52 protein-coding genes and 7 pseudogenes (2 of these 59 cut by a window edge) are annotated in these 57671 nt (G+C 45.9%); 49 read left to right on the top strand and 10 right to left on the bottom strand.

Translation table 11 applies throughout. The features are described from left to right. From HMPREF0106_RS12310 to HMPREF0106_RS12355, 15 genes and pseudogenes are all read left to right on the top strand, one after another. On the top strand, window positions 1–63 hold the 3' end of the coding sequence (locus HMPREF0106_RS12310) for a DUF4134 domain-containing protein (protein WP_009040014.1). Its footprint begins 237 nt before the window's first position; 63 of the gene's 300 nt are visible here — the last part of the coding sequence; its start codon lies off the left edge, out of view; its stop codon occupies window positions 61–63. A gap of 24 nt (window positions 64–87) precedes the next feature. Next, the gene (locus tag HMPREF0106_RS12315; protein WP_009040013.1) at window positions 88–408 is read left to right on the top strand and encodes a DUF4133 domain-containing protein; all 321 of its coding nucleotides are present in this window, start codon (window positions 88–90) and stop codon (window positions 406–408) included. Between the two features lie 3 nt (window positions 409–411). After that, window positions 412–2916, top strand: a pseudogene (locus HMPREF0106_RS12320) (TraG family conjugative transposon ATPase). A 22-nt stretch (window positions 2917–2938) separates the two neighbouring features. After that, window positions 2939–3070 (top strand): hypothetical protein, encoded by a 132-nt coding sequence (locus tag HMPREF0106_RS28120; protein WP_015532682.1) that lies wholly within the window; start codon window positions 2939–2941, stop codon window positions 3068–3070. Next, entirely contained in the window at window positions 3071–3346 is a 276-nt protein-coding gene (locus HMPREF0106_RS12325) for a hypothetical protein (RefSeq protein WP_004313115.1), read from the top strand. A gap of 4 nt (window positions 3347–3350) precedes the next feature. After that, window positions 3351–3980 (top strand): annotated as a pseudogene (locus tag HMPREF0106_RS0124685) (DUF4141 domain-containing protein). Between the two features lie 28 nt (window positions 3981–4008). Then, window positions 4009–5022, top strand: coding sequence for a conjugative transposon protein TraJ (gene traJ, locus HMPREF0106_RS12330; RefSeq protein ID WP_009040012.1), 1014 nt, complete (start codon window positions 4009–4011; stop codon window positions 5020–5022). Window positions 5023–5052: 30 nt separating this feature from the next. Next, window positions 5053–5676 (top strand): annotated as a pseudogene (gene traK, locus HMPREF0106_RS0124675) (conjugative transposon protein TraK). Beyond that, window positions 5666–5956 (top strand): hypothetical protein, encoded by a 291-nt coding sequence (locus tag HMPREF0106_RS12335; protein WP_009040011.1) that lies wholly within the window; start codon window positions 5666–5668, stop codon window positions 5954–5956. The pseudogene traK and the gene HMPREF0106_RS12335 overlap by 11 nt, the downstream one beginning before the upstream one ends. Further along, window positions 5940–6785 (top strand): conjugative transposon protein TraM, encoded by an 846-nt coding sequence (locus HMPREF0106_RS0124670; RefSeq protein WP_015532681.1) that lies wholly within the window; start codon window positions 5940–5942, stop codon window positions 6783–6785. The genes HMPREF0106_RS12335 and HMPREF0106_RS0124670 overlap by 17 nt, the downstream gene beginning before the upstream one ends. A gap of 12 nt (window positions 6786–6797) precedes the next feature. Then, a complete protein-coding gene (gene traM / locus HMPREF0106_RS0124665; RefSeq protein WP_011109427.1) occupies window positions 6798–7202 on the top strand; it encodes a conjugative transposon protein TraM in 405 nt (134 codons plus the stop codon). 4 nt (window positions 7203–7206) lie between these two features. After that, window positions 7207–8106, top strand: coding sequence for a conjugative transposon protein TraN (gene traN / locus HMPREF0106_RS12340; RefSeq protein ID WP_009040010.1), 900 nt, complete (start codon window positions 7207–7209; stop codon window positions 8104–8106). An 18-nt stretch (window positions 8107–8124) separates the two neighbouring features. Next, window positions 8125–8715, top strand: coding sequence for a conjugal transfer protein TraO (locus HMPREF0106_RS12345; protein ID WP_009040009.1), 591 nt, complete (start codon window positions 8125–8127; stop codon window positions 8713–8715). Between the two features lie 25 nt (window positions 8716–8740). Continuing rightward, window positions 8741–9202 carry a TraQ conjugal transfer family protein gene (locus HMPREF0106_RS12350; protein WP_009040008.1) on the top strand — a complete coding sequence of 154 codons (462 nt, stop codon included), beginning with the start codon at window positions 8741–8743 and terminating at the stop codon, window positions 9200–9202. Window positions 9203–9358: 156 nt separating this feature from the next. Then, the gene (locus HMPREF0106_RS12355) at window positions 9359–10270 is read left to right on the top strand and encodes a M48 family metalloprotease (RefSeq protein WP_009040007.1); all 912 of its coding nucleotides are present in this window, start codon (window positions 9359–9361) and stop codon (window positions 10268–10270) included. Window positions 10271–10291: 21 nt separating this feature from the next. Here the strand turns inward: HMPREF0106_RS12355 and HMPREF0106_RS12360 are convergent, their stop codons facing one another. From HMPREF0106_RS12360 to HMPREF0106_RS25935, 6 genes are all read right to left on the bottom strand, one after another. Then, window positions 10292–10753 (bottom strand): hypothetical protein, encoded by a 462-nt coding sequence (locus tag HMPREF0106_RS12360; protein WP_009040006.1) that lies wholly within the window; start codon window positions 10751–10753, stop codon window positions 10292–10294. Window positions 10754–11112: 359 nt separating this feature from the next. Further along, window positions 11113–11352 carry a hypothetical protein gene (locus HMPREF0106_RS12365; protein WP_009040005.1) on the bottom strand — a complete coding sequence of 80 codons (240 nt, stop codon included), beginning with the start codon at window positions 11350–11352 and terminating at the stop codon, window positions 11113–11115. 130 nt (window positions 11353–11482) lie between these two features. After that, window positions 11483–13417, bottom strand: a complete 1935-nt coding sequence (locus HMPREF0106_RS12370) for a ParB/RepB/Spo0J family partition protein (RefSeq protein WP_009040004.1) — start codon at window positions 13415–13417, stop codon at window positions 11483–11485. Window positions 13418–13443: 26 nt separating this feature from the next. Then, window positions 13444–14034: a hypothetical protein gene (locus HMPREF0106_RS12375; protein WP_009040003.1), complete on the bottom strand. Its 591-nt coding sequence runs from the start codon at window positions 14032–14034 to the stop codon at window positions 13444–13446. Window positions 14035–14095: 61 nt separating this feature from the next. Beyond that, a complete protein-coding gene (locus HMPREF0106_RS12380; protein ID WP_009040002.1) occupies window positions 14096–15109 on the bottom strand; it encodes a hypothetical protein in 1014 nt (337 codons plus the stop codon). 32 nt (window positions 15110–15141) lie between these two features. Continuing rightward, window positions 15142–15435 carry a hypothetical protein gene (locus HMPREF0106_RS25935; RefSeq protein WP_083787905.1) on the bottom strand — a complete coding sequence of 98 codons (294 nt, stop codon included), beginning with the start codon at window positions 15433–15435 and terminating at the stop codon, window positions 15142–15144. 860 nt (window positions 15436–16295) lie between these two features. On the opposite strand from HMPREF0106_RS25935, the gene HMPREF0106_RS12385 reads away from it, so the two are divergent. Both HMPREF0106_RS12385 and HMPREF0106_RS12390 read left to right on the top strand, forming a co-directional pair. Next, window positions 16296–17228 (top strand): glycerophosphodiester phosphodiesterase family protein, encoded by a 933-nt coding sequence (locus tag HMPREF0106_RS12385; RefSeq protein ID WP_009040000.1) that lies wholly within the window; start codon window positions 16296–16298, stop codon window positions 17226–17228. A 15-nt stretch (window positions 17229–17243) separates the two neighbouring features. Then, window positions 17244–18467, top strand: coding sequence for a clostripain-related cysteine peptidase (locus HMPREF0106_RS12390; protein ID WP_015532674.1), 1224 nt, complete (start codon window positions 17244–17246; stop codon window positions 18465–18467). Window positions 18468–18525: 58 nt separating this feature from the next. On the opposite strand, the gene HMPREF0106_RS12395 is transcribed toward HMPREF0106_RS12390, so the two are convergent. Further along, window positions 18526–19161, bottom strand: a complete 636-nt coding sequence (locus HMPREF0106_RS12395; RefSeq protein ID WP_009039998.1) for an RNA polymerase sigma factor — start codon at window positions 19159–19161, stop codon at window positions 18526–18528. 606 nt (window positions 19162–19767) lie between these two features. On the opposite strand from HMPREF0106_RS12395, the gene HMPREF0106_RS12400 reads away from it, so the two are divergent. The 25 genes and pseudogenes from HMPREF0106_RS12400 to HMPREF0106_RS12505 all read left to right on the top strand — a co-directional run bounded on the left by HMPREF0106_RS12400 (window position 19768) and on the right by HMPREF0106_RS12505 (window position 44208). After that, entirely contained in the window at window positions 19768–20847 is a 1080-nt protein-coding gene (locus HMPREF0106_RS12400) for a FecR family protein (RefSeq protein WP_009039997.1), read from the top strand. A 239-nt stretch (window positions 20848–21086) separates the two neighbouring features. Then, a complete protein-coding gene (locus HMPREF0106_RS12405) occupies window positions 21087–24224 on the top strand; it encodes a TonB-dependent receptor (protein ID WP_225011895.1) in 3138 nt (1045 codons plus the stop codon). A 47-nt stretch (window positions 24225–24271) separates the two neighbouring features. Further along, entirely contained in the window at window positions 24272–25585 is a 1314-nt protein-coding gene (locus HMPREF0106_RS27075) for a hypothetical protein (RefSeq protein WP_009039995.1), read from the top strand. Between the two features lie 72 nt (window positions 25586–25657). Beyond that, entirely contained in the window at window positions 25658–26653 is a 996-nt protein-coding gene (locus tag HMPREF0106_RS12415; RefSeq protein ID WP_009039994.1) for a hypothetical protein, read from the top strand. 93 nt (window positions 26654–26746) lie between these two features. Continuing rightward, a complete protein-coding gene (locus HMPREF0106_RS12420) occupies window positions 26747–27523 on the top strand; it encodes a DNA-binding domain-containing protein (protein ID WP_009039993.1) in 777 nt (258 codons plus the stop codon). Between the two features lie 134 nt (window positions 27524–27657). After that, window positions 27658–28326 carry a hypothetical protein gene (locus HMPREF0106_RS12425; protein WP_008647129.1) on the top strand — a complete coding sequence of 223 codons (669 nt, stop codon included), beginning with the start codon at window positions 27658–27660 and terminating at the stop codon, window positions 28324–28326. Window positions 28327–28574: 248 nt separating this feature from the next. Continuing rightward, a complete protein-coding gene (rpsQ, locus tag HMPREF0106_RS12430; protein WP_008647131.1) occupies window positions 28575–28871 on the top strand; it encodes a 30S ribosomal protein S17 in 297 nt (98 codons plus the stop codon). 91 nt (window positions 28872–28962) lie between these two features. After that, on the top strand, window positions 28963–29409 hold the full coding sequence (locus tag HMPREF0106_RS12435) for a hypothetical protein (RefSeq protein WP_009039992.1): 447 nt from the start codon (window positions 28963–28965) through the stop codon (window positions 29407–29409). Window positions 29410–29675: 266 nt separating this feature from the next. Further along, window positions 29676–29849, top strand: a complete 174-nt coding sequence (locus tag HMPREF0106_RS27455) for a hypothetical protein (protein ID WP_009039991.1) — start codon at window positions 29676–29678, stop codon at window positions 29847–29849. Continuing rightward, window positions 29833–30378 (top strand): hypothetical protein, encoded by a 546-nt coding sequence (locus HMPREF0106_RS12440; protein ID WP_011107054.1) that lies wholly within the window; start codon window positions 29833–29835, stop codon window positions 30376–30378. Before HMPREF0106_RS27455 ends, HMPREF0106_RS12440 begins: the two co-directional genes overlap by 17 nt. Before the next feature lie 128 nt (window positions 30379–30506). After that, window positions 30507–31616 (top strand): phosphate ABC transporter substrate-binding protein PstS, encoded by a 1110-nt coding sequence (gene pstS / locus HMPREF0106_RS12445; protein WP_009039989.1) that lies wholly within the window; start codon window positions 30507–30509, stop codon window positions 31614–31616. Between the two features lie 54 nt (window positions 31617–31670). Then, window positions 31671–32744 (top strand): hypothetical protein, encoded by a 1074-nt coding sequence (locus tag HMPREF0106_RS12450; protein ID WP_009039988.1) that lies wholly within the window; start codon window positions 31671–31673, stop codon window positions 32742–32744. After that, window positions 32737–33798: a hypothetical protein gene (locus HMPREF0106_RS12455; RefSeq protein WP_009039987.1), complete on the top strand. Its 1062-nt coding sequence runs from the start codon at window positions 32737–32739 to the stop codon at window positions 33796–33798. Before HMPREF0106_RS12450 ends, HMPREF0106_RS12455 begins: the two co-directional genes overlap by 8 nt. A 59-nt stretch (window positions 33799–33857) precedes the next feature. After that, the gene (locus tag HMPREF0106_RS12460; RefSeq protein ID WP_015532668.1) at window positions 33858–35024 is read left to right on the top strand and encodes a hypothetical protein; all 1167 of its coding nucleotides are present in this window, start codon (window positions 33858–33860) and stop codon (window positions 35022–35024) included. Between the two features lie 31 nt (window positions 35025–35055). After that, window positions 35056–35598 carry a hypothetical protein gene (locus HMPREF0106_RS12465; RefSeq protein ID WP_009039985.1) on the top strand — a complete coding sequence of 181 codons (543 nt, stop codon included), beginning with the start codon at window positions 35056–35058 and terminating at the stop codon, window positions 35596–35598. 133 nt (window positions 35599–35731) lie between these two features. Beyond that, window positions 35732–38191: a hybrid sensor histidine kinase/response regulator gene (locus HMPREF0106_RS12470; RefSeq protein WP_009039984.1), complete on the top strand. Its 2460-nt coding sequence runs from the start codon at window positions 35732–35734 to the stop codon at window positions 38189–38191. Next, window positions 38163–39461: a sigma-54-dependent transcriptional regulator gene (locus HMPREF0106_RS12475; protein ID WP_009039983.1), complete on the top strand. Its 1299-nt coding sequence runs from the start codon at window positions 38163–38165 to the stop codon at window positions 39459–39461. The genes HMPREF0106_RS12470 and HMPREF0106_RS12475 overlap by 29 nt, the downstream gene beginning before the upstream one ends. A 187-nt stretch (window positions 39462–39648) precedes the next feature. Continuing rightward, window positions 39649–40287 (top strand): RteC domain-containing protein, encoded by a 639-nt coding sequence (locus tag HMPREF0106_RS12480; RefSeq protein WP_009039982.1) that lies wholly within the window; start codon window positions 39649–39651, stop codon window positions 40285–40287. A gap of 112 nt (window positions 40288–40399) precedes the next feature. Beyond that, entirely contained in the window at window positions 40400–41347 is a 948-nt protein-coding gene (locus HMPREF0106_RS12485) for a DUF6047 family protein (RefSeq protein ID WP_009039981.1), read from the top strand. A gap of 5 nt (window positions 41348–41352) precedes the next feature. Continuing rightward, window positions 41353–41529, top strand: coding sequence for a hypothetical protein (locus HMPREF0106_RS27450; RefSeq protein WP_009039980.1), 177 nt, complete (start codon window positions 41353–41355; stop codon window positions 41527–41529). Continuing rightward, window positions 41530–42246, top strand: coding sequence for a DUF6047 family protein (locus tag HMPREF0106_RS12490; protein ID WP_009039979.1), 717 nt, complete (start codon window positions 41530–41532; stop codon window positions 42244–42246). It abuts the gene before it with no gap. Between the two features lie 11 nt (window positions 42247–42257). Next, window positions 42258–42578: a hypothetical protein gene (locus tag HMPREF0106_RS12495; RefSeq protein WP_009039978.1), complete on the top strand. Its 321-nt coding sequence runs from the start codon at window positions 42258–42260 to the stop codon at window positions 42576–42578. Window positions 42579–42584: 6 nt separating this feature from the next. Next, window positions 42585–43361: pseudogene (locus HMPREF0106_RS27445) on the top strand (DUF6047 family protein). Window positions 43362–43758: 397 nt separating this feature from the next. Next, window positions 43759–43914 (top strand): helix-turn-helix domain-containing protein, encoded by a 156-nt coding sequence (locus HMPREF0106_RS25930; RefSeq protein ID WP_083787907.1) that lies wholly within the window; start codon window positions 43759–43761, stop codon window positions 43912–43914. A gap of 3 nt (window positions 43915–43917) precedes the next feature. Next, complete coding sequence (locus HMPREF0106_RS12505; protein WP_009039977.1) at window positions 43918–44208, top strand: helix-turn-helix domain-containing protein; 291 nt, start codon at window positions 43918–43920, stop codon at window positions 44206–44208. 266 nt (window positions 44209–44474) lie between these two features. Here HMPREF0106_RS12505 and HMPREF0106_RS27070 read toward each other — a convergent pair. From HMPREF0106_RS27070 to HMPREF0106_RS28420, 3 genes and pseudogenes are all read right to left on the bottom strand, one after another. Beyond that, window positions 44475–45685, bottom strand: a pseudogene (locus HMPREF0106_RS27070) (IS256 family transposase). A 62-nt stretch (window positions 45686–45747) separates the two neighbouring features. Continuing rightward, window positions 45748–46136: pseudogene (locus HMPREF0106_RS28425) on the bottom strand (transposase). 170 nt (window positions 46137–46306) lie between these two features. Next, window positions 46307–46954, bottom strand: a complete 648-nt coding sequence (locus HMPREF0106_RS28420; RefSeq protein ID WP_353845248.1) for a transposase — start codon at window positions 46952–46954, stop codon at window positions 46307–46309. A 471-nt stretch (window positions 46955–47425) separates the two neighbouring features. Between HMPREF0106_RS28420 and HMPREF0106_RS12515 the strand changes: the two genes are divergently transcribed. The 7 genes and pseudogenes from HMPREF0106_RS12515 to HMPREF0106_RS12555 all read left to right on the top strand — a co-directional run. Next, window positions 47426–47704, top strand: coding sequence for an alkaline phosphatase (locus HMPREF0106_RS12515; protein ID WP_009039976.1), 279 nt, complete (start codon window positions 47426–47428; stop codon window positions 47702–47704). A 75-nt stretch (window positions 47705–47779) separates the two neighbouring features. After that, a complete protein-coding gene (locus HMPREF0106_RS12520; RefSeq protein WP_009039975.1) occupies window positions 47780–51043 on the top strand; it encodes a SusC/RagA family TonB-linked outer membrane protein in 3264 nt (1087 codons plus the stop codon). Between the two features lie 12 nt (window positions 51044–51055). Then, window positions 51056–52885, top strand: a complete 1830-nt coding sequence (locus HMPREF0106_RS12525; protein ID WP_011107068.1) for a RagB/SusD family nutrient uptake outer membrane protein — start codon at window positions 51056–51058, stop codon at window positions 52883–52885. Window positions 52886–52911: 26 nt separating this feature from the next. Beyond that, window positions 52912–54069, top strand: coding sequence for a PHP domain-containing protein (locus HMPREF0106_RS12530; protein WP_009039973.1), 1158 nt, complete (start codon window positions 52912–52914; stop codon window positions 54067–54069). A gap of 484 nt (window positions 54070–54553) precedes the next feature. Beyond that, entirely contained in the window at window positions 54554–54844 is a 291-nt protein-coding gene (locus HMPREF0106_RS26755) for a hypothetical protein (RefSeq protein WP_011107070.1), read from the top strand. A 164-nt stretch (window positions 54845–55008) separates the two neighbouring features. Continuing rightward, window positions 55009–56366: pseudogene (locus HMPREF0106_RS12545) on the top strand (transposase). 822 nt (window positions 56367–57188) lie between these two features. Then, a protein-coding gene (locus HMPREF0106_RS12555) for a tyrosine-type recombinase/integrase (protein WP_009039969.1) crosses the window boundary here: on the top strand, window positions 57189–57671 show its beginning. It continues 729 nt past the right edge of the window; the window shows 483 of its 1212 coding nt (coding positions 1–483); the start codon lies at window positions 57189–57191; its stop codon lies off the right edge, out of view.

Raw genomic sequence — 57671 nt, 5'->3', positions numbered from 1 at the left:
TGGTTCGGAGCCTGTATCTTTCTGATAGTCGCCGCCACCATTCTGAGGTCGTTCTTCCTCTAAGATTCATACTGAAGACAGTAACTTATGGCTGATTTTGAGATAAATAAAGGTGTGGGCCGTGAGGTTGAATTTAAGGGGCTTCGGGCACAATACCTGTTTATTTTCGCTGCCGGCCTGCTTGCCGTGTTCGTGATGTTCGTCATCATGTATATGGCAGGCATCGGACAGTGGATCTGCATCGATTTCGGGGTATCGTCGGCTACGGTGTTGGTATGGCTGACCTTCACGCTGAACCGTAAATACGGAAGTCACGGGCTGATGAAGCTGTTCGCGGCCCGGAGGCATCCCCGGAGAATCCTCTCACGAAAACGTATCACACGTCTGATTAACAAACAACAATCGTAAATTATGAGAAGTATATTAAAAGCATCCACATTGGAAAGCAAGTTCCCCATCATGGCGGTGGAACACGACTGCATTGTCAGCAAGGACGCCGACATCACGGTCGCTTTCCGGGTCACACTGCCGGAAGTGTTTTCGGTATCCTCCGCAGAGTATGAGGCGATGCACGCCACATGAGCGAAGGCAATCAAGGTGTTGCCGAACTATTCAATCCTGCACAAACAGGATATTTTCATCACCGAGAAATACGAGCCGGACAGCCGGAAGGATGACCTCAGCTTCCTCTCCCGCAGTTTTGAACGCCATTTCAACGAGCGTCCCTACCTGCACCACACCTGTTACCTGTTCCTCACCAAGACCACCAGGGAACGCTCCCGGCAGCAAAGCAACTGGAACACGCTCTGCCGTGGTTTTCTGGTGCCGAAGGAAATCAGGGACAAGGAAACGGTGGAACGCTTCATGGAAGCGGTGGGACAGTTTGAAAGTATCGTTAATGACAGCGGCCTTGTCAGGCTGGAACGGCTCACCACGGAAGAGATTACGGGAACGGAAAACGAACCGGGCATTATCGAGAGATACCTCACGCTCTCGGCTGACGGAACTACCATGTTGCAGGATATGCAACTGAACCCTGACGAGATGCGTATCGGTGACAAGCGGCTTTGCCTGCATACGCTCTCCGACCTCGACGACCTGCCGGGAAAGGTAAGGACGGACGGTCGGTACGAACGCCTCTCGACAGATCGCTCGGACTGCCGTCTTAGCTATGCCGCCCCTGTGGGCGTGATGCTGTCCTGCGACCATATCTACAACCAGTGGATATTTATAGACGACAGTAACGAAAACCTTTCCCGTTTCGAGAAGATGGCGAAGAACATGCAGTCGCTTTCCCGGTACAGCCGCAGCAACCAGATCAACAAGGAGTGGCTGGACGAATATCTGAATGAGGCGCACAGCAACGGACTGCAATCCGTGCGCTGCCATTGCAACATCGTCGCATGGGCGGAAAACGGGGACGAACTCCGCAGGGTGAAGAATGACGTGGGAAGCGCACTGGCATTGATGGAATGTACTCCGCACCATAACACGACCGACCTTCCGGCTCTCTATTGGGCAGGCATACCGGGAAATGAAGCGGACTTTCCGGCCGAAGAGACGTTCTACACGTTTACCGGGCAGGCGCTCTGTTTCTTCACGGCTGAAACCTGTTACCGGAACTCGCTCTCTCCCTTCGGCATCCGCATGGTGGACAGGCTGACGGGAAAGCCCGTCTTCCTCGACATATCGGATTTACCCATGAAAAAAGGGGTGGTGACCAACAGAAACAAGTTCATACTCGGCCCCAGCGGCAGCGGGAAGAGTTTCTTTACCAACCATCTTGTGAGACAGTACTGGGAACAAGGGACGCATATCCTGCTGGTGGACACCGGAAATTCATATAAGGGACTCTGTGACCTGATACATCAGAAGACCGGAGGGGATGACGGGATTTATTTTACATACAAAGAAAATGATCCGATTTCTTTCAATCCGTTTTTCACGGAGGATTACCAGTATGACATCGAAAAGCGGGACAGCATCAAGACACTGATACTCACCCTTTGGAAAAGGGAGGACGAACCGCCCCGACGTTCGGAAGAGGTGGCGCTCTCGAATGCAGTCAGCCTGTATATCGAAAAGATAAAGAAGAACCGGAAGATAAAGCCGAACTTCAACTCGTTCTATGACTTTGTAAGGAAGGACTACCGCAAAGTGCTGGCGGACAAGAACGTGCGGGAGAAGGACTTTGATGTGGACGGTTTTCTGAACGTGCTGGAACCTTATTATAAGAACGGTGAATACGGGTATCTGCTGAACTCGGACAAGGAACTGGATTTACTGAACAAACGGTTTATTGTATTTGAGTTGGATGTTGTGAAGGATAATCCAATCCTCTTTCCGGTTGTCACCATCATTATCATGGAGACGTTTATAAATAAAATGAGACGTTTGCAAGGTATCCGCAAGATGATACTGATTGAGGAAGCTTGGAAGGCAATCGCCAAGGAAGGTATGGCAAACTACATCCGTTATCTTTTTAAAACAGTCAGAAAGTTTTACGGAGAGGCGGTTGTAGTGACGCAGGAAGTGGATGATATTATCTCTTCCCCCGTTGTGAAAGAGACGATTATCAACAACAGTGACTGCAAAATACTGCTCGACCAGCGGAAGTATCAAAACAAGTTCGACCAAATACAGAACCTGCTCGGCCTGACGGACAAGGAACGCAGCCAGATACTTTCCATCAATCTTGCCAATGCAGCGAACCGCCTTTATAAAGAGGTCTGGATAGGGCTTGGCGGTACGCAAAGTGCGGTATATGCAACAGAAGTTTCGGCTGAAGAGTACCTTTGCTACACCACCGAAGAGACTGAGAAACTGGAACTTACCCGCCTTACGGAAAAGCTGGGCGGAAACATCGAACTGGCTATCAAACAACTTGCCGAAAGCAAACGGCAGGAAAACAAGTAACCATATTAATCTATAGAAGACAATGAGTAAGAAAGATTTATTAAGCCAATGCAGGGAAGCACTCGGAGATGCGACCCTGACCAATCTGGATTTGCTGAACCTGATCGGGGAAATGAAGAAGGAACTGGAAAATGACCGCATCTGCGGTCACTGAATGAACAAGGAAGGCGGCTCCACGCTGACAATCCGTAAATCCAACCATGTGACGGACGGATTCAAGGGATACAAGGCCACGCTGTTCGCCGGAGAAATGAGTTATACCGAAATCAATATCCCGCTCCGGAAAGGTGACGACCTTTTCCTGCACGGGAACAAGGATGCCGGATGTATCGGGTATTTCAGCGGAAGCGAGGTGTTGCTGTTCGGCTGTTACGGGCTGTTTGCCCGTGATGACGACAGTCGGTATTTACTTACTAAAGAAAGGAGATAGACGCATGAAAAAGAGAATGATAATTTTATTCATGGTACTGCTGTCCCTTTCGGTGACAGTCAAGGCACAATGGGCAGTGATAGACCCTACGAACCTTGCTCAAGGCATTGTAAACTCGGCCAATGAAATTGTACAGACTTCCACAACGGCACAGAACATGTGAAGTAACTTTCAGGAGACTGTAAAGATTTACCGGCAGGGAAAGGCCTACTACGACGCTTTGAAATCCGTACACGACCTCGTAAAAGGGGCACGCAAGGTACAACAGACTATCCTGCTCGTAGGTGACATCAGCGATATTTACGTGACCAATTTCAATACGATGATGGGCGACCCGAACTTCACCGTGGAAGAACTCTCGGCCATTGCTTTCGGGTATAACCGGTTGCTTGAAGAAAGCAGCAACCTGCTGCTGGACTTGAAGGAAGTGACTACGGCTACCGGACTCTCGATGACCGACAAGGAACGACTGGACATCATCAACCGGATATACGGCGAAGTGCTGGAATACAAGAACCTGACATGGTACTATACCCGAAAGAACATCGGCATATCGTACCTGCGCAGCAAGAAGAAGGGGGATTCCCAGCGGGTGCTTGCCCTGTACGGGACACACGACCAGCGTTACTGGTAATCATTCATCCTAAAAAAACAGATAAACTATGATATTACTATCAATAGATTGGACGAACCTGCATGAGTTGCTGCGTTCGCTTTACGATGAAATGATGCCGCTGTGCGAGGATATGGCCAGTGTGGCAAAGGGAGTGGCCGGTATCGGTGCCCTGTTCTATGTGGCCTACCGAGTGTGGCAGTCCCTTTCAAGGGCGGAAGAGATTGACGTGTTCCCGCTTTTCAGGCCGTTCGTGCTGGGACTTTGCATCATGTTCTTCCCCACTATGGTATTGGGGACAATCAACGGGATTCTTTCCCCCGTATGCAGTGCCACTTCCTCACTGGTGGAACAGCAGACTTTCGACATGAAGAAGTATCAGGAAGAGAAGGACGAACTGGAACGGGAAGCGATGCTGCGTGACCCGGCAAAGGCTTTCCTTGTGAGTGATGAGGAATTTGACAAGAAAATAGACGAGCTTGGCTGGTCGCTGGGGGACATGGACACGATGATAAACATGTACGGGCAGAAGGCGGTGTATGACATGGGGGAAAAGGTGAGGCAATGGTTCCGGGAACTGCTGGAACTCTTCTTTCAGGCAGCCTCGCTGCTGATAGACACGCTGAGGACTTTCTTCCTGATTGTCCTGTCCATACTGGGGCCTATCTCTTTTGCGCTGGCCGTCTATGACGGATTCCAGAGTACGCTCACCACATGGTTGTCACGCTATATCTGTATTTACTTATGGCTGCCCGTGGGCGACCTGTTCGGCGCTATCCTTTCACGCATACAGGTTCTGATGTTGCAGCAGGATATCAAACAGATGCAGGACCCGACGTTCATACCGGACGCATCCAACAGTGTGTATTGTATATTCATGATTATAGGTATCATCGGTTATTTCTGCGTTCCCACGGTGTCCTCATGGATTATTCAGGCAGGCGGTGCGGGAGCTTACGGGCAGAAGGTGGGCGGTGCCGGGAAAATGGCCGGAAACGGTGCGGCGGCAGTCGGTGGGGCAGTCGGTGGATCGGTAGCCGGACGCATCAAGAAAATGTTCTAAACGTATCACTTAAAAAAACAGAAAGAAGACATGGAGTTCAAATCATTAAAAAACATCGAGACATCGTTCCGGCAGCTACGGCTGTTCGGAATGGTATTCCTGGGAGTATGCGTACTGGTAACGGTCTTTGCCACCTGAAAGGCATACGAGTTTGCCGAGGCGCAACGGCAGAAAATCTATGTACTGGACAGCGGAAAATCGCTGATGCTGGCACTTTCGCAGGATGTGCAGCAGAACCGCCCCGTGGAAGCGAGGGAACATATCAGACGTTTCCACGAACTGTTTTTCACCCTGTCACCGGACAAGAGCGCCATTGAAAGCAACATCCAGCGTGCCCTTTACCTTTCGGATGAAAGTGCCATCGGTTACTACCGGAACTTGCAGGAGAAAGGCTACTTCAACCGGATGATCGCGGGAAACATCTCGCAGACGCTGACGGTGGACAGCATACAGGGGAACTTCAACAGTTATCCCTACGAGATGAAGACCTATAGCCGGCAGCACATCATCCGTTCGAGCAGCGTTACCGAAAGGTCGCTTGTCACCACCTGCCGTCTGAGGAATGTAACCCGGAGCGACAACAATCCGCAGGGCTTTCTGATAGAGAGTTTTACCATCATCGAAAACAGGGACATCGGACAGTATGAAAGATAACGGTATAAAAAAGGTCTTCCACTCGTTCAGAACGGAGAAAGACCGATATATAATAAAACTCCGCAGGCGGTGGCAACGGCTGAGCTACCGGCAGCAAAGGATTATCATCCTTTACCTGCTCGGACTCTTCGCCGCCATCGACCTTGCCTACATCGTGGGCGGTTTCTGCGGGACAGACAAATTTCCGATTGAGGTACAGCATCTCCAAAGGATTGCGCTTCCCCAAACGGACAGTATTCAACCATTAAAAAACAATGTATCCAATGACACAATCCGATAAGAAAGAAGAAAAGAATAAAGAAACGCAGAAAGCGGAACCTGTATCCGAAAAGGGGAAGAAGTTAAACCGCAAGGTTGCCGACAAGCTGAAATTCTATGGCGTGGTGACATTCCTCTCCCTGCTTTGCGCCGGGTTCATCTGGTTTCTCTTCAAACCGGACACACCCGAAACGGTGGAAGGGACGGCAGGAATCAATACGACGATACCCGACGCTATCGCACCGGAGACGATGGCCGACAAACAGAAGGCTTACGAACTGGAAGAAATGAAGAAACGCAGGCAGGAGAAGGTAAGAACCTTGCAGGATGTGGCCGGGGGCTATCTGACACCGGACACAACGGACGGGCTGAAACCGGAAGAAGATGTACCGAAAGCGGATGCTATCCGGGAGTCCAGAGAAAAACAGCGGCAGATTTCAAGACAGATCACCTCGTTCTATAAGGAACCGAAGGAGAGTCCGAGGGTGGACGAACTGGAACGGCAGGTAAAGGAGCTTAACGAAAAGCTGGAACGTGAACGGAAAGGACAAGACCCGCTGGAACTGATGGAAAAGTCGTATGAGATGGCGGCACGCTATTTCCCCGGACAAACGGGCGGACAGGTGAAGAACATACAGCCTGCCGGGGGCACCGGTACCGGCAATCCTGCCGCCATAGCTGCCGGACGTGCCACGGAGAATGTGGTTTCGTCACTGGCCGTACCTCCGGTACCCGACACGATACCCCGCAATTACGGTTTTGCCACTGCCGTGGGCGGCGGACAGCTTGCCGGAGCCAATACGATACGTGCCTGCGTGGCCGAAGACCAGACAGTGACCACCGGGGCATGACTGAAGTTCCGGTTGCTGGAACCGCTGCAAGTGGGTGGTGTGCTTGTACCTGCCAATACTCCGCTATATGGTACGGTGCGTATCGAAGGGCAACGGATGGCAGTCACAGTAAACTCCATAGAGAGCGGCGGGAACATCCTGCCGGTGGAACTAACGGCTTACGATATAGACGGGCAGGCCGGACTTTTCGTTCCGAATACCGCAGAACGTACCGCCATGAAGGAAGCCGCCGCCAATATCGGGGGCAGTTTCGGAACAAGCATCTCGTTCGCACGCAGTGCCTCGCAACAACTCGTCATGGACGTGACAAGGGGCGTGCTTGGCGGCGGATCACAATATCTGGCCACAAAGATGCGTGAGGTGAAAGTGTCCGTGAAAGCGAATTATCAACTTTTATTAATATCCAAAAAACAGTAATCAGATGAAGACAAGAATTATTTTATCATTAGTCATACTTTTAACCGTATTGTCGGTAAAGGCGCAGGAACCGGTGGAAACAAAGATTTTCCCCACCAACCAGATTATCTCACCGCATAAGATTGAGGTGACTTTTCAGAAAACCGTACATATCCTTTTCCCTTCCGAAGTGAAATATGTGGATTTGGGCTCGTTCGACATCATAGCGGACAAGGCCACGGGAGCGGAAAATGTAGTACGCATCAAGGCGGCGGTGAAAGGTTTTGAAGGGGAAACGAACTTCTCCGTTATCACTGCCGACGGTTGTTTCTATTCTTTTAATGTGGTTTATAAGGACGAACCAGCGCAACTTTCCATTGAGATGGAAGACTGGCTACGGGACAATCCCGAAGGCGGGATTGCGGGCGACCGCATGTTCGTGAAGCTGAAAGAACTCGGCGGGGAGACACCGCTGGTGGTGAACCGTATCATGTACACGCTGTATAAGAAGAACAAAAGGGACATCAGGCATATCGGTTGCAAGAAGTACGGCATACAGACACTGCTCAAAGGGCTTTATATCAATAATGACCTGCTGTACCTGCATACTTCCCTGCGCAACAGTTCGGATATATCGTTCGACATTGACTATATCCGTTTCAAAGTGGTGGACAAGAAAGTAGCCAAGCGCACGGCCATGCAGGAGAACTTCATAGAACCTGTAAGGACATACAACCGCCTGATAACGGTGGACGGGAAAGCCACGGTGCGGGGTATATTCGTGCTGCCCAAGCTCACCCTGCCGGATGACAAACTGCTCGTGGTGGAGGTTTACGAAAAGGGCGGTGCCCGTCACCAGTCGTTCCGCATAGAGAACACAGACCTTGTGGCGGCAAAACCAATCAGTGAACTGCATCTGAAATAATAACCTATATATAATATAATGTATATGCAAAGAATACTATTCATACTGACAGTTGCCATGTTGTCGCTCTTTGCGGGCGAAGCATACGCGCAGCGTGACCTGCCGGGACAGACGGGTGTACAATTTACAACAGGGGGAGTCAATCATTTCCTTTCATGGAAGAGTGGTGGCGAACGCCACTACTTCACCTCGCTGGCCTTTACACATACCAACCGTAACCGTACCTGCTGGCTGTATGGTCTGGATTATCAGATAAAGGAGTACACCTACGAAAATAAGGCAATACCCAAAGCGCAGTTCACGGGGGAACTCGGCTATTTTATTCCCGTATTGTCGGACAAGGGCCGGAACGTCTGTTTCCGTATCGGACTTTCCGTTTTGGGCGGCTTCGAGACAGTCAACTGGGGAACCTCCCTGCTTCCTGACGGAGCGGCGGTGACAAACGGTGACTGCTTTATTTATGGCGGCGGTCTGACGGCGGCTTTCGATGTCTGGCTGACAGACCGGATTATCCTGCTGATGCAGGTAAAGGAAAGGGCGCTCTTCGGAACGGATGCGGGTAACTTCCATACCCAGATAGGATTGGGCGTTCGCCTTATTATTAACTAATAAAAAGAGAAAGGAGAAACAAAAAATGAAAAACGTATTATATAAATGTATAGGTGCACTGCTTGCGGCGCTGGCCTTCAATTCTTGTAACGACGGGATAGACATCCGGCAGGATTATGATTTCAGCCTCTCGTCATGGTATCTGCAAAAGCAGATTGCAACGGGTGAAACGGTGGAGATACGCTTTTATCTTGACCGTGAAGGGGACTATGAAAAGGCGGAGTATGAAATAGGTTACATCCAGATGGAAGGCAAGGGAGAAGTGTCCGATAGTGAAGGCATAAAACTTGTGAACCGGGAAGTGAGGCCGCTGGCAGAGGTGCCGGGACTGGATACGGAAAATCCGGTCAGGCAGATATTCACCCTCTTTTACCGTTCGACAAGCGCCAGACGTTCGGAACTGAAATTCTTTGTCCGGGATAATTTTGGCAGGGAAAGAGAAATGACGGTGACGTTCGATTTAGAAAACACTATGGCAAAGGAATAACTGCTACCATTATCTATCAAGAAAGACGGTGGGGAAACCTGTCGTCTTTGTTTTATGAAATTTGCTTAATGAAAACAAATGAATAAGTAATTGTTTCGGATTGCACAAAATTTGTTTTTATATTTAGCCGGAAGTTAATAGTTCAATCATATACGCATGAAAACAACACTCAGAATATTCCGTATCATCAGCAAGCTGTTGCTGCTGGCTTATGTCACGATAGTGAATTTTGTCTTTATTACGGTGTTTTACGCATTGCTACTTTCAATCTTGCGCCATATATGGCCGGCATATATACCGGGGCTGTTTGATGAGGGGGTGATTCCGTATTTAGTCAATACGTTACCGTATTATCTTTTGCTGTTATTCATCCTTTATTCCATTTCTCCGCTAAATGTGTGGGTGCTACGCAGAAAAGAAGGATACCGTCCTTTGAACAGTTCCGATCGCATGAGGCTGGAACGGTTGCTTTCAGAAATGGGTATGAACCGGAGGCTGAAACTTTATCGTAACAATGACGCACGGGTAAATGCTGCCGCATTCGGTTTCAATACGATAGGACTGACGGGCGGAGTACTCGCCGCAGCTTCGGATGAGGAGCTGAAGGGCATCATCAGTCATGAAGTGGGGCATATCTCCCATTACGACTTCGTCTATCAGGTGCTTTTATTCTCGATGGAGTCGTTCGGTTACCGCTGCCTTTATGGTATATTTCTTATTCCGGCTCTGATATTCGGGATAATTGGCAGCATGGTGTTCGCATTGGTTCCGGCTTTGGGCCTTGTAGGTGAACTCATAGCGAAGTTATGGTGGGCCGTTTACAAACTGCTTCACCGGATTATATACGGCATCAGCCGGATAACTGACGTGAATATCAATAAATATGCCGAGTACCGTTGTGATGCCTATGCAGTGAAATATGGTTGCGGCGAAGGATTGCTTTCTTTCCTCCGCCGGTTGAAAAGGACGGAAGACGTTTACGGTGAGCATCCGACTTTCACCGAATATATCATGAGTACGCATCCGTCCACCGAAAAACGGATTGCACGGCTGGAGAAACTGCTGTAACCTGCGGTAAAGAATGTGTGCCTATATCATTTTACGGATATTGGTATAGGGAGTACCGGATGCGCATATCTGCTGCATTTCTGTGGAAAAGTCATCGTAATAACAGATGATATGACCGCCGACAAGCGCATTGCCAAAAAACTCTTTTTCCGGAAGTATTTTTTTATTGTCTGCCTGCTTTATCAGGTCGTCATACAGGGCACGATACACCTTGTCGGTATCTGCCGGAAAAGCGGTTTCCGGTATGGCTACTGAAAGGATTATCTCCGGGCATTTGCCCGCTTCACGCAGCATGACTATCGTATCCGCACCTAATAATCCGATATAGGAATGCGGATTGCAGGTGAATGTGCGATAACCTTCATTATAAAGTGGAAGGATTATCCGGTAGAGTTCCATACGGATTTTATCTTCCCTGAATTGGTCGTATTTGGTTGTCTTTTCAATGATACTGCCGGTAATGGCAACGTTCTTGTTGTACATCTTCCTGTGATTTTTGAGTAATACCTTGTCCGTAACTTCCTGTTATGTACCAAAAAAGCACGGAACTTAACAGGTTCTACTCTCCGGTACGACCAAGCACCCATGCAGGAAACGAGTTAAGACCGTGCCATTTGTGTATGACAAGGACTCTGCCCGTTTATTCTCCTGCATTGAATTTGGTCGTTTCGAGAGTAAGAACAAACAGCTAAAAGCTATTCTAATATGTTATCATTCAAAATCTTTAATCTTATAACTTTCTTTTTTGGTTCAACCCTGCAAAAATAGAAAAAAGCCGGGCAACCGCATAGGGATTGCCCGACTTTTTTAAGAGGAAGTATTCAGGTGTGGGGTGTGGCAGGTCAGTCCACGGGTTCGCCGCCATAGCGAAGGCGGCAGATGTCCTTGTGGATTTCACACATGATATGCATCTGCATCTGCTTGCTGATATGGCGGCTTTGGGAACGCATAAACAGACGGTTCTCTACCAGACTGCAAAACTTTGTACCTTCCCTGCTCACGATGCAGAGGATTTGATGTTCAAGGAAAAACTCCCTGTCGGTGGAATACTCCACGTTAGGGGACATTTTTATATATTTCATATGCTGATATTTTTAAAGGTTTTACGGTGGCGGTGTGGGTGGGGTCGTCCGGCCCTGCCCTCTGTTCTCTTGGAGGGCGGTGAAAAAGATGTGCCGGATGTTGTCTCCGGCACATGCTTTCTGTTCGGCTTCAGGCGGCTTTTCCGCTTTCGGGTTTCTCCGTTTTCGGGGCGGTGACTTTCTTCTCCGTCTTTTCTGCCGTCTGCTGTTTTTCCGCTTCTTTGGCTGCTTTCTTTTCCGCTTTCTTCATTTCCTTTATCCTTTCTTCCAAACGTTCATGCCGTTTCTGATATTCTTCCTCGTGGGTGGCTTTGGCAAGTCCGTACTGGTCAGGAAAGTGCATGTTTGCGAAGTCTCTTAACAGCTTGGATGCGTTGTTGTCTCCGTGGCCGTTCTCACAAAGGAAGTGGCTGATGAAGTCCCGTTTGATTACCGTCTTTTGTGCGTCCGTCAGTTTGGCAACGATTTTCATCCGCTGTTTCTCGTCCAATGCGAAAGGCTGGTCCTTGATGCCAAAAAGCGAAAAATGCTTCCTTTGCAGTTGGGTAAGCATGACGAAATAAATCATGCCGTCCTCGTACTGCGTGAACGGACTTTCGGGATAGTCGTTCTCCCGGACAATCTTTTTCGTGTCGGCAACGGTCTTTTCGATAGAAAGCTGTTTGAAACGCTTGTCCCTCTCCTGCAATGTCCCGATAGTGACGGGGGCGGTTTCCTTCCTGTTTATCTCCACGTAGCAGAGTTCGGGTTCCGTCTGCCCTACCTTCACATAGGTCTTTATCCTGCCTTCCTCCTTCATGCGGTCAAGTTCCTCCACCTTTCGGGCATATTCCTCGTTTCTGCGCTCAAATGTCTGCACCGCTTGTTCGTACTCTTTCGCTTGGGTGAACTGCTCTTTCTTCGGTGCTTCGGGGGCTTTTGGAAATTCCCTTGCCGATACGTTGTAGTCAAGTTCCTTGATTTCATGCCCTTTCTTGTCCAATTTCTGTAGTGCCATATCGTTACGGCTTCCGTAGTAGGGGCGTGCGACAACCAACTTCGGATCGGATTTCAAAAGTTTCTCCGTCTCTTTTGCCACATGGGCGGCATTCTTGGTTTCCAGACATTTGCGGTTTGTGCAGTGTCCGCATCCGTTATGCTCGGCAAAGAGATTGTAATTGGCTGCGTTGTGTACGCATGCCTTGCATTCCGTCTTGTCGAACTTGTATTGCCCAAGGTCGGTGGTATAGTATTTTTCAAAGTACCTTTTGAAGAGATTCAATGTATATCCCGTCCAATCCTCACCGTTCCCCTCTTTGAGGTGCTTCTCGTACACGTCCTTTTGTATATCGGGTTCATAGGTGCTTATCTCCTCGGCTACGCTGACAGTGATTGTTTCATTGTCCAACAGTTCACCGATAGGCGCATAGAGTTCGTTCAGTTTCAATCGGGTATAGATATATTTCTCGCTCCGTCCGAAACGGGCGGTCAGTGAATACATGTCATATCTGCCCTTTTCAAGCAACCGCTTGAACGCTTTTGCTTCTTCAGTGGGGCGTACCTGCTCACGCTGCAAGTTCTCGCTTAACGACATGTCTTCCGCTTCATCGTCCGTCACATTATTATATATGGTCGCCTTTATGGTCTTTGCTCCTGCAAGCAATGAGGCACGGTAACGGCGTTCACCGTATATGATTTCATAACCGCCTTCCGTGCGTGGGCGTACCGCAATGGCCTGCAGGATTCCCACTTCCCGAATGCTTTCCGCAAGTTCCTGCAATGATGCGTCATTGAACGTCTTGCGGTGGTTGTCCGTGCTTGGGTGTATGGTGGTGATGTCAAGGTCTGTTTCGGCTGTGGCCGTTGCAAGCGGTGTCTTGAACGTGACCTGCTGCGGTGTTTCTTCCGTAACGGTGGGAACGGTTGCCGTTTCGAGGGGGGCCGTCACTTCGGTAGCCGTGGGCACGTCCTGCGGTGTGAGTAACATTATCGGCTTCGGGATAACTGCCAAAGCAGTTACTTTTACTGCATTTTCTTTCTCTGATTTCTGTACGCTGTTCTTCTGTACTTTTTTGTTCGTCTTCATAATGGTAAGTTTTTAAATGTTGATAATTAATTGAATAGTTTTCCGTCTGAAAGGTATTCCCAACCGTTGGCGTTGCTTTCTTCCGTGAAGTATTCCAAAGTCTGGGTGCTCTCCATATCATCCCAACAAGCACGGAAAAAGCTGTCGAGACATTTGTTCATAAGGTTATCAAACGTGATATTCCCGGTGGGGGATTTCAAGAACCGATAAATCGGATCGAGAATATCGTTATCAATACAATAGCCTGTAAGGGGACAACAGGTATCTACAAATATCCTGCTTTCTCTCCCTTTCCTTCCGTTCCAAAAATATTTTCGGGTGTACAAGTCGTTCCAATGGTTGTTCATCAGATAGGCCACCAACCGCCAACCGCTCAGGCTGTCTATGCAGTCTTCCTGCCTGCTGCGGTAGTCATAGCTATAATTACATGCGTCATATCTCCAATTACGGCACACGATACCGAAGTGTTCGCAAAAGGCATCAAGGGTTTGGCGGTTCTCGTAAGTCCAACCGTAAAAGTATCGATTGTATAACCATTCGCCATGCGCCTTTTCCTTGGCTTCCTCGGATAACTCTGTTATCCGATAGAGGGTGTATGTTCTTGTTTCCGTTCTCATGTCGTTACTTTTTGGTTCTTTGATAGGCGGGGCGGATTGTTCCGCCCTGCCGTTCATGCTGTCATACGCGGATGCACGTGGCGAGTGCTTCCCTTACTTTCAGCTCCTGCTTCTTGGAATATATCCACCCTGCACGCCTTTCGCCCTTATAAGTGAGGTTTGCACGGAACAGACCGTTCAAGTTTTTCAGAACGTCCTTTATTGGCTTGGTGTCACCGAATACGGCAATCGCCTTTTCGCTGTATTCCACGATTTCAAGACTGAGGGTTGAAGGGTCTGCGGTTGCTGTCGGCTGTTGTGCTTCGTTTTCCCTCTGCGGTGCTTTCATGCAAAGGTTGGCTTCATCCCCTGCGGTGTGCGCATACCGTTCTATGAACTTTTCAAGGTCACAGATAGGCTCTTTCTCAATCGTCCAACCGCTGTACTTGTTCCTGCCCAAATACATGCCGTCCCCCATGCTGTAATTTTCACGGTGTTCGTAATCTGCGTTATATTCTGCCAAATAGGCCGTTTCCTCAAAATTGGCGGCATGCTTGCGCATTTCCGAAAAGAGGTTGCGTGTATGTTTGGAAAAGCCTAAAATGACGGTTCTTGCTATACTATAGTCGTAATAGTCCGTATAACTGTCGCATTCGTTCACTCTCAATGTGCCGATAATGACCGCCTTTGCATCCGTCGGGATAAGGGGGCGCAAACGTTCCGCACCGATTTTGGCGATACGTTCGTATTCCTCTCTTGCTTCCTTCGCTTTCTTTTCTTCTTCGGCTTTCTTCTCTTTCGCTTTGGTCAGTAAAGCGGCTGTTTCCAACGGATCCAAAAACTTGGGGTTCGCATCATCGTAATAGATGCCTATTCCGAATTTCTCTGATAATGGCCGGATAAGGTCGGAAGTGTGAAACTCGTGTGTTCGCAAATTGACAAGATGATAGGTTATTCCCCACTTGTCACGGGTTACTTCATACACAACATAGCTGTCATAGCTGTAGCCTTCCAATACTACCACTTGATTGACTGAAACGGTCTGAACGCTTCTGTCGTAACTTTTGTTAGCTCCCAATAAATGTACTTTAGTCATAATGATTTAATTTAAAAATGATTAATATTCTGTCAGAGTATCACGCAAAGAACAAGGATGAGAAGAGCGAGCACGCAAAGGGAAAGGAAAGCGGAAAGGATGCGCCACACGGCACGGATGAGGAAAAACACCACCGCCAAAACTGCCAACATGGGCAACCCACCGCCCAAGCCAACCACTACACCACCGACAAAGGCACACACGAAACGTACTGCCACATAGACCATGAAACCGACCGACAACCACTTCACCAAATTTTTAATGCCGGTTGGAGCGGAGCCGAAGCCTCGTTTCAAATCTTGCTGTATTTCAGTTCTCTTTTTCATAACATTGACTTTTTTTTTATGCCTTGTCGGTGGCTTCACCTTGCTCGTTTCAGGGGGCAGATACGGACGGGGAGAAAATATGCAAGGCTTTTGGTGAGAATTTTTCAACCGCCCGGCTGGACGGATTGAAAAATTTTCGCCAAAACCCGTAGGGCGCGAAGCGGGCTTGCAGATTTTTAGGGGACCCGGACGTAGCTTCGCACCCTGAACCACGCAAGGTGAAGTTACTGACAGGGTGATAAAAATGAGGAAATGGCTATATATGGGAAAAAGAGAACTGAAATACAGTAAGATTCGGAAGGCTGTGCCGACTGGATTATTTATATGATTATAATCGGATTCTATATCGGGGAAAAAGAGCCGGATATTTATAACCATAAAAAAAGTACCTCTATCTTTTGGGGATAGCGCACTTCTTCAGTTGTGTGTCTTCAAATAATACGTCCTCACGGATTTGCTGATTTTATATCTATACCTATTGAATTTATAGAAGTTTTGTACAACCAGCCGTTAAACTCTAAAAAATACATGCATTCGTTCTCACGAACAAGCAATATATATCTATTACAATTAAGCCGGAACAAATGTAGCAGGTGAGGACTGAAAAACACCAAACCGCTTGGCGGTCGGGTGATGTATTTATCATTCATTAACAGCTCACGACGGGTAATGTTACAGCAACATAACAAATGAGCTGCCATAAAGGAAATGTTTTATCTTCTTCACGATAAGGAATTTATGTGTTTATGTCCGTCTCTTGTAATAAAGCGGTTAATTTAGCCCGTATTTTTCCTGTTTGTAGTGACATCGTAATATCCGTTCACTACATTTGTCATATTAATAATCAGAGACACAAAATTATGAAAAGTAGATTATGGCTGTCTGTCTGCCTGCTACTGGCGGCAGGAACAGTGCTTGGCGGATGCCAGGCACCCGTGAAGGAGAAGCTGCCCGTTGTGCATGCGCATAGGGGCGGTGCGGCTCTTTATCCGGAGAATACGATACTAGCAATGACGCATGCTGCGGCAATCGGTGTGTCGGTGATGGAGCTTGACTTGCACGTGACGAAGGACAGTATGGTGGTGGTGTCGCACGATGCCTACCTGAACCATGTTAAGGCATTGACACCGGAAGGGGAACCGATTCCGGCTGGGGAGGATAAGGATTATAAGATATACGCAATGACGTATGACAGTTTGCGACGGTATGATGTGGGCAGTCTTCCGAATCCTGCATATCCGCGACGGAAGAATGTGAAATGCTGCGTACCGCTGGTTACGGATTTGATTGACGCGGTGGAACTTTTGACCAAGAGTAATGGTATCGCTCCGGTGAGCTACAATATCGAGATAAAGTCCGATCCGTCAAAGGACGGGATTTATTCGCCGGATTACCGGACGTTTGCGAACTTGTGCATGAAAGCGCTGTTGAGCAAGAAGCTGGGTGATCGGTTGCTGGTGCAATGCTTTGATGTGCGTACATTGAACTATCTGCACCAGAAATATCCGGATGTCCGTTTGTCCTATCTGGTGGAGGATAAGAACGCTACCTTTGAGGAACTGATGGCGCGGTTGGACTTTGTACCGCAAGTGTATAGCCCGGAGAGCGATATGCTGACGGAGGAGATTGCCGGGAAGGTCCGTGCCAAAGGGATGGAACTGGCTCCGTGGACGGTGGACGACAAGCCGGAGACGGAACGGTTGAAGACGTTGGGGGTGGATGCCATCATTACCAACCAGCCGGATAGCGTGATGCGGTGGCTGGGATATCCAGAGAATAAAGGGAAAGAATAATTAGTGAATACTGTTATGAAACCAGCTGTTATTGCATTTTTCAGAGGCTATAACCTGCTTTTCCTGTCGGGGATGTGCCTGCTTTTTTTCGCATTAACCGGTTGTTCGGACGATGATGAGGATGAGCTTCCGCCTACACCTATTTCTTATACCACACTGATATATATGGTTGCGGATAACACGATGGATAGTGATGTGGACTACAGTATCAGTCAACTGAAGGCCGGGGCAAAGCGGAGTGCGGGAACAGCGGTGGTGTATGTGGACCGGATGGACGAAGCGCCGCGTCTGTTCAAGATTACGCAGGCAGGCGAAGAGGTGCTGCTGAAAAACTATGAGGAAGAGAACTCTGCCAATGTAGAAACGCTGGTGCGGGTGATTGAAGAAACGAAGGAACTGGTTCCGTCGGAAAGGTTCGGGCTGGTGCTGTGGTCACATTCCATGGGGTGGGTTCCGAGCGGCTATAGCCGTACCCGGTCTGTATGGCCGGATAAGGGAGAACAGGCATTTCCGCGTACACGCTACATCGGACCGGACTTTCATCCGGGCAATGTGACCGTGGATACCATGATAGAGATAGATGCGCTGGCTGCGGGTCTGCCGGATCATGTGGCCGAGTATATCTGGTTTGATATGTGCCTGATGGGTAGTGTGGAAGCTTTGTATGCATTGCGGTATAAGAGCGATTATCTGATAGCTTCGCCTACGGAGGTGCTTGCGGAAGGAAGCTACGATGCATCGGGTATTCCGTATGCAAAGGTGTTGCCGTATATGTTCGGCGGTGTGGAAGGACTCAAACAGGCTTGTAACGCTTATTTTCAGCATTATAATGGCATGAAATATGATGTGCTCCGTTCGGCAACCATCACACTGGTGGATGCGGCACAACTGGACGGGTTGTATGACGTGGTTCATGGGGCGTTGTCCGGACATCTGGCAGATGCGGCTGGAATGGATGTCAGCGGATTGCAGGTGTACCATACGAGTGACGTGCCGCAGGTATTCTTCGATTTGAAAGATATGGTGAACAGGCTGAAAAATACGGATGATGCCTTGCTGGAGGCACAATTGGGAAAGACAGTTGTTTATACGGCGGCTACGGCTTCGTTCAAGTATGTGGTTATCGACAGAAATAAATATTGCGGATTGAGCGTTTATGTTCCCCTAAAGAAGTGGAAAGGGAATACGGAATATCAATATTACTTTGAAAGCCTGGAGTGGGGGGAAATCTACGATTAAGAAATCTCCGGATTTCTTTTGCTGCGAATATATCGGTTGTGTTGGTTGTGACTGTTTGCTATGATAGGCTGCAAAAGCAGATGCACGTGAGCAGGCTGTAGTAATACCCGGCCAGTTTGAACTGGAAGCGCAGATCTTTCATTATGATGGATACCTTCTTGTAAATGCTTTCAATGCTGATATTGAACTGGCTGGCGGTTCGTTGGGCAGGATAGTCCAACTCTTTCTGGTAGATGAAAACCTGTTTGTCCAATTCGGGATATTTGCTGAGTACCTTCTCGGTTATCTTGCGAATCTCCTCGGCGTAATAGTCAGCTTCGGGTGATGAAGGGGATGCGTAATTGTCGGAGAGGTTGGGAAAATCATCCAACGGGATTTCTTTGCTACATTGGGGGGAACGGTAGTAATCGGCTATACGTTTTGTTGCCATATTGAAGAAAAGGCTTTCTGCCGAATCCATGTTTTCGTAAATGAGTTGGGACGCATTCTGCCAAATGTTCAACCAGAAATTCTGACTCAAATCAAAGGCGGTATCTGCATTGTCCGTTACATTATAAAAATACTGTAGCAGTCTTTGGCTATACCGATTATAAAGAATTAAAAATGCATCAGCATCGGCAGATGCAGCGATAGCCTGTAACAAAATCTTGTCAGCCTGCTGCTCCTTTAGTTGTTTTGATAGATTTTTATTCATAATTCTTTTTAGGATTTCATGTCCCAAAAGTAAAAAGAGGTTATTTCAGAGTTATGACAAGCTATTAAAAAGATTGATGGGCTGTTAAGATTTACATGGCTGTAATGTTCATGCAATAGAACTGTAATATTTGACGGGATAATCGGGTGGATGCACGGAGATATGCCAACAAATTTGTATTGGAACCATATTTGATAAATTAGTTTAGAGTATTTTTGTAGATGTAATATTTTATACATATAAGTCGTTACTATAAATCTGAATACGGAGGGAGGCTAAAAAGAAGACCAATGCAGAAATCTTCCAAAATTAACTATTTTTAAAGGAAGGTTTTGGGGGTCTCAAATGATTTACTAGTGTAGGGGTACTTGAACGGAAATTGAAACCCAGTTGAAAGTTGCCCGTTGCTCTTTGAAGTTTTGACCGCCCACTTCCCCGGAAAACAGTCCGGAAAAGTTAAAAAACAGGGATAAATGCAGAAATCCTTTGATTTTAACGATTTTTAAAGGAAGGTTTTAGGGGGTTCAAACGATTTATTAGTGTATGGGTTCTCAAAGTGATGCGAGAACTTGAATGTAGGACAAATTAAAAAAACAGATAATTGATATGATTAAATTTTGGAGAAATAGAAAGAAAGTAACTTCCGAACAAGAAGAACGTGTATGGGATCGTATAGATTCTCTCTACTCGAAACTTGAAGAAGGAAAGGCTACTGAGGATGAACTCAAGCGGATTGACGGCATCTCCAAAATAATCATGGATGTTACCGGTAAGAGTAGTAAGGGTAAGAAAGAAACGGCTACGCCGGAAGAACTGGATGAGCTGACCAAAAGAGACTTGGATATGCTGGCACGAATGATCGGCATTGAAGGAATAGAAGGAAGAACGGACTGTCTGGCCGGACAGGTGAAGAAAGAAAAGAGATTGCCATTCTCCCGTGGAATGAAGTATGCGGGAGCCGGAATTGCGGCAAGCGTCCTGTTGGTGTTGGGAATTTCGTTCTATATGAATGAAAAATTTGCGGATAGTACGAATGCCATGGCATGTAATGTAATCCAATGCCAGAATGATAGTGTGTTGCACCTGGCAGACGGTACGGTTGTTTATCTTGCAGGCGGCAGTAATCTGAGCATTGCGAACAACTTCGGGAAGAAGGACAGGACGGTGAGCCTGGTAGGAGAAGCATTCTTTGAGGTGGCCAAGGACAAGAAGAAATCCTTTATTGTAAAGGCGAAAGAGATCAATGCCATTGTACACGGAACCTCGTTCAATGTGGTAGCTTACGGCGGGACAGTGGAGAGCCAGGTTGCAGTCCGCACTGGATGTGTGGAAGTGGCGAAAGGGGAGCAATCTTTCGGTAAGTTCCACTGTGGCGACCGGGTGGTTTATGATAAGGCAGCCAACAGAGTTTCGCATGACACGGTGAATCCCGATAATATCGGAGCATGGACTACCGGTGGTTTCGTACTGGAGGATGCTACGGTAGAAGAGCTGAAAATAAGGGTGAAGAACCGTTTCCACCGGGAACTGGTGATAGAGAAGGATGCCATACCTGCGGACGCCCGAATCAATTATTGCTCGTATAGGCCGGAACAATCCGGAGTAAATAATGTGATGAAAAATATATGTGCCATTTACGGTACGCGATATGAAATCAGTGACAACCGGATTGTTGTAAGCCGGTAACCATATACATCCACGCGCCACCTTACGAGGACTGCACGCGTAACGAAAGAATAAAGAAAGACAAGCCTGTGGTATGCGGTGGCGAGCTGCATACATGAAAGAGAAATTTCCCTATGTAAAGGGAAACGGCCATTGCCTTGTCTTTTCGGAAATGGAAAATGAAAGTTTAACTAATTGAAAATAGGTGATTTATTAAGTAAAATATTAACGAATTAAAGATGAAAAGGAGTAATAAGAAAATGAGATTACGAACGGGCATATTGTTCCTACTGGGAATGTTGCTGCTATCGCCGATCTGCCATGCGAGTGACGACCAAAAGGCAACGAGCTATCCGGCAGAGGCACTGGAACTACGGTTGAACCGCATCGCCAAGACGTATAAGGTAGAGGTTGCATTCGACGGGAAGAATATGAAAGCCATTAGTGTGCCTGCCGCGACCAAGCGCAATTCAGTAGAGGTGGATTTATCCAACAGTCTTTCAAACACCGGTTATTCATATAAGAAAGTATCAGCGGAATCATATTCCGTATATCAGGACGATAATAAAAACAAGAAAAGTTCCGGGAAAGGGACTATCACGGGAACCGTGCTGGATAAGGACGGATTTCCGATACCGGGAGCCACGGTGGTCATTGCCGGCAGCAACACCGGTACGGCAACGGACATTAAGGGAAACTTCACACTGAAAGATGTGCCGACACGTACCTATATGGTAGAAGTGAGCTGTATCTCGTATCAGAAAATGCGCATCAGCGACGTGAAAGTTGCAGGGGGAAGAACTACTCCGTTGGATGTAATCCTGCAAGATGAGACAGAGATGCTGAATGAAGTGGTGGTAACCGCTACCTATAACAAGGCATCTGCCAATGCGCTGTACTCCAAACAAAAGACAATGGTTGCGATGAGTGACGGTATCAGTGCCGACCTTGTGAAGAAAACCAGTGACAACAATATGGCGCAAGTGCTTCGCCGTGTGTCCGGTGTGACGATTGATAACGGTAAGTATGTAAATGTGCGTGGTATGGGCGAACGCTATAACAATGTGCAGTTGAACGGTGCATCCCTGCCAAGTACGGAGCCGAACCGCAGAAACTTTGCTTTCGATGTGATACCGAGTGGTTTGGTGGATAATGTGACTATTGCAAAGACCTTTACTCCCGACCTGCCGGGTGAATTTACCGGAGGATTGATAGAAGTACAAACCTTGGCGGTACCGAGTAAGAAGTTTCTCGATATAAGTCTGGGTACAGGTATGAACACCCAGAGTACGGGAAAAGACTTCCTGAGCAACAAGCGTTTCAAATCCGACTGGCTGTTCGGTGAAATGAATGACCGCCAATGGTATGCCGGCAGAAGTGAAGACGAAGGTAAGATAGGTACGCAGAATGCTGCATTGAAAAATACTTTCGGAATGAAGAAATTCACAGCTATGCCGATACAGAACTACTCTCTTACCTTTGGTGCTCCTATCGAATTGGGTTACGGACACAAACTGGGGGTAGTAGCCGCTTTGACCTACCGTAATGAACAGACTACGGAAGAATATAAAGAGATGAACACCATAACTAAAGACAGTTTGAACGGACCGGGTAAACGCTATAAGTTTGTGACTTCTGTCGGCGCTGTGGCAAACGTCGGTTGGGAAATCCGGAACCATAAGATTACGTGGCGAAACATGTTCAACAACCGTTTCCAACATACCAATCTTGAACGTTACATTTTTAAATATACTACAGCGTTCAATACCTATGAGCAGTATAGTGTCCCATTGCGCAGCCAGCTCTGGCAAACCCAACTGGAAGGCGAGCACCGGTTGTTCAACGAAAACCTGATAGCTACATGGAATGCGTCTTATAATCAGATTGGCCGTACCAATCCGGATGACCGCTACGCATTGGGCAATGTTCAAGGAAATGTGGAAGACGGCTTGGTTGATTGGAGCAGCACTGTCACCAGCAGCCAGTTCGGACTTGAAGACGGACACTTGATGTACAGTAACCTGAAAGAGAAGAAGAAAACCATTGGATTCAATCTGGAACATCCTTTTGTAGTAAAGGGAAACAAGCAAACCATCAAGACCGGATATATGGGCACTTTCCGTACCTCCAATTATGAACAGCAATATCTTCATGCCATGTTTGGCAACAAGGGGGAAGGATGGGACGCATGGAAAGAACTACAGGAATCGCATCCGGAATTGGGAGAGTTGTATGACCCGAAGAACTTTGCAAGTGGCGCTATCTATTATGCGCCGTCCGGCTTGTCGGGACTAAATGAAGCCGATTACTACGAAGGAAAACAAAATATACATGCGGCATATTTGATGGGTGAATTTACGTTCTTCCGTAAACTGCACTTAACGGCAGGCGTCCGTATGGAAGATGCCACTACTGAAGTGCAAACAACAATTGGGGCGGACAGAGTGGATAGTTTGGTCTCGGTAAAGAAAACCGACTGGTTGCCCGCCGCCACTCTGGTCTATAACATCACGGACAACATCAATGCCCGTTTTGCTTATAGCCGCACCATTGCGCGTCCGGACTTCAGGGAACTTACCCCTTGTAACTATTATAATGTAGACGACCGTATAGAAGTGAAAAGCCGTGGAGGATTGAAGCAATCCCATTCGGATAATTTCGACCTCCGTTTGGAGTGGTATCCACAAGCGGGTGAAGTGGTTTCGGTAAGTGCCTTTTATAAGAAATTCAAATCCCCTATTGAAATGGTAACGCGAAAGACGATGGATTTACGATATGTCCTGCATCCTTTCAATATAGATGATGCCAGCGTAAAGGGTATTGAGATTAATCTTCGTAAATCATTGGCTTTCATCGCCCCGGGCTCTTTCTTGAAGGATGTGTATGTCAGTGGAAACGCTACTTTTCTGAGTGGAGACGTTACATACAATCTTGAACGATTGCAGAACGCTGCTTCCGGGATTGACAGAGAAGTTAAAACGCAAGACCGCAGCCGCCCATTGCAAGGATTGTCTCCATATACTGTAAATGCCGGATTGACCTATCAGGGAAAGATACTTGGTGCTGCATTGAACTATGGGCGTAACGGACGTAAATTGTTATTTGCCGGAGATTACGAGAAGTATGACCAATACGAAGCATCGAGAGACGTACTTGACTTACAAATCTCTGCCCGTTTCCTAAAAGAAAAGTTGGAAGTGAAATTCAATGCCAGTGACCTCTTAAACCAGGATGTGATAGTTTATCGCAATTGCGGATATGAACCGGGGGTTGACCCGAATAACGATAAAGGATATGCTGATTTAACTTCAAATATGAACTATAATAGCGGAGATTGGGTGCTAAGCCGGATAAAAAAAGGTATAAACCTTTCTCTGTCAGTTGGATATAAATTTTAGTTTTTGTGTTAAATAAATAGTTTATTAACTTTTAAAATTGTTCAGTTATGAAAAATTTTAGATTCAAAAACGTGTTAGGTGTTACAAGTTTGGCAGTAGCCTCTGTAGCCGTGGTATCTTGTAGTCAGAACGAGGAAATTGCACCCATTGACGGTGGAACTCGTGCAGCTGCTGCAATCGTAAAAGTGTCTGGTGTTATCAACACCAATACTACTTGGAGTGCTTCAAATGAATATCATTTGGATGGCAAGGTTTATGTGTCCGGTGGTGCTACATTGACTATTCAGGCAGGTACAAAAATTGTAGGTCTGTACAATGATGTTCCGGCACAAGCTTCAGCTTTGGTTATTACCCGTAATGGTAAGATTAATGCTGTTGGTACTGCTTCTGCTCCGATTGTTATGACGGCAGAAGATGCACATCAATATCCTGGTGGTTGGGGTGGTTTCGTAGTATTGGGTAATGCTCCTATCAACCAAACCAACAATCCGGTTATTGAAGGTATCAATTCGGCTCCTGCCGGTGTAGATATCACTTATGGTGGTAGCAATGCTAACGATAACTCCGGTACGATTCAGTATGTACGTGTTGAATATGCCGGTGCCAACGTTTCGCAGGACAATGAATTGAATTCATTTACTTTCGGCGGTGTAGGTGCAGGTACAACTTTTGACCACTGTCAGGCATACTACGGTGAAGACGATGCATTCGAATTCTTCGGTGGTACAATAAATGCCAAGTATTTGGTATCTACCAGTACGCACGACGATGCTTTTGACTTCGACTTTGGTTACACTGGTAAGCTTCAGTTCTTGGTAGCCACTGTAGATGCAAATAGTACCTATTACACTAAAGACCCGAATGGTATTGAATGTGATAACGACGGAAGCAGTTCATCTTTAACTCCGTTCACTCACCCGACAATCAGTAACTTAACAATCGTTGGAACCGTTAATGGTAAGGTTGCACAATCTGCAATGGGTGATGGTAAATCCATGAAATCTTGTGCCAACTTCCGTAGAAACTGCCAATTTACTTTGGTGAACAGTATTCTTTACGGATATCCTACCGGTATCTTGTGTGAAACCACTAACAGCTATGTTTTCAAAAACAATGTTGTAAATGGTGTTAGTACTACATTTTCAGGTATCACAGCTGACGCGACTAATACTGCTGCTGCAAGTGCTGAGGCTATTGGGCTGACTTCTCCGTGGGGTGGATATACAGGTTTGATGCCTAATGCATCTCCAGCCAATGCAGGTGCAGATTTTAGTGAATTGGATAGTTGGTTTACGACTACTTCTTACAGAGGTGCTGTTGGTGGACGTTCAAACTGGTTAACTCAAGCGTGGGTAAAATAATTGTTGAATAATTTGGAGCCGTATAAAAGAGGGATTAGCCTCCCTCTTTATTCGGCTCTTTTTTGAAGAAAAATGATGAATAAATTTTTATACAGTCTCATCATTAGCATTTTTATATTTGTCTTTGCTGGTTGTGAAACAGAAGGTGAGGATATAGACATGCGATTTGAGACTTGTACTGTATCGTTTGTACAACAAGAACTAAGAAGTAGTTATGAGGTTTATTTTAATGGAGAAAAAAGTATTAATCGTTCAACATCTGTTAAAAAGAATAGTACTCTTAAACTAGAGGTCTATAAAATAGGCGAAAAACAGCCCGAATTGTCACAAGAGATAACACTGGATAATAGTAAAGACATTGAGTTGCTTAAACTTGTGGGACGAGATATTGCTATTTCTTCATCTTTGGAGGAATATACAACATTCACTCCCATAATTAGCTATTTTAATCCTAATACTGATTTATATACCGTTACGTTCAATAATGGAGAATTATCAAATAAGGTAAAGAATTATATAGCCGAAGCGGACTTAAGCGGTACATTAAAAATAGTGCGCAATGTTGATGGGCAAGTTCTTTATGAACAAGATATGACTATTATGCCAGAAGGCCAGTTCAGTCTTATGCAGTTGTCCGATACAGACTTCTTGGATATATCCGATGGTGAAGAAGCGGATCCGGAATCTCGACAATATACTAAAATTCGTTTCTTTTATACTGCTGATGCCTTTCCCGGCCATGACAAGTTGAAATTGGTAGTTTATTTGATGGATTTAGATGCTATGCAATTTACAGCCCCAATAGCAACAATTGATTTGGAAGCTGGAAAGATTTCTGAGTATATTCAAATCGATAATGATGCATTTGGCCAAGGTGTAGTAAACGGAGTATATGATTTGATAGATGAGAGTGGAAATATGATAGTTAATAATCTGGAACATTTTAATACAAGTATTCCAATAGGAACTTCTGATAATAAATTCATGACATTTCGCTTTATGGATCCTTCACATCAAGGCGGTGATAATGTGCAATGCAATTTTATCTTATCTACTCCTTGGAAATAGAGCTTTGGTACTTAAAGCCCTCCGATAAAATTAATTAATCGGAGGTGCTTTTCCTAAAAATGAGTATTTGTTAATTAAAAACGAAAAGAAATCATGAAACACACCCTGAAAGGTTGGCTGGTAGACAATGCTGTCACCGTAGACAACAAAGAAGACAAAATCCTGATGTTGGAATCAGCCGGAAGCCTTACGCTGGAGGATATACTTAGCGAAATGAAGAAAGAAGACACAGGTCTTCGTGAAGAAACCATTGAGCACGCAGTGAAGCTATATCACCGTGTGTTGTCAGACTTGATGCTGAGCGGCTATTCGGTGAATACCGGACTTTTCCGAGCCGTACCCCAATTCCGTGGTGTAGTAGACGGCGGACAGTGGGATCAAAAAAAGAATTCAATCTACGTCTCCTTTACCCAGGACAAGGACTTGCGCGAAGCTATTGCGCAGACTTCAGTCAACATCTTGGGAGAGAAACGGGACGCCATGTATATAATAGGTGGCGAAGATGCCGCCACCCGTGCCACGGACGGCATGGCAACCGCCGGACGCAACTACACCCTGAACGGACGCTTGATAAAAGTCGTTGGTGAACATGAATCGGTAGGTATCACCCTGACTGATGCTTCCGGCAAGGTCAGCAAGCTGCCTAATGATATGCTGGTGGTGAACAACCCCTCGCAACTCATTATCTTGCTTCCCTCCGATTTAACGGACGGTCACTACACGCTGACGGTCACTACGCAATACAGTGGTACAAATACATTGCTGAAAACTCCGCGTAGTACGAGCAAAGTGATTACCATCGGGCAAAGTGGTGGTTCTGAAGGTGGAAATACCAGTGATGGAAACTTGGATGAGAATCCTTTAGGATAAAGCCTCTTATCCGGCCTTTTTAGACAGAGCTGTCTAAGGAGATTAGATAGGGCTATCTAAAGCTCTTCGATAAAGCGGTTTCAGACATCAAAACAAATGCTTTCTTTCATTGAATAATTTGAAATAATAAAAGAATGATAGACATTATAGCAAATATAGCTTCTATTCTGGGTTTTACCATGCAGATGAATGACAAGTTCTTTGCGCATGGAATGAATAAAGAGCAGGCGGACAATGAAATGCTGCTGTTGTTTCTGAAGCAATTGTCCGTCAAATCCAAAGCAATAAAAGAGATACATCAGAAGTATCATTCGTTGAGTAATGATTTTCGCCTTGTAGCTGTTTTCCTGACTAATCCCGTCATCTACGAGAAAATAGTGACCAACCGGAGCCGGGCATTAAGAAATGCACTGAAAGAATCCCTGCAAACGCCGTCGGCACGTATCGCTCAAACACAACTTTCTGCCCAGTTGCGTCCCTGCTTTGAAAATCTGTTGGTGAGCATAAAGGACGAATCCCACTTGTCTGTGGAGTTTTCCGGGATAAATGATTGCGAGATGAAAGCCATATTGCGGAAAATACTTAATGCACAGAAAGAAATCTTCCAGTTGCACCAACAATTCTGTGGAATAATGAAAACCATCGGCAGTTATCCTCTCGGTAACTGGGGCGACAGTGAGTTTGACTTTATCAAAACGAACCAACGGGTATTTATCTCGGATTTCTATAGCATCATTGATTATGCGGATATCATCCTGATGGGATATTTGGATATCTACCATTGTGCATTGAACCTCAAATAACGGATTGTATGGAAAATGGTATTGAAGAAATATTGAAAGAACATGAGGCACTGTGCAGCCGGGTATTTCATCTTCTGAATACAGGTAATCCGCAAACTAAGGATATAGAACTTATCATACCTAAAGTGAAAGAACTGTTCGGAATGCTGGAAGCCGTCAATACCAAACAAATCACTGCACAGCAATATAACGGCTTGCTGAATGTGATGAGTGAATGGAACGCTATTTTCAGCTATTTCAATATTAATATGGTTCCGTGCCGTTTACGGCCTTTCTTATGGAACTCTCCAAAGGTAGCTGTGAAAAGAATACCCCGGCAATGTATCGAGGGGATAGTGGTAAGCACGAAAATGCAAAAGACGGCTGTCATAGAGGTGGAACGTACGAAAAAGCATCCGAAGTATGGGAAAACAGTACAATATACGAAAAAGTATAAAATACATGATCCCCTGGAGGAATGTAGTGTAGGAGACCGGGTGCTTGCTCATGAAACCAGACATTTCAGCAAGACTAAATATTTTAGATTTTACAGAAAACTGTATTGAGACGGTAAAAAAAGAGTAGGTATTTCAGAATTAATATTGGATATATCACTATATGGAAAGCAAATGCATTAACAATTAAAGACTATTGATTATGAGAAGACTAACCGTACTGCTGTTCCCTGCTTGTCTATTCTCTTGTCAAAACGATGATAATGAGAAAGAGACACGACCTGAAGAGAAAGAAAGCGTATTCAGGTTTATTGATAAAGCTAATATCACAAATACGGACACTTATGAGAAGGCCGAATTTTGTTTAAGAATATACTATCCGAAGGGGGACTATACCAAATTTATAAATGACTTTATATATGCGGATAATATCCCTGATACTTTGGATTACACAGTGCCGGAACTGTATGAAGGATGTATCTATGAGTATCGTGTCTTTTTGAGTAACAAATCGTGGGATGCACCCAAGAAGTCAAAGGAATATCGATTTGCGGAGGTCAGAGTGGAGCATTCATGTGATTCCGTGTATTTTGAATATCCTAAGGATACGATAAATGCAATTGAGGCATTGGAAATAAGCAGACCATGAAATTTTATGTGTTAACAATAATAAAATGACATATATAGTAACACGTAAGGAATAGAAACCAAGAAGAAAATCCACTGGGATAACCTTTTTTAATGACTTTAAGGCAGAGCTGTCTATCGTCATTGGAGAAATAGCTCTGGCCTTGAAAAACAATCGCTCTTTGACAGAATGGGACATATACGGAAATAAAGATAACCCCTTGACCGTTTGTGTATTTGCATAAATAGCATTACCTTTGCAGACAACAATAGAGAAAGGAGGCAATAATGGCAAGACCGATAAAAGAAACCCCGATACTCTTCGGGGAGGATGCACGGAGATTTGAAGCGCGGATGAAAAATCCACCGAAAGAGACTCCGGAAAAGCTGGAAGAGATAAAACGGGATTATAAGTACATCATGAGCATTTTTAAAGAAGAAACTGATGGCAGAAATAAATAATCCAGAGTTTGGTGTTCGCCGTTTGGATGAACACGAGAGAATAGAATCGTTCGATTGCGGAGACGCGGATTTGAACGATTTTATTATGAATGAATCTTTCATTTATAGAAATGAACTGCTTGCTGTTAGTTATGTAGTGGAAGATGCCTTTGGCAAAGTTTTGGCATATTTCAGTCTGGCAAATGATAAAATTTCTCTTTCGGAATTTGAGAACAAGACGGAATTTAATCGCTTTCGGAAAAAACGCTTTGTTAACGAGAAGCGTCTGAAAAGTTATCCAGCAGTGAAAATCTGCCGCTTTGGGGTAGATGTTTCGACACATAATTTGCACTTGGGCAGCAAATTGCTTAATTTCATTAAAGGCTATTTCGTTATTAACAATAAGACCGGATGTAGGTTCATTACAGTTGATGCCTATATTGATGCAGTACCTTTCTATCTGAAGAATAATTTTTTAGAGTTGACATCAAGTGATGAGGATGCCTCTCATACAAGGTTATTATATTATGATTTGAAAATGATGGTTTAAACGATCACTCAGACATATTTTTTATTTCCGTCCCGCTAACCAAAGTCTTTCGTTGGTTAGCGGGACGGTTTCGTTTTGTCCCACTCTGTCTGAAATGGATATAATTTTAATCAATAATAAAAATGCTTATGGCAACAATTAGAAACAAAGAAATCAGTAAAACAGGCGGTGTATGCCTGTCATTCGTAGCTGTACTGGCAATAGCGGCAGCAACTTTATTTACCAGTGGAAAACCGGTTGAGGAGTTATCCGAAAATGCCGCTGTGGGTCGTAAATCGGTGATTACTGCCGCCGGAGCCACATTGCCGTTACCTTTCTACAGCGAGGCGTTCAAGATGTACTGGGAGAAGAACGACATCCCTGTTACTTATGCCGGTATCGGTACGGAACGCGGATTCAGAAGCCTGAAGAATCAACAGATAGACTTTGCAGGTGTGGACGTTCCACCTACCAAAGCGGAACTGGACAGTCTGCCGGTAAAATCTATCCTTGTACCTACGTGCATGGGGGCAGTGACTATCGCCTATAACCTGGAAGGTGTGGATAACCTGCGCCTGACGGGAGAGCTGATAGCAGATATCTATATGGGTAAGATATTGAAATGGAATGATGCAAGGATTGCGGCAGTGAACTCCGGCAAGCAATTGCCCGACAAGGAAATCTATCCCGTTTTCCGTCTGGACGGTAGCGGAACAACTTATATCTTCAGTGACTACCTGACGAAAGTGAGTACGGACTGGAAGGCCAAGATTGGCACGGGAAAAGCCTTGACCTTTCCACGTGGAGTAGCGGCTACGGGAAATACGGGCGTGGCCGGACTGGTAGGTAAAGTTCCGGGTGCTATCGGATACGTGGCTTCGGAATATGCAGCCAGCTTCAATACGCAGAGTGCATGGCTGAAAAACGCTGCCGGAAACTTTGTGCAGCCCACTTCGGAAAGCGTTACCGCTGCCGCAAGCGTGGGGGATGCTACGGGCATGATTACCGATTCAGAGGTTGCCGACGCTTATCCTATCAGTTGCTTCACATGGGTGGTACTTTATAAGGAGCAGAACTATGCTGGGCGTAGTCGCAGTGAAGCGGAAGAAATCGTGAAGCTGCTGGAATGGCTGATCAGCCCGGAAGCTCAGACTATCACTACCCAGGTGCAATGTTCACCGCTGCCGGAAAAGGCTGTGGAATATGCCAAGAACATGTTGAAGGAGGTGACATACGACGGAAAAGCATTGAGAAAGTAATATAAGAATACGTTCGTACTTAACAAGGAGGGACACAGCGTGATAACAAAAACAATGTCCACATCGGAGAAAAGAAAGGGGATGCAGACTGATATGCCGGAACTGCAAGCCATGATATCACAACGAATCCAAGAACAGAACTACCGGGAAGTGCTGAAAGGAGTGACAGCCTTCCCATGGTGTACGGATGATCCGTGCGTCTTTCGGACCGCTGCGGGTAACTTGTGGATAGCGGTAGGGCATGTGAACCGGAAATCGGAAGTACCCAAGTTCAGTTATAAGAACTTCCTCTGCGCCTATCTGCTGGGTAATGCAGAAGATGAGGTGGCTGCTTATCTGGACTTGCAGGCTGCCGCTTGGAAGGGGGTGGAACTGGTGATGTTCTCCTCCCATGCGGATGGTCTGTCCGCTTTGTACGGAGATGGGAGAGCGAATGACCGGGATTTGTTGTACCGTTTCTTTGGACGAAACTACGTTTTTGCTGTCGGCTTCCGGCAAAAGGAAGAGAAGGAGCAGGCATCGGCTGGTGATAAGATATTCATTGCCTCCGTGGATGCGGTTGGATTCGGGGAAATTGATAAGGACGGCAAACTGGCGGTCATCAATAAGATAATGAGCTATGAACAGTTTTTTGATGACGAGGACTTGAAACCGATGTGGGGAGCGCTTGCCGTGAAACTGTTCATCTTGAAATGTAACGGTTATCGGGAATCGGCCAAAGACCGGAAAGCATTGGACATTTTGCTTCATGGCATGATGAAACTGTGCAAATCAATGGAGTTGATTGCCGGATTGGATGACCAGAAACGGAAACATCCGGAAAGTGCCGGGATAAACCCGCAGATGGCTCTGCTGAAGAATGAGGCGATGGTAAAGGTGCATAACGGTATGGATGAAAAGGTAAAAAGCAACTTGCCGCTACTGGAATGGGCCGTCAATCACTTACCGGCTAAGTTGCTTCAGGAGTTTGGTACGTTCGTTGAATCGGTGCCCCAAATAAAGGAGCCTACGGCTTACGATAATCTAATGTCGCTGGAGAGTGTGCTGAAAGAAATGGACCGTCTATTCAAAAAGGCAGCGGAGGAAGAGAATTTGTCTTTAACTAAAAACAGCATGACAGATGGGTAAACAAGAAACGAAACCGGATAAGAAGCCCATGCGGATGGTAACATCCAAGATGAGCATTGAAGAAACTATTGAGGTGCTTCGCGAGGATCTTAAGACTAATGTACGTTCCAAAGCATGGAGAAAGCATATCCTGCTGAATCCGAAGGTGGAGGGAATGGCCAGATTCCCGTCCGGGGTTGATTCTGTTTTAATCAACACTCCTGTAATGGAATGGGGAGTGAGATTCTATGTTCTCAGCAAGCAGGAATGGAAGCAGCAGACTATAGATAGATGCGGCCAGTTCTATTGCCTGGTACCATCGAATGCCGGTTTCCATGTTTATCTCTTTGTCACGATGGATACGGGTGAGAATGCTGTTTTTGTTTTCCCTCCCCATTTTTTTATACGTTACCGTGAACGGTACTGGGGAAAACACAGTACGCTGTCCGGAAAGATTTTGAGAAAGACTTATTTGAAGGATAACCTCGTGATGCGCTACGGCCTGCAACCGGGCAGCGAGGAACGGGTGGCTGGAGCACGGATATACGGCGCATCCTCCCATGGCGTTGCGCTGGGGATTGTGTTAAATGACGAAGCGTATCTCTTCAAGACATTCATCACCTACGCAATGACGAAAGGGGAACAGATACCGCTGTACATGCAAGAGAATTTGAGCATGGAAAGGGCGCAGGTGGAGTATTATAATACCGGCAGGCTGGCTGACTTGGTGGAACTGGAAGAACGCGACAGGAAACGAAGGGAAATGCTGATGGCCGAGGAAAGGCGGCGTGAGGAAGAGGAAAAACGTAGAGCGGCTGAGCCGGGGGAGGCTTACTTCTATGTGGAGGGGCCATTGACTCTTATAATGCCTGACGAAGAAATGCAGGAAGAAAATACCGGATTCTGGCAACGAGGAACTACCATGTTCTGCGACTCCAAACTGATTGAAGAATCGCAACGGGAGATGCGCGAGCTGGCATCGGTTGAAGCCCGGATTCAGGAACTAAAGAATATACCCCAAAAAGCGGAAGAGAAAAAAGGCGTTTTTAAAAGATTGTTTGGCCGTTATTTCTGAACAATCCTTGTTGATTGACAGAGATTGGCCAGTGTAAGTTTAAACTAAAAAAGATTGTGATGACAAGAGAAGAAATAATCTTTTGCCGGAAAGCGCTTGTTGCTTTTCTCTTTATGGTGGCTGCCATGTGTCTGAGTATGCTTACGTCCTGCTCCAATGAGGACGAGATGTTTGACAGGGAGACTACAGAGGTACTGCCTTCGGTGTTTAGTGAGGATAGAACATTGTACACCGATACGGAGTATCTGATTAGTAAGCCTGTGTTTGTGACCAACGGCGCCACGCTGACCATACAACGCGGCGCATTGCTGAAAGCTCTTCCCGCATCGGGTCAAGGGAAAGCGGCGATTGTCATTACAAAGGGGTGTAAGATTGTTGCCAACGGTACGGAGGATGCTCCTATCGTGATGACGGCATTGATCAAAGAACCGGGTAGTTGGGACGGTGTGATTGTGTTGGGGAAGGCTCCTGTCAGTTATGAGTATGAGACTTTATATTGTGGAACTGTTGCTACGGATATTTCTTATGGAGGTTCTGAGGGGAATGATGATTCCGGTTCCCTACAGTTTGTCCGGGTGGAGTACGCCGGTGCCGCCGGCGGGGCAGTGACCTTTGACGGTGTGGGCCGGGGAACTACGATAGACCATTGTCAAAGTTACTGTAGCGGTGGCGACGGGTTTATGTTCAACGGAGGGACGGTGAATGCCCGGTATCTGATTAGTACGGGTGCCAGCCAGAACGGATTGTGCTTCAATGAAGGATATACGGGGAAATTGCAGTATGTGATGGCTACTGCACCTATTCGGAAGAGTGTGTGGAGCGTGGTTAGCTGCAATGGGACGGGGAAATTGGAAGTTCCGTCTTTCTATACACATCCGGTGATTGCGAACCTGTCTACGGCGCATGATAATAAATCTCATGGCCGACGGTATCCGATTGCGGTTTCCGCATATAGCCGGCTGACACTGGTGAACAGCAGTACCCGCGAGGCTGTGGCAGATGATGACATTCCTGTCCAACTGATTGGTGGCCAACCGGGAGCGTTGCCGGGTATCGATTATATCCTGATTAACGCTACGCGTGAAGTGAGTTCCCTGACCCCTGACAGGTTTGTGCTGGATACCTTTTTTGAACGGACGGATTATGAGGGGGCCGTGGCTCCGGATGTGATGAAGGACAGGGATTGGACTAAGGCCGGATGGGTGAGGCAGGGCAAGAAACCATGAATTACAAATTAATAAATTATTTAAACCATAAATGATTCAATACAACGGAATAACCTTGCTGCGGGACGAGGACGGAACCCCGATGCAAGTAAACATCGACCTGCGGGTGCATGGTACAGAACTGGATGCCTTCATGCGTGCCCACGGGCTTACCGCGCAGGAACAGAGCGAGATGCTCCGTTCAGTGACGGGTGAGGACATCTCTCCGACTTATGTGGCGGGTGGAAAGGTGCAACAACATGTGCGCTATCTGCCGGAAATGAAAAGACAAATACAGACAGAAACGGACAGGCTGTTCGTAAGCCCGCGTACAAGGCCTGTGAGTGTGATAAGGAAAGAGTTTCCGGACTTGCTGCTGCACCGCATCGTGCGTGTGCTGACACCCATTCCCCGGACGAAGGCGGCAACGCCGAAAGCCTTCGAGCGGTATTGCGGACGGGACACCTTCTGGGTGCGGTTCAAGATGCAGGGCATGATGAACGTCACCTGGTGCGTATTCTTCACAATCCATGACGAGGGAATCGTACTGGTGAGGCACCTTGCCGGAGCAGGAGAAAACGATGAAGACTTATGAACTGCCGGATAGTCATAGCGGTGTTGTCCGTCTGTATCTTCTTGAGCTTTTTCGTTACCCTTGTATGCATAGGGGCAGTGCACAGGGCAGAAAAGCGTATGAGGACGAGGAATAGAACAAAACGGTTGGGAGAATGGGATTGAAACTTAAAATATTCATAGGTTATGCCATGCTGATACTTCTGTTGGGATTCATTATTTACCTGTTCCGCGGGGAGCGTATGAAACGGGATGAACTGAAGTGGGAAATGAAAGAACTGGGCATAATACGCGACCTTACGCGCAAAACTTACGGTCATCTGCTGGAACTGGCGTCGCAAGGCGAAGTGGTGAGCACCTGGAGCGAAAGCGACTTACGGCTATACCGTGAGAGAAGAGAAAAGACGTGCGGTGTCCTGAAGGAACTGCAGCAGTTTGTACATACGCCGGAACAGCAGGAACGCATAGACTCGCTGTGCCTGCTGCTTGAGCAGAAAGAGATGCTCCTGTCAGCGGCCATGAGCACGTTTGACGAACTGGAAAACATCGGCGAGACGGTGGGCGAAAAAGTGCCGGCTATCGTCAGGCAGGTGCGCAGGCAGCCGACAAGGAATATCCTCGCCCCTGCCGTGAAGGAAGCTTATGCCGGGACAGCAACCACCGGGGAAGAACAGCCGGAGAAGAAGAAAAGTTTTCTGAAGAAAGTTTTCGGCGGAAAAGAGAAAAAATCCGCTTACCGACAACAACGGGAGCAGCAACGGGCGGCATCGGAAAAAGTGCCGTCGTCCACCACTCGAAACAGCGGGAACAATGCCGCTGTCCATCTTCTCCATGCGTTGAGCCGCGAAGTGACTGAAAAGCAGAAGGAACAGCGGGAAAAGCTGTCGGCCCAGATGGACAGCCTGCACTTGAGTAGCCGGGCGCTGAACAAGAGGCTGAACGGGCTGGTCGGTGATTTTGACAAGGTGGCGGGTGAGCGGTTGGAAACGAGATACAATGCCATTGCGGCAGACCGGGAGAAATCGTACAATACGGCGGCGACGCTTGCCCTTTTCGTATTCCTGCTTGCCATCGTGCTATATACCCTGCTGCACCGCGACGTGAACAGGTGTCTCCGGTACCGCAGGGAACTGGAATCTTCCGACCTGAAAAACAAGGAACTGCTGCAATCCAGAAAAAACATGATGCTGACCATTGCCCATGACCTGCGTGCGCCGCTGACAGCCATCAAAGGGTATGCAGAGCTGTTGCCCGGAGAAGTGGACGAAAAGCGGAAGGATGAGTATGCGGTGCATATCGTCCGCTCGTCCGACTATATGATAGGACTCGTGAACTCCTTGATTGAATTTTATCTGCTGGATGCAGGCAAGGGGAAAATGAACGTGACGGTTTTCCGTCCGCTGTCACTTTTCGATGAGATAGTGAAGCTGCATACACCGTCGGTCAGAAAGGAAGGGCTTACACTCTGTACGGATTTTGAGGGACTTGACACCGTGGTGGAAGGAGACCGCCCGCGTATCATGCAGATAGCCAACAACCTGCTTTCCAACGCCATAAAATTCACCCGGAAGGGGAAAATCAGTCTGCAGGCGGCATACGGGCAGGGAGAGCTGCGCTTCAGCGTGCAGGACACCGGACCGGGCATGACGGAGGATGAACAGAAGAGGATATTTAGGGCCTTCGAGCGTCTGGACAATGCAAGGTACCTGCCCGGCTTCGGCCTTGGGCTAGCCATTGTCTCCCGTCTGACGGAACTGCTGGGCGGGCGCATCACGGTGGAGAGCCCTTACGGGACGGGCAGCCTGTTTAGGGTGGCCCTCCCCCTGTCGGAAGTGGCGAAGCATGGGGAGGATGGAGAAAACGGGTATGCGGAGGACTACGGACTGGAAGGAACATACGTGCTGGTTATAGATGATGACCGGATACAACTGGATATAACCCGCAGGATGCTTGTGCGGAACAAGGTGCGGTGCGAATGCTGCCGGACGGTGCGGGAACTGATGGCGGCACTGAGGGAAAGAACATACGACCTGCTTCTGTCGGACATACAGATGCCGGACATGGACGGTTACAGGATACTTGATCTGCTGCGTTCCTCGAACATGGAGAACGCGCGTACGATACCCGTGCTGGCAGTTACGGCCTGCGCCGACGATGAAGAACATTATATTTCCTTCGGGTTTGCGGGCTGCCTGCGGAAGCCGTTCTCGATGGACGAACTGATAAGCGCCGTAAGCCGTATGGTGGTAAAAACGGGGAAGAAAGAACCCGATTTCTCGTTCATCCTTTCGGGGGAAAAGGACAAGGGAAGGATGCTGGATATTTTTATACGGGAAACGGAAGAGAGCATCCATACACTGGAAAATGCGCTTTGCGGGCATGACAGGGATACGATACACAAGGTGCTGCACAAGAACCTTCCCTTATGGGAAACGGTGCGGATGAACTTTCCGATGGCCCGCCTGCGCGGTCTGGTGACACACACGGCGGCTGTGTGGGAGGAAAGGCAATATATGGAAGTCGGGGAGATAATCCATGCAGCGGAAAAGCTGGCGGAGTCGGCAAGAAAAATCAGGGAGAGTATAGATGAAGAGCATACTGATTATAGAGGATGACATCGTTTTCAGCCGTACCATAAGCAATTGGCTGGTGAAACAGGGCATGAAGACACAGTGCGTGGCGACCATAGCGGAGGCGCGCAGGGCGATTGCGGGGAAGCCGTTCAGTCTGATACTGGCCGACATGCGTCTGCCGGATGACAACAGCCTGTCCCTACTGGAATGGATGAGGGAAAGGCGGTGCACGGTCCCGGTCATCATCATGACCAACTACGGGGAAGTGGAGAATGCGGTGACAGCTATTAAGCTGGGTGCCACGGACTATCTGCGCAAACCCGTGCAGCCTGACATCCTGCTAGAGCTTATCGTCGGAATAAAGGAGGGAGACAGCGGCAAGCCGTCCTTCTACCGTGGCGAAAGCGCGAAGGCTCAGGAGATGTACAGGCAGATAGAACTGATAGCGTGCGCCGACATTTCGGTATTGCTGCGGGGGGCGTCGGGCACGGGGAAGGAACATGTAGCGCACGAGATACATGAACGAAGCCACAGATGGAACAAGCCGTATGTTCCCGTTGATTGCGGGACGGTTCCGGAAGAGCTGGCGGCATCGGAGTTCTTCGGACATCTGAAGGGGGCGTTTACGGGTGCGGAGAGCGACAAGGCGGGACTGTTCCGGACGGCTGACGGGGGTACGCTGTTTCTGGACGAAATAGGAAACCTCTCGTACCGGACACAAGTGATGCTGCTGAGGGCGTTGCAAGAAAAACGGTATAGGCCGCTGGGGGACACGAGGGAGTACCCGTTTGACATACGGCTGGTGGCCGCCACGAATGAGAATCTTGAGAAGGCCATTGCAGAGGGACGTTTCAGGGAGGATTTATTTCACCGGCTGAATGAATTTACCATACGCCTGCCGTTGTTGGCGGAATGCAGGGAGGACATACTGCCGCTTGCGGACTTCTTTCTTGAAGAGGCCAATGCCGAGCTGGGCAAAAGGACAGGTGGTTTCGACAGGGAGGCCCGGAGCAGGCTGGCTGCCTATCAGTGGCCGGGGAATATGAGGGAGATGAAGAATACGGTAAGGGGTGCCGTACTGCTTACGCCCGACGGAGAACGGATAGCCGCTGGAAGTCTGGCTTTTTCCGTTCGGGAAGCGGACGGGGCGGATGCGTCAGAGACGCTTGCGCTGAATGATGCGCAAAAAGAGAAGGAATGCATCATGCGGGCATTGGAAGAGACCGGAGGCAACCGTAAGGAGGCGGCAAGGCTGCTGGGAATATCAAGGAGCACACTTTATGAGAAATTACGGAAGTACGGCTTTCAATAACCGCGTGTCCGGCTTCCGTACACGTGTCCGGCTTTTACACGACACATTGATATATACATGTTCTTTTGGAAAATTTACAAGTGGTTGTAATACAGTAGATTGTCTTTGATACTACCAACTAAATTCGTACGATGGTATCTTTCTTGCCCTTCTATGGCATGTAAATGAAACAAATACAATTATTGCCATGAAAATCTTGAAAGATACTGTCTTGTTCGGATTGTTCGCCTCTTATGCGGACGGAGTCCGCAACGGTGAGGAGAAGCTGTCTGCCGCCTATGATGATTTTGCCACGTTGCTGGCTACGCTCCCGACAGACGGGACAAACATCTGTGCACAGCTGCGCAGGCTGTTCTACACGAAAATAGAGTTGAGGGGGATTCAGGAGACTGTTTCCACAAATGGCATGGAAAGGCACGTTCTGTTCGATGTTTACATCGGCAAGGCACTTGCGTTGCTGGATGCGGAGGAACAGATGATGAAAGAGGTACTCCGGCATGGTGGAACGGAGGCAATGGGATTGAAGGAAGAGGCGGTATGCAGGAACGGGAAGAAGGGTTCTGTAACGCTGACGTGGAACGGCACGGACAGCGACTTGATAGAACTGGTGGCGGCGTTGATGGCTGCCGGAGTGATAGGAACAGCGGAAGGTAGGGAGCTGAAAGTGGTGGATGTGATACGGGTGTTCGAGGAAGTTTTTCACTTGAAAATCAATGCCCTATATACCAAGCGTGGAAAGGTGTTTGACCGTTGTACGGACACCACTCCGTTCATCGACTCCCTGCGCAGGAGCTACAACCGGATGCTTGACGCACGGCTGGCGTAAAGGTTGCACGCCAACAGCCGCCAACGGACGACTTGTATGTGTTCGGTATTGCGGATTGGCAGGCGAATGGCTTTTTTTGCCGTCGGTTATTCACATCTAAAAAAACAAGGTTATGTCAATCCTGAATGATATTTGGAACCGTATCGTCCGGAGAACGGACCGGCAGAAAGTGACAGCAACGGAAGCTGCCGGAACAGAAAAACGGGTGTATGCCGTGGCCACCGAAGAGGGGGTGATGCTGTTCTCGGACACTCCGAAAGGAATGAAGGCACGTAACAGTTATCTGCAACATCTGGCCGACGGCTTCTTCAACGTGGCCAAAGTATCTGAAACTCTGCGGATATACGAGATAGACCTGCCTACCAAACGGGTAGCGGAACTGGCAGACAACTGTATCGAAAAGTTGTCCAAAGCGGATTTGCGGAGTACGGACGCACAATTGCGCAGGTCGGTGGTGAGCTTCACTCCCGACAAGTTTGCGGACAGGAGTGTATTGGACGGTGGTGTGTGCTGGGCAAAGTTTGACCTGCGGCCCGATTTCCATAATTTTGACCGGCTGACAAGGGAGTTTGGGCTGGGCATCTCGCCGCGGAACTATGATGTGGCGGCATTGCTGTACATTTCGGAAAACGGGTACGCCGGGATTGTTGCGGCAGACAAGGTACATCCTTTCAGCTATGAGTATGAGTTCAGGGAACTGGCGGAGAAACTGGAAGACAGCATGAAGGCACGGATGAACGCGCCTCTGTCGGCACACGACTTCGGCTATGCGGCCTTGCAGAAAGAGGCAAGGGAGATGGCGGCGGACTTGTTGCAATCGGAGTTCCATGCCAAGGATGGGGAGTTCAGGCTGGGCGCACGGATAAGCTGGATTGAAAGGATGGAAACGTTACATCCGATGTCGCGTCCACATTCGGAAGAGGTGAAGACCGGCAAGTTACCGGAGACATACCGCAGGCAGGAAACACCGAGACAAAAGCCTTCTGACAGACAACGGCAGGCGAGGCACGTCGCCCCCATTGCTCCGCAAAAGAAAGAGAAGAAACAATTAATCCTATAGAATTTATGGAAAAAAAGAAAATGCAGGCGGTGGAAAGCGGTAGCCTGTACATGACACTGGACGCTTTTTACAAACCCGTGTATCTGAGTATACGCGGGCAGGGGGAAGATGGATTCTCTCGTTACATCGGCAACAACGTGAGGTTTCATACGGCGGGACGGAGATTTGTTCCCGACCACTGAATGTTCCGTTTCGATTTTAGGGACAAAGGCATGATTCCTCCCATACTCGGTACGGACAATGCGGATTATCTGGAACGGCTCTGTCCGGTGCTGGAACGGGAAAGGATACATCCGTCGGGGGTGGTGAGGCTCCGGGATGCGGCATTCTGCGAGGAAAGGGGGATTGCGCATCTGTCATCATCGGCAGAACATATGACCTTGCTGGAAAACGAGGATTACAGGCGTCTGGGACACCGTTTCGGAATGGACGGGGATGTGATACGCAACGGGCTGGCGGCTTTCCCCACCTGCATGGTGGTGGAATACGAGGGGAAGGTATTGCTGTTTGACAAGACAGACAGTGGGGACAGGATGCTGGATGCGTTTCTGAGCAGGCTGGCCGAACGTTTTTTTGACGGCAAGCGGAAATCCGGGAGTCTGAGATTTTATGAAGTGGCTCCGCTGGATGCTGCATACCGGGCTAAAATCGGTGACGGACAGACGGTTTCTTCGGATATGGTGAGATACGGGATTTGTGTGGCATGTTGCGACATGGCACCTACGCTGAGGAACTTCAACAAGCTGAGAAATCTGCAACGGCAGCCTATACCGCTGACCGGAGAGCAGGAGCAGATAGTCTCGTCACTGGTGGTACAACCGGATAACGTGCGATTCCCGAACGTGGAAATGAGGGTGCGGATTCCGGTAAAGAGAAAAGGACAAGGAATGAACATTTAAATTTTTGGCGGATGGAAAAAGAGAATACGAACGGCGGCAGTGTGTATGTCACAGTGGACGGACATTTCAAACCAGTGCATGTCAGCATGAAAGGTACAGGCGAGAAAGGTTTTCTGGAGTTTATGCTGGAAGATGTGGAAAAGGCACTGAAGGAAACGGAAATGCCTGTTATAGGCATGATGTACTATAACGTGCCTGATATGGGGATTGTACCGCATTTGTGGGAAGGGAACAATGATGATTATCTGCAAAGGTTGGAAAAGGCGATGGAAGGACATGGAATCAAACTGCATAGATACCTGCGTCTGTCAGAGGTGGTGTATTGCCTGTGAAAAGACATGGATCCGCTGTCAAGGGACGAGAATTATATCCAGCGGCTTACACCGGAGATGTGGCGGGAGATAAAGGCTGCGTCGCCCGAAGTGACAGCGGAGATGCTGGATGATTTGAAGCATGGAAACACGTATTATACGGGCGTTGAGACGGACAAAGGGGTGCTGATATTCAGCAGGGACATAATCGGAGAGGGCCAATTTAGTGATTACATGTATAAATACATAGAGAATGATTTCTTTGCCTCGGAGTTTGTGTTGAAATCCCTGGCTGTCCATGAATTGAGGGGATGGCCCTCGCTGATGGAAGGGAAACTGAACCGTTGTCATAACCGTTTCGGCTGGTGGGGAGACGGGGAAACGATAAGGCGGGCATTCCAGGACAGGTCGGTACTGAAAAACGTAACAGACAGTGAGACTTATGACTTTACCCCCCCCCACATGGGAGAACTATTACAGGTTGACTGATGCAGGCAAGGGGCTAGGACTGACGCGGAGCCAACATAATTATGACCGGATGACACTGCTATATATCATGGACAAAGGTTATCCGAGAGACGGGCTGACAGATGAATATCCGGACGAGTTCAGTTTCCATGAAAAATTTGAAAAGATAGAAAACAAGTTGCTGGGCCGGAACAGATGGGATGTGTATGATGAGCTGCAGGAGAAGGCGAAGAAACTGGAGGGAAGCTGTTGAAGGAGCATTTTCCGAAGACACGGCAAAAAGCGGACGTAAAGGAAAAGGCGGTTGTGCAGAAAAGCAAAGGTATAAAGATGTAGGATAACGGAAAACTGGTGAGGGGTGGAATGCTCGTTACTGCATGGATGCAGGTAACAGGCATTTCCTTTTATGATTGAGATTATTAAAGTTTTGGTTTGAGCAAATATGGGTAAAGGAATAGTAGTATGGAAATATTTCAGGTCACTTCTTAATATCTTGTATTTTGAGGAGTGACAATGTGCGCCAACAGGTGACTTTGATTTAGGAAGTTTTGTCGGATGTTGAAATGTGCTTTTATTTGCTTTGTAAATAGTAAAATCATAAATCAAATTTGTTATGGAATTAATTGTTATAGAAAAAAGTGCGTATTTACGGTTAAAACAGCAAGTTAAGGATTTATCTGTACAAGTTGAAGCCGTTAAAAAGAAGTTTGGAACAGTTAAAAGGGAGAAATGACTGGATACCCAGGAAGTTTGTCTGGCTCTGAACATCTCTAAACGAAGTTTACAAAGTTATAGGGATTATGGGATCATTCCATGTTCTTTCATTGGTGGAAAATATATGTACAAGGAAAGTGATTTGGTCAGAATATTAATTCAAAAAGATAAATAGAGTATGGATGGGGTAATTACAAAACAATCAGAAGAATATATTATGATAATGGGGATGCTTAGAAAATGCTCAAAGGAAATTCTTGAATTTCAGAATTTGCAGGTTCCTGTAGCTAATGAGGTTTATATGACTGGTGAGCAGGTATGTAGTATGTTACATATATCAAGCAGGACTTTGCAAAAGTTGCGGGATGAAAAGGGGATAGCTTATACTGTTATAGGTGGCAAGTTCCTTTATCCTCTTTCCAAATTGCAATCAGTATTGGAAAAAAATTATAGAAGTTATCTTCGTTAAATCAAGTGATGAATTTGTATTTATATTTATATTGCTTTTTCGTATATTTGCAAAAGTAAGTAAAAGTATAACAGGAAGAAAGTTGCAGCATATATGCGGTGTCATAGGAGTTGAGGCTTCAAGTAAGATTCAGATAATGAGTAAGGAACTTTAGAGTTAAGGATGTGTAAATTAAACTGTGTCATGCTCTATTCTCATTCAATCTCATCGGTCTAGGAACGGCCCGGCGCCAATGGGCGGGACTAACCGTCCCGTCGAGCGTAAAATTACAAGAATTTAAACTTATCTCCAAATTTTATCGCCAGTTGTTGAGTAATGGCTTCCCAGTTAGCCAGTGGCATAGTCCATTTCTTACGTATGTTGCGATAAGCGAGGTAAACCAGTTTTTCAAGGGTGGTGTCGTTAGGGAACACACCCTTGTTTTTTGTCACTTTCCGTATCTGACGATGATAGCCTTCAATTGTATTTGTGGTATAAATCATACGGCGTATATCTGATGTGAACTGGAAGTATTCAGTAAGTTTTTCCCAGTTGTCCTGCCATGACTTGATGACGATAGGATATTTTTCTTCCCATTTCTCATTCAGATTAAAAAAACTCTGTTTCAGTAGCTTATTTATGTACTGCACCATAAACCCGTTTCAAGTTTTTGAGGAATTCCTTCTGATGCTTACTACCGACATATTTAATGGAGTTCCGTATCTGGTAGACGATACAAAGTTGTAATATTGTGTTCGGAAAAACACTTTGGGTGGCATCCAGCCTTTCAGGCCATCAACGTACGCAATAAGGATATCATGAACTCCACGGTTCTGCAAATCCGTCAGTACGTTTAACCAGAAATTTGCTCCCTCATTTTTAGAGATATACATTCCAAGCAAATCCTTGTGGCCTTCCTTGTCTATGCCTAAGACGTTGTAGATTGCGCGGGTAACGGTACACCCTCTCTCGTCAGTGACTTTATAATGGATAGCGTTTATCCAGACTATCGAATAAACATCATCAAGGATACGGGAACGCCAAACCTTTATTTCAGGAAGAACACGATCGGTTATTGAACTAATCGTTTCGTCAGAAACACGGTTGCCGAGATTTTCCTTTAGCCAGTCACTGATCTCACGTGTGCTGTTACCAAGGGAATAAAGTCCGATGATACGGTCTGCTACCCCCTCCGCCAAGATGGCCTCACGCTTCTTTATATACTAAGGCTCAAAACCTGAATTACGGTCACGAGGGGTAGACACAGTGATCTCACCTAATGGAGTCTGGACTTGCTTCTGCATTTTACTATTACGACGATTACCCAACTGACGTTTTTCTTCTGTAAGATGCGCATCCATTTCACCTTCCAATGCTGCATTCAATATACTTTCCAATAAGGGGACAAAAGCACCATCCTTACCAACAAAGGCTTATCGGTTTTCAGCTGTTCAATAGCTTTGTTCTTAATATTTTCAAAATCAAATTCTGCTTTCATAAAAAAACAGTGTTAGCAAAGTTAATTCCTTGATGACACAGTTTAATTTACATTCTCTAAAGTTAATTGTTCCCTGTCTTTCCAGCTTTCAGTAGTTTTGTACACATCTTTTTGATATTAAAAGTTATAGCAAAGAATGCAAAGTCCATTGTAACCTTTTCTTCTCCCACATGCCGGACCTTCTGTATGCCATGTTGTGTTTCATTTGTCCAAAAACTGCTTCCGGTTCTATACATCGCCTTCCCCTATGCCTGATGCCTTCTTCCGAGCCGTAACCGGAGTCTGCCACTCCGACAGTTGGTAAGTGGTTATAGCGTTGCTCAAAGGAGTGGAAGAAAGGTATGAGGGTCAGTGTATCGGTTGGGTTGGGAAACAGCCGGAAGTCTATGAGGAATTGGTTCTCGGTACCTATTTGCAGATTATATCCGGGCTTGGTCTGTCCGTTTTTCATGGTGTCTTCTTTCATGTGCATGAAGGTGGCATCAGGATCGGTCTTGGAATAGGAGTTGCGTTCTCCAAGAGTATCAAGATGGTTGTCGTATTCCATCAACTTGTCACGGTACTCCTCAAGTTCCGGACCTGTTTCTTCTTTTCTCGTATGACTTTCTTTTGTTCCTTGTCCTAGTGTTCCAGCGCCTCTTTAAGTTCATTCACTATATCTGAGAGCATGGCAGGAGTGAACTCTACGGATGTGCCTTTGGAGGAGTTCTCTTGGGCTATGGCTTCATCTGCCTGCTCCAGGAGAATGCGGATCTTATCCATCAGCTTTGTACGGTTCTTTTCGACTGTCTTGCGCCAGACAAAAGTATATTTGTTGGCCCTGAACTCAATCTTGCTACCGTAGATATGCTCTACGTCAAGGCTGATAAAACCTTTGTCGGCAAGGACAAGGACCAACTGCGTAAATACGGTATTTATTTCTTCTTTTGCACGGTTTCGAAAACGGTTGATGGTAGTAAAATCCGGATGTTCATTAGCGGAAAGCCAGATATAATGGATGTCACATAGGAGAAGCTTCTCTATTTTGCGGCACGAATAGATATTGTTCATGTAGGAGTAAATAATCACCTTAAGCATCATTTTAGGATGATAAGGACAACGACCGGTTGCTTTATAAAGCTTCTTGAAATTGTCAAGATTGAGATTATCAACAACAGTATTAACTATGCGAACCGGATCGTTCGATGCTATGTTTTCATCAATTCTTTGTGGAAAAAGAACGGTCTGGTTGGGGAATGTAAGGACGAAAATGTAACTTTGCCATAACAAAAAACTTTATGTCTAAAGATATAGAAACTTTGGATAATAACAAAGCCCGGGCTTGCGAAGTCTGGGCTTTGCGCATAAAAAAGGGTGTGCCAACGTTGAAGTGCACCTCAAAAGTTAGATAAAAAACTTTTGGGGTCATTTCACATTTGACACAATCTCTTTCTTTTCAACTTTCTTATACTTTTATGACCAAAGAGAAAGAAAAAGATTATGTGCGTTTGAATATGTTAAAATATGACCCGATTTGTCACGTTTAGGTGGTATTTCTTTTTTGTCGAACTAGGAATTTTGTTTTTGCGACCTACAGATTTTCCATTTCCTGTTTTCAGACTGCAAATTTACGAATAATCCATATTTTTATTTCTATATATGTAATAATAACAAATTAAAGAATTTAATAATTCCTTAATATTCCCGAAAGAAATGTGAAACAAAATATATGGAATTTTGCAGCGAGAAAAAATAGTAAGTATGCTTAAACGAATAATTATTGCATTGACCATTGCTTGTTTCGCACTGGCAGAAACGAAAGCTACTCCCAAATATATCTTCTTATTTATAGGAGACAGTATGGGGCTTGGCCATATTATGGCAACGGAAGAATATCTTAGAACCAATGAATTTGAACTTCTCCTTATGTTTGGATTTCCTAATGTCGGAATAATGGCCACATTCTCCGCTTCATCTCCTATAACAGATTCAGCAGCAGCTGGAACAGCTTTGGCATGTGGGCATAAGGCCAATAGATGAGTTTGGAAATATATACAAGAAAAAATGTATAGAACACAAAAATAATGAAATCAATCAATAACTAATCATTATCTTATGAGTGCATTAACAAGAAAATTAATTTTGCTGCTCGTGGTTTGCATAACTGCAATCGGAGCAGCAGCACAGACAAGAACGCTTAGCGGTGAAGTTGTCGAAAAAAGCGGAGACCCGTTAGTGGGTGTCAGTGTATTCAATCGAGAATACAAGATAGGGACAACGACTGACATAGATGGCAAGTTTGAAATCACACTTCCCTCCGGCGTAAAAAAACTGACTTTCTCCTATATAGGCTTTCAACCTTTGGAAATAGATTTGAAGCCTGACGAGAATAAAATAACCGTTACAATGACTGAAGACGCTCAAGCTCTTGATGAGGTCGTAGTGGTGGGCTATGGTACACAAAAAAAGGTTAATCTCACAGGAGCGGTCTCGGTAATTACAGATAAGGAGCTTTCCGATCGTCCGTCCCAGTCACTTACCTCAATGCTTCAAGGTACGACTCCTGGACTTAACATCACGACGGGTTCCGGTCTTCCGAACAAATCTCCATCAATCAATGTACGTGGTACCACTTCAGTAAATGCCACCAATCCTCTCGTCCTGGTAGATGGTGTTGAAAGTGATCTTAGCCAAGTCAACCCAAGCGATGTCAAGAGTATTTCAGTTATCAAAGATGCTTCAGCCGCAGCCATATATGGAGCTCGTGCCGCATTTGGTGTTATTTTGGTCACCACTAAGGCTGGAGAGAGCGATGATGCAACAGGGAAAAGAGCCAGGACTACAGTTCGATACAGTGGCAGATTCGGCTGGGAGGCAAACACCAACAGTACAGATTATGAGGACCGTGGTTATTGGGCTGTCTATACTGCCAACTTATTTGCCAGAGCTAAAGACGGTAAAAATATCATAGACTACACAGATAAGGATATGGCTGAGTTACTGGCACGTGTCAACGACCGTACAGAACACCCGGATCGTCCGTGGATAGTTGAAGATGTACGTAATGGAAAAAAACAGTGGGTATATTATGGAAATTATGACCATTATCACATGAATTTCAGTGATAACCGGCCTAAAATGCAGCATAATATATCACTGTCAGGCGGCATTGGCGATGTAAATTACTTCGTATCCGGAGCGTATGAATACCGTAAAGGCATCTTGAAAGTTAATCCTGATACCTATAACAAATATAATCTTCGGTCTAAAATAGAGTTTCCTGTTACAAAATGGGCGCGATTTTCCAATAACACATCACTTTACTCTACTTCCTATAAATCTCAGGGAAACGGCAGTATAGAAGACACATTCGGATATTCTGCAAATGGTGCATTTGCATGTTATCCCAACAAGAATCCGGATGGAACATGGATATACTCAGTACCTTATCAGAGTACAAAAATGGCAAATGGCCGTCATATTATGATTGGAGAGGGCTCACATCGTAATCTTGAACGCAATATGAGTTTTATAAATACTTCCCGTTTTATAGTAACCCCTATCAAGCAATTAAGTATTACAGGCGATTTTTCATACAAATTTGATCAGGACCGTAATTATTGGCGTTCAAATCATTTGAATTTCAGGATGTATCCTGATTCCGAAATGGACTTTTACGGTATTGGGGCCGGCCAAAACAAACTTACTGAACAGGTTTATACATCGAACTATATATCTGTAAATGCCTATGCAAATTATAATCAAAGCTGGAATGATAAACATAATTTAGCCGCAACATTTGGTTTCAATTATGAACATTGGCATAAAAAAAATCTTAGTGCAGTAGGTTATGAGTTATCATCAGATGACCTCGATGACTTGAATCTCGCAACAACCATGTTTTCAATGGGAGGTGGTCAGAACGAATACAAGCTTGCAGGATGGTTCGGACGTGTCAACTATGATTATGACGGACGTTATTTTGCTGAGATTAGCGGACGTTATGATGGTACTTCCCGTTTTGCTTCCAATAACCGTTGGGGATGCTTCCCTTCCGGTTCCGTAGGCTGGAGAATATCCGAAGAAAAATTCATGGAATGGGCACGCCCGTCACTTAGCAATCTGAAATTCAGGGTTTCATACGGAAGTCTGGGAAACCAGAACGTATCTTCTTTTTATACGTTCCTTCGTATGATTACTCTCAGTGACTTTGACACATTCAACTTTGGTTCTGATACAAAGGCGAAATATTCGTCTATCGGAGCACCCATAGCACAAAACCTTACTTGGGAAACGGCACGTCAGTGGAATATTGGTGCAGATCTAGCGATGTTCAACAATCGTTTGAATTTTACCGGAGACATTTATGTGCGAAATACCGTTAATATGCTTACCGATGGTATTGAGCTTCCCGGAGTATATGGTGCCACTCCTCCGCAGATGAACACGGCGGACTTGCGGACAAAAGGATATGAACTTTCTGCCACATGGCATGATAATTTGAAGATATTCGGTCACAACCTTTCTTATTCTGTTTCTGCCAATCTCAGTAATTATGATGCACGGATAACACGTTATGATAATCCTGAGAAAGTATTTGCAAAGAGCTACTATCCGGGCATGAAACTTGGTGAAATATGGGGTTATCATGTAGATGGTCTGTTTGCTTCTGATGAAGAGGCAGCCCAATATTCATCCCAGGTAGATCTTGGAGTTGTTGCCAAGAATCTTCCTCAAGGAACATGGAGGGCAGGTGATCTTAAATTTGCTGATCTTGATGGGGATGGTAAGATATCTGTAGGTGAGGACTCTGCTTTGAATCCGGGTGATATGAAAATCATCGGAAACGAACTTCCTACCCTCCAGTATGGATTCTCTGGCTCCCTAAACTATATGGGATTTGATATTTATGCCTTCTTCCAAGGAACCGGCAACCACTATTGGTATCCAAATGGCTATAATTACCAATTTTGGGGTTCATTTTCGGATCCTGTGGCAGGATATATACCACGTAACTTTATCGACCAATGTTGGTCGAAGGACAACCCGGGTGCATATTTCCCCCGCCCTCTCGGACAGTCAGCAAAAAATGGTCAGTTAAGCTTTGTAAATGACAGGTATCTTCAGAATATCCGCTATATGCGTTTCAAAAATCTGACAATAGGATATTCTATCCCCGGAAAAATACTTTCAAAAGTATCAATCCAACAATTGCGCGTATATTTCACAGCCGAGAATCTGTGTTACTGGTCTCCCATAAAGAAACATTCCAAATATATTGATCCGGAAGCCGCCTTCAGTCGCAGCAGCAATCAACTTAATGCGATGTATTATCCTTGGGCAAAAACCTATATGTTCGGAATTGATATAACATTATAATTAACAGAGAATATGAAAATAATAAAATATCTGGTTTTCACCGTAGCTGTCACTCTGATGTGTGGGTGCAACGATGATCTTGACCTTCTGCCGAAGGACAGAATGTCATCGGAAGAATATTTCCGTACAGCTTCAGACCTGGAGCTCTTCACGAATCCTTTATATAATAACATCCTTCCCAAAGTTCAATACAAGGATCAGAGCGACATTTATGTATGTCAGTCGCTCTCCAATGAGCTGATGGGGGGCTCCTATCGTACCGTCCCCGCTTCAGGCGGTGGATGGTCATGGACAGACCTCAGACGTATCAACACTTTGCTTGGCAACATTGACAAATGCGAAGATTCCGATGCCGCCGAAAAATATTCGGCTGTCGCCAGATTCTTCCGTGCGTACTTCTATGCTGACAAAATCGAACGATTTGGCGATGTGCCTTGGTACGATACCGAACTAAGCGATACTGATCCTGAACTCTACAAGCCTCGCGATTCCCGCGAGTTAGTGATGCAGAAAATGCTGGAGGATCTCGATTTCGCAATCGAACATCTTCCCTCCCGCAACAATGAGGCTGAAGCCCCCTATAAAGTAACCAAAGGTGCTGCTCTCGCTTTCAAAAGCAGAGTATGTCTGTTTGAAGGTACTTATCGTAAGTATCACAACTTACGGATTGAAGGACATGACGCAGACTATTACTTGGCCCAATCGGCTGATGCAGCAGGCAAGCTGATTGACAGTGGTGAATATTCGCTTTATTCTACCGGCTCTCCTTCTACCGACTACAATATTCTCTTTGCAGAGGATGATGCCAATCCGAACGAATATATCCTGGCCATTAGCTACCGCTATGCAATCTTTAACAATTCACATGGATCAAACGCACACATGTTGTTGAGTAATCAAGGACGTCCCGGCTATACCCGCAAGATGGTTTGTATGTATCTTAATTCAGATGGAACCCGATTTACTGACCGTCCCGGTTGGGAGACGATGGGATTTAATGAAGAGACTGTAAACCGTGACCCCCGTTTGGCTCAGTCTATACGTACTCCCGGTTATACACGAATCGGAAAGAAAGAGATTCTCGCTCCGGATCTCGGCGTTGCAATCACGGGATATCAACCTATCAAATTCGTACAAGATCCCACGGCTGCCGGAGGCAATACCGACAGGGCAAGCTATTCAGTAAATGATTTACCTGTCATCAGATATGCTGAAGTCCTTCTGAATTATGCAGAGGCAAAGGCCGAACTGGGGACATTGACGCAGTCGGATCTTGACCGCTCCGTAAATCTGCTACGTGGTCGTGTCGGTATGCTCGGGATTGACATGGGGATGTCGAACGCTATCCCTGATCCATATCTTTGCGACCCTAAAACCGGTTTCCCAAATGTGAATGGTGCCAACAAAGGTGTCATACTTGAAATACGTCGTGAGCGTACCGTTGAACTCGTACAGGAAGGCTTCCGTTGGTCTGACCTTATGCGATGGAAAGCAGGATATGCAATAAATGACTCTGATGATAAATCATTTTCTCCATTTATGGGAATGTATATTGCAGGAGCTGGAGAATATGACTTATCCGGTGATGGGAAAGTTGACGTGATTTTTTATAATCAGGGTACTCCTAAACCCAATGCCGGAGTTGGAGTTCAGGTATATGCTCTCGGAAAGGATATATTGTTGTCAAATAATGATCATGGCTACATATATTACCACAGGAGTGTTCCAAGAGTTAACTTCAATGAACAAAGAGATTATCTTTACCCAATTCCTATCCATGAACGCTCGCTGAATAATAGCTTGACACAGAATCCTGGATGGGATGATGGTTTAGGTTTTTGATAATCTTAAATTCTTCATATAAAACAATGAAACAACTTATAATTATTACCCTCATCTTTCTTGTTGGTCAAGTAAAAGCATCAGGGCAAACATATTACACCGAGGCTACAAATAGTGATATGTTACATCAGGCAAATCGTACAGGAGCCTCCACTCGCGTCGAGTTCATACTTCCCGATTCCATCGAAGGATATATTCCACTGAAGGCGGATCTTCATCTTCATACATACTTTTCTGACGGACATCTGTCGCCGTCTGCTCGTGTCCGAGAAGCTTGGCTCGATGGTCTTGATGCTATTTCAGTGACTGATCACATTGAATATCATCCCGCCGATACTGATATGATAGGTTATCTAGGAGCTACACTCCCTGATGGTATCGAGGCTCATAATGTGAATAAAAAAACTAATGTTAAACCAAAGCAAGATCTGAACAAATCTGTTGAACTTACCAAGAAAGCTGCCGTCAGCTATGGTCTGCTTATTATTCCCGGTATAGAAATCACACGTGAGCCAAAAGGTATCGGGCACTATAACGCTCTGTTCACAACAGATAACAATGGCATATATGACCCGGATCCTCTCACCGCAATTCGCAACGCCAAAGCTCAGGGAGCTTTGGTGATGCATAATCATCCCGGTTGGCGCCGTGAATCGATTCAACACCCAGATTTTGAACTAAAAGCATACGGCGAAGGGCTTATTGACGGAATAGAAGCCAACAATGGCACAGCATTTTGTCCCGGAACTATAGACCGAGCAAAAGAAGACAACTTATTCGTAGCATCGACGACCGACCTTCACGATACATCGTTTGAGGAATATATTGGTAGAGGACTACGTCGGGACATGACGATAATCTTAGCTAAGGACCGTTCACTTGATGCAATGAGAGATGCTCTTGAAAATAGACGTACCATCGGATATGGTGCAGGAGGGACATTAATGGGACAGGAATACCTTTTACGTCAACTTTTTATGAGTTGTGTTTCCATCTCTCCCGTAAATGGTCATAATATCCAACTCAAGAATCCTACTTCTTTGCGTTTTATCATTCATCCGGATGGAAAAAATCCTATTGTACTCCCTGAATTTAGCTCAATAATTTTGTCTGACAAGGACCGCGGGTTCTCTGTAGATAATGCATGGACAGGAGCTGATTCATTTTTAAGAATATCATTATAATCAAACTGAGATAATGAAAAAGTCAATAAATATCCTATTTTTTACGTTGATGCTTGCGGTTTTTTCTGCTTGCATCAACGATAATGAGCCGATAATGGCAAAAGCTGTACTCTCAAGTACAGAAAATCTTTCTTTCGAGTCAACTGATGCTGAGAGCCTGATAATCACCATATATGCTGATGCTGAATGGAGAGTCGATACGCCTGACTAGATTACTGTTACTCCTTCAAATGGTGTCGGACTCACAGACGTGACCGTTTGCGTTAAGGATAATTATAGTGATGGAGAAGTTGACAGTCCACGCACAGACAAAATAGTCTTTCATGAGTCAAAACTCTCCAGCTATGCCTATGTTATCGTCTCTCAAGAAGGCGACTGTTATCGAGGAATCTCTGAAATTTCAGTGAAAGATATATTCTCTACTGACGATCATTCATTTATTATAGTGAAAGACGCTGTCGTCAACATAGTAAGTGGAAACAGTATGATTATTTCTGATAAGTTCAGTCTTGAAGCAATGTGTGCGACTACTATTACTGATGTCAAAGCCGGAGATGAAATCATTTTGTATGGGCAAAAACTTACTGATGAAAACTCCTGTGTGACGATAAAGACAGACCGAGTAGATATAATCTCATCAGGAAATTTCATAAAATATCCCAATTCGACAGATATTTACGACTTTGACAATAAAATAGATGAATGGTCATTCATAATAGTTGAAGGAGTAGTTAACGGTAACACCATTGAATTGAATGATAAGTCAACATTTTAGGTTAAGACCATCTTATTGGAATCTAATTTAAATGGGGATATTCCCAAAATAAGAAAAATTAAGGCAACTAATTTATTGCGAGTTAGTTGCTTTTTTGTATCTTTAAGCATTGCCCCCAAAAACGGTTTGACGGCCAAAACGGGGGTAATCTAAACTAAAAACACATGGTAAAGATACAAAAAATCTCCGGAATCGAACCTTGTTTAGGTTTTACCGAGTTCGATATGCTAAAAAATATCGTCAAAGTTTTGCAACGAGTGAATTAGGTCGACTCCATGCTCTCTTCCCTTTTTCGGAACTGGTCCGACAAATGCATTTGAAGTCTTCTCCTTTGGGTCGTAAAAGTTATTTTTCTCCCGAAGGTAAAATAGCCTTGATGGTCCTGAAGTCCTATACCAACTTTTCCGATGCACAACTGATTGAACATTTAAACGGTAATATTCATTACCAGTTGTTTTGTGGTGTTCAGATTGATCCGCTTCATCCGCTGACCAATCCTAAAATCGTCAGTGCGATCCGCTAGTTCCTGACGAATCGCCTTGATGTTGAGTCCCTCCAGCTTATTCTTGCCGGGCATTGGAAACCTTATCTTGAGAACCTTCATGTCTGTATGACGGATGCCACCTGTTATGAAAGCCGTCTGCGTTTCCCTACTGATACCAAACTCTTATGGGAAGGTATCGTATGGCTTCATCGTCATCTGTGCAAACATTGCCGGAGATTGCACATACAACGTCCCCGTAACAAGTATCTTGATGTAAGCCGTGCCTACCTTGTTTACAGTAAACTGCGTAAACGCAGGAAATCACAGACCCGTATGATTACACGCGGGCTACTTCAGTTGTTGGAAAAGTTGCTTGACCAGCTGGAGCGGATTCATTCATCCTACGGGAACAGGCTTACACTATCCTCTGATTACCAAAGACGATTCTCGGTCATACAGACGGTTCTTGAGCAAGGGAAGAATTTATTTGCAGGCCAAAAAGTGTCCGACCGTATCGTGAGTATCGACCGGCATTACCTTCGCCCCATTATCAGAGGCAAGGAAACCAAATCCGTTGAATTCGGAGCCAAGGTCAACAATATACAGATAGATGGAATCTCCTTTATAGAACATATCTCCTTTAAGGCTTTTAACGAAGGAGTACGTTTGAAAGACTGTATTCATCTGCAACAACAACTGACCAAGGTTAGGGTTAAGGCGCTTGCAGCGGATTCAATCTATGCCAATAATGCCAACCGGAAATTTTGTACTAAATATCATATAAGTACTTCCTTCAAGCGTAAGGGTAGAGCCGCCAAAGATGAGCCGCTTCGGAAGATCTTACGGTCGGAACTCAGCCGTGAAAGAGTTACCCGGCTGGAAGGAAGCTTTGGAACGCAGAAACAACATTACTCACTGGCCAGGATAAAAGCCAGAAACAGGAAAACGGAAATGCTTTGGATTTTCTTTGGGATACATACGGCCAATGCGGTATGCATGATAGAAAAGGTCGAAAAGAAAAAAAGAAAGGCAGCATAATCTGACTAAAATAAGAGGAAAAGAGGAGAGGTTTTAACTTCCACTAAAAAAAGATATATACATAATGCATGGGTGGGAAGAAAAAATAAGAATATGTAAATAATGTTCTATGAAAAAGATAGAAGACTGGGAGAATTGAACGAAAAAATCAAGAGAAAAGCTCACGTAAAGTAAAACTTTTCTCTTAATTTAGAAGAAAGAGGAACATTTACTGAATATCCCTAAATGGACACCTTATCAGAGTTACCGGTTACTATGCGGGTCATACTTCGTCAGTTTCATTCATAATCCCCGTTATTATTGAGGATAAAGGCAGGTCAGGCTATTCTGCAATTTTTGTAAAATACTTAATTATAAACGATTTACGTTTAATTATCACCATTCTGTTTTTTACTGTATTTTTAAATATTACTTACACAAGTAAACACAATCAATTCTTTGTCTAACTGAAAATAAAATAGTTATCACTCACTTTATAGATCATAGGTAACACTTTAGAAACGATCGAATTACAATATTCTGTTTTATTCTGCATCAACTCAAAGAACCTTTTTTCAAGACAAAAATATAAAAACGAATGTACGGCACTGAGGATATTTGTATGTCGTACATTCGTTTTTTTATTATTTGTCATCATCGATTCCATTCCATGACAACATAATCCTACTCCTGACGTTCAGAAAAGGATGTAGTGTTTTCCGATCCCCTTCCTTATAGTCAATAAGAAGATTTTTATTCACTAGAATACAATATTTTGCATAAATCAACAATTTGTTGTATCTGGTAATTTTGTACCCTATAAAATTTAAAATTGAAGAATTTATGGCTACAGTAAAAATTAAGTTCAGACCATCCTCGGTGGATGGTAAAGAGGGTACAGTTTATTACCAAGTGATTCATGTACGTGTGGCAAGACAGATTAGCACCTCATACAGGCTGTTCCCCGCCGAGTGGGACAAAAGGCGGGCCCGTATCGTCGCCGCTCCGTCCGATGAGGGAAGACGGCAACACCTGTCACTGCTGGAGGGTAAGATAATGGAGGATACCGACAGGCTGGAGGGTATCATCACAACCCTGGAACGGAGAAGGGGGGCTTTTACGGCCGACGACGTGGTTTCCGCCTTTAACGGCGGACATTACAGCCTGTCTTTCCCCGTCTTCATGCGGGAGGTCATAAACGGCCTGAAACGCCTGGGCAAGATACGGACCAGTGAGACCTACACCTCCACCCTCAACAGCTTCATACGGTTCATGGAAGGGAGAGATGTGTTGCCCGACGATATGGATTCCGATCTGATGGTCGCA

Source organism: Bacteroides sp. D22 (assembly GCF_000163675.1).
Lineage (GTDB): Bacteria > Bacteroidota > Bacteroidia > Bacteroidales > Bacteroidaceae > Bacteroides > Bacteroides xylanisolvens.
Note: the sequence above shows the minus strand (reverse complement) of the source record. Positions and strands in the feature narration are given on the sequence as shown.

Bases quoted from the DNA above. Each gene is read 5' to 3' on its own strand.
- HMPREF0106_RS12315 (WP_009040013.1), top strand. From the start codon at position 88: ATGGCTGATTTTGAGATAAATAAAGGTGTGGGCCGTGAGGTTGAATTT.
- HMPREF0106_RS28120 (WP_015532682.1), top strand. From the start codon at position 2,939: ATGAGTAAGAAAGATTTATTAAGCCAATGCAGGGAAGCACTCGGAGAT.
- HMPREF0106_RS12325 (WP_004313115.1), top strand. From the start codon at position 3,071: ATGAACAAGGAAGGCGGCTCCACGCTGACAATCCGTAAATCCAACCAT.
- traJ (WP_009040012.1), top strand. From the start codon at position 4,009: ATGATATTACTATCAATAGATTGGACGAACCTGCATGAGTTGCTGCGT.
- HMPREF0106_RS12335 (WP_009040011.1), top strand. From the start codon at position 5,666: ATGAAAGATAACGGTATAAAAAAGGTCTTCCACTCGTTCAGAACGGAG.
- HMPREF0106_RS0124670 (WP_015532681.1), top strand. From the start codon at position 5,940: ATGACACAATCCGATAAGAAAGAAGAAAAGAATAAAGAAACGCAGAAA.
- traN (WP_009040010.1), top strand. From the start codon at position 7,207: ATGAAGACAAGAATTATTTTATCATTAGTCATACTTTTAACCGTATTG.
- HMPREF0106_RS12345 (WP_009040009.1), top strand. From the start codon at position 8,125: ATGTATATGCAAAGAATACTATTCATACTGACAGTTGCCATGTTGTCG.
- HMPREF0106_RS12350 (WP_009040008.1), top strand. From the start codon at position 8,741: ATGAAAAACGTATTATATAAATGTATAGGTGCACTGCTTGCGGCGCTG.
- HMPREF0106_RS12355 (WP_009040007.1), top strand. From the start codon at position 9,359: ATGAAAACAACACTCAGAATATTCCGTATCATCAGCAAGCTGTTGCTG.
- HMPREF0106_RS12360 (WP_009040006.1), bottom strand. From the start codon at position 10,753: ATGTACAACAAGAACGTTGCCATTACCGGCAGTATCATTGAAAAGACA.
- HMPREF0106_RS12365 (WP_009040005.1), bottom strand. From the start codon at position 11,352: ATGAAATATATAAAAATGTCCCCTAACGTGGAGTATTCCACCGACAGG.
- HMPREF0106_RS12370 (WP_009040004.1), bottom strand. From the start codon at position 13,417: ATGAAGACGAACAAAAAAGTACAGAAGAACAGCGTACAGAAATCAGAG.
- HMPREF0106_RS12375 (WP_009040003.1), bottom strand. From the start codon at position 14,034: ATGAGAACGGAAACAAGAACATACACCCTCTATCGGATAACAGAGTTA.
- HMPREF0106_RS12380 (WP_009040002.1), bottom strand. From the start codon at position 15,109: ATGACTAAAGTACATTTATTGGGAGCTAACAAAAGTTACGACAGAAGC.
- HMPREF0106_RS25935 (WP_083787905.1), bottom strand. From the start codon at position 15,435: ATGAAAAAGAGAACTGAAATACAGCAAGATTTGAAACGAGGCTTCGGC.
- HMPREF0106_RS12385 (WP_009040000.1), top strand. From the start codon at position 16,296: ATGAAAAGTAGATTATGGCTGTCTGTCTGCCTGCTACTGGCGGCAGGA.
- HMPREF0106_RS12390 (WP_015532674.1), top strand. From the start codon at position 17,244: ATGAAACCAGCTGTTATTGCATTTTTCAGAGGCTATAACCTGCTTTTC.
- HMPREF0106_RS12395 (WP_009039998.1), bottom strand. From the start codon at position 19,161: ATGAATAAAAATCTATCAAAACAACTAAAGGAGCAGCAGGCTGACAAG.
- HMPREF0106_RS12400 (WP_009039997.1), top strand. From the start codon at position 19,768: ATGATTAAATTTTGGAGAAATAGAAAGAAAGTAACTTCCGAACAAGAA.
- HMPREF0106_RS12405 (WP_225011895.1), top strand. From the start codon at position 21,087: ATGAGATTACGAACGGGCATATTGTTCCTACTGGGAATGTTGCTGCTA.
- HMPREF0106_RS27075 (WP_009039995.1), top strand. From the start codon at position 24,272: ATGAAAAATTTTAGATTCAAAAACGTGTTAGGTGTTACAAGTTTGGCA.
- HMPREF0106_RS12415 (WP_009039994.1), top strand. From the start codon at position 25,658: ATGATGAATAAATTTTTATACAGTCTCATCATTAGCATTTTTATATTT.
- HMPREF0106_RS12420 (WP_009039993.1), top strand. From the start codon at position 26,747: ATGAAACACACCCTGAAAGGTTGGCTGGTAGACAATGCTGTCACCGTA.
- HMPREF0106_RS12425 (WP_008647129.1), top strand. From the start codon at position 27,658: ATGATAGACATTATAGCAAATATAGCTTCTATTCTGGGTTTTACCATG.
- rpsQ (WP_008647131.1), top strand. From the start codon at position 28,575: ATGGTTCCGTGCCGTTTACGGCCTTTCTTATGGAACTCTCCAAAGGTA.
- HMPREF0106_RS12435 (WP_009039992.1), top strand. From the start codon at position 28,963: ATGAGAAGACTAACCGTACTGCTGTTCCCTGCTTGTCTATTCTCTTGT.
- HMPREF0106_RS27455 (WP_009039991.1), top strand. From the start codon at position 29,676: ATGGCAAGACCGATAAAAGAAACCCCGATACTCTTCGGGGAGGATGCA.
- HMPREF0106_RS12440 (WP_011107054.1), top strand. From the start codon at position 29,833: ATGGCAGAAATAAATAATCCAGAGTTTGGTGTTCGCCGTTTGGATGAA.
- pstS (WP_009039989.1), top strand. From the start codon at position 30,507: ATGGCAACAATTAGAAACAAAGAAATCAGTAAAACAGGCGGTGTATGC.
- HMPREF0106_RS12450 (WP_009039988.1), top strand. From the start codon at position 31,671: ATGTCCACATCGGAGAAAAGAAAGGGGATGCAGACTGATATGCCGGAA.
- HMPREF0106_RS12455 (WP_009039987.1), top strand. From the start codon at position 32,737: ATGGGTAAACAAGAAACGAAACCGGATAAGAAGCCCATGCGGATGGTA.
- HMPREF0106_RS12460 (WP_015532668.1), top strand. From the start codon at position 33,858: ATGACAAGAGAAGAAATAATCTTTTGCCGGAAAGCGCTTGTTGCTTTT.
- HMPREF0106_RS12465 (WP_009039985.1), top strand. From the start codon at position 35,056: ATGATTCAATACAACGGAATAACCTTGCTGCGGGACGAGGACGGAACC.
- HMPREF0106_RS12470 (WP_009039984.1), top strand. From the start codon at position 35,732: ATGGGATTGAAACTTAAAATATTCATAGGTTATGCCATGCTGATACTT.
- HMPREF0106_RS12475 (WP_009039983.1), top strand. From the start codon at position 38,163: ATGAAGAGCATACTGATTATAGAGGATGACATCGTTTTCAGCCGTACC.
- HMPREF0106_RS12480 (WP_009039982.1), top strand. From the start codon at position 39,649: ATGAAAATCTTGAAAGATACTGTCTTGTTCGGATTGTTCGCCTCTTAT.
- HMPREF0106_RS12485 (WP_009039981.1), top strand. From the start codon at position 40,400: ATGTCAATCCTGAATGATATTTGGAACCGTATCGTCCGGAGAACGGAC.
- HMPREF0106_RS27450 (WP_009039980.1), top strand. From the start codon at position 41,353: ATGGAAAAAAAGAAAATGCAGGCGGTGGAAAGCGGTAGCCTGTACATG.
- HMPREF0106_RS12490 (WP_009039979.1), top strand. From the start codon at position 41,530: ATGTTCCGTTTCGATTTTAGGGACAAAGGCATGATTCCTCCCATACTC.
- HMPREF0106_RS12495 (WP_009039978.1), top strand. From the start codon at position 42,258: ATGGAAAAAGAGAATACGAACGGCGGCAGTGTGTATGTCACAGTGGAC.
- HMPREF0106_RS12505 (WP_009039977.1), top strand. From the start codon at position 43,918: ATGGATGGGGTAATTACAAAACAATCAGAAGAATATATTATGATAATG.
- HMPREF0106_RS12515 (WP_009039976.1), top strand. From the start codon at position 47,426: ATGCTTAAACGAATAATTATTGCATTGACCATTGCTTGTTTCGCACTG.
- HMPREF0106_RS12520 (WP_009039975.1), top strand. From the start codon at position 47,780: ATGAGTGCATTAACAAGAAAATTAATTTTGCTGCTCGTGGTTTGCATA.
- HMPREF0106_RS12525 (WP_011107068.1), top strand. From the start codon at position 51,056: ATGAAAATAATAAAATATCTGGTTTTCACCGTAGCTGTCACTCTGATG.
- HMPREF0106_RS12530 (WP_009039973.1), top strand. From the start codon at position 52,912: ATGAAACAACTTATAATTATTACCCTCATCTTTCTTGTTGGTCAAGTA.
- HMPREF0106_RS26755 (WP_011107070.1), top strand. From the start codon at position 54,554: ATGATTATTTCTGATAAGTTCAGTCTTGAAGCAATGTGTGCGACTACT.